Origin of the sequence: Mesorhizobium sp. NPDC059054 (genome assembly GCF_042739215.1) — a bacterium.
Taxonomy (GTDB): domain Bacteria; phylum Pseudomonadota; class Alphaproteobacteria; order Rhizobiales; family Rhizobiaceae; genus Mesorhizobium.
Genome location: NZ_JBHYHV010000003.1, coordinates 605840 through 661328, shown reverse-complemented (window position 1 = coordinate 661328; position 55489 = coordinate 605840). Strand labels below are relative to the sequence as shown.

At 61.8% G+C, this 55489-nt stretch carries 54 protein-coding genes and 1 tRNA gene (1 of these 55 only partly in view); 32 read left to right on the top strand and 23 right to left on the bottom strand.

Translation table 11 applies throughout. The annotated features are described in order from the left end of the window. Positions 1-101: 101 nt before the first annotated feature. Positions 102-4610: a cytochrome P450 gene (locus ACFWXH_RS16560; RefSeq protein ID WP_379122009.1), complete on the top strand. Its 4509-nt coding sequence runs from the start codon at positions 102-104 to the stop codon at positions 4608-4610. Positions 4611-4741: 131 nt separating this feature from the next. On the opposite strand, the gene ACFWXH_RS16555 is transcribed toward ACFWXH_RS16560, so the two are convergent. Both ACFWXH_RS16555 and ACFWXH_RS16550 read right to left on the bottom strand, forming a co-directional pair. Then, on the bottom strand, positions 4742-5422 hold the full coding sequence (locus tag ACFWXH_RS16555; RefSeq protein WP_379122007.1) for a Crp/Fnr family transcriptional regulator: 681 nt from the start codon (positions 5420-5422) through the stop codon (positions 4742-4744). 161 nt (positions 5423-5583) lie between these two features. After that, positions 5584-6288, bottom strand: a complete 705-nt coding sequence (locus ACFWXH_RS16550; protein WP_379122005.1) for a response regulator transcription factor — start codon at positions 6286-6288, stop codon at positions 5584-5586. Positions 6289-6626: 338 nt separating this feature from the next. Between ACFWXH_RS16550 and ACFWXH_RS16545 the strand changes: the two genes are divergently transcribed. From ACFWXH_RS16545 to ACFWXH_RS16525, 5 genes are all read left to right on the top strand, one after another. After that, a complete protein-coding gene (locus ACFWXH_RS16545; protein ID WP_379122003.1) occupies positions 6627-8066 on the top strand; it encodes a calcium-binding protein in 1440 nt (479 codons plus the stop codon). Positions 8067-8284: 218 nt separating this feature from the next. Next, the gene (locus tag ACFWXH_RS16540; RefSeq protein ID WP_379122001.1) at positions 8285-8566 is read left to right on the top strand and encodes a hypothetical protein; all 282 of its coding nucleotides are present in this window, start codon (positions 8285-8287) and stop codon (positions 8564-8566) included. Between the two features lie 321 nt (positions 8567-8887). Further along, positions 8888-11632, top strand: a complete 2745-nt coding sequence (locus ACFWXH_RS16535; protein ID WP_379121999.1) for a calcium-binding protein — start codon at positions 8888-8890, stop codon at positions 11630-11632. 24 nt (positions 11633-11656) lie between these two features. Further along, positions 11657-13477 carry a type I secretion system permease/ATPase gene (locus ACFWXH_RS16530; protein WP_379121997.1) on the top strand — a complete coding sequence of 607 codons (1821 nt, stop codon included), beginning with the start codon at positions 11657-11659 and terminating at the stop codon, positions 13475-13477. A gap of 44 nt (positions 13478-13521) precedes the next feature. Next, the gene (locus tag ACFWXH_RS16525; protein ID WP_379121995.1) at positions 13522-14892 is read left to right on the top strand and encodes an HlyD family type I secretion periplasmic adaptor subunit; all 1371 of its coding nucleotides are present in this window, start codon (positions 13522-13524) and stop codon (positions 14890-14892) included. A 61-nt stretch (positions 14893-14953) separates the two neighbouring features. Here the strand turns inward: ACFWXH_RS16525 and ACFWXH_RS16520 are convergent, their stop codons facing one another. Beyond that, a complete protein-coding gene (locus tag ACFWXH_RS16520) occupies positions 14954-15079 on the bottom strand; it encodes a hypothetical protein (RefSeq protein WP_152979900.1) in 126 nt (41 codons plus the stop codon). Between the two features lie 148 nt (positions 15080-15227). On the opposite strand from ACFWXH_RS16520, the gene ACFWXH_RS16515 reads away from it, so the two are divergent. Next, positions 15228-15635 carry a GFA family protein gene (locus tag ACFWXH_RS16515; RefSeq protein WP_054311840.1) on the top strand — a complete coding sequence of 136 codons (408 nt, stop codon included), beginning with the start codon at positions 15228-15230 and terminating at the stop codon, positions 15633-15635. A gap of 21 nt (positions 15636-15656) precedes the next feature. Here ACFWXH_RS16515 and ACFWXH_RS16510 read toward each other — a convergent pair whose 3' ends face one another. Beyond that, complete coding sequence (locus ACFWXH_RS16510; RefSeq protein ID WP_379121993.1) at positions 15657-16922, bottom strand: DNA recombination protein RmuC; 1266 nt, start codon at positions 16920-16922, stop codon at positions 15657-15659. Between the two features lie 102 nt (positions 16923-17024). Between ACFWXH_RS16510 and def the strand changes: the two genes are divergently transcribed. From def to truA, 4 genes are read left to right on the top strand one after another with little or no spacing between them, the layout of a single operon-like run. After that, positions 17025-17555 (top strand): peptide deformylase, encoded by a 531-nt coding sequence (gene def, locus ACFWXH_RS16505; protein ID WP_379122239.1) that lies wholly within the window; start codon positions 17025-17027, stop codon positions 17553-17555. A gap of 15 nt (positions 17556-17570) precedes the next feature. After that, positions 17571-18506 carry a methionyl-tRNA formyltransferase gene (gene fmt, locus ACFWXH_RS16500; RefSeq protein WP_379121991.1) on the top strand — a complete coding sequence of 312 codons (936 nt, stop codon included), beginning with the start codon at positions 17571-17573 and terminating at the stop codon, positions 18504-18506. Then, a complete protein-coding gene (locus ACFWXH_RS16495; RefSeq protein WP_379121989.1) occupies positions 18503-19012 on the top strand; it encodes a GNAT family N-acetyltransferase in 510 nt (169 codons plus the stop codon). The genes fmt and ACFWXH_RS16495 overlap by 4 nt, the downstream gene beginning before the upstream one ends. 9 nt (positions 19013-19021) lie before the next feature. Beyond that, positions 19022-19777: a tRNA pseudouridine(38-40) synthase TruA gene (gene truA / locus ACFWXH_RS16490; protein WP_379121987.1), complete on the top strand. Its 756-nt coding sequence runs from the start codon at positions 19022-19024 to the stop codon at positions 19775-19777. 126 nt (positions 19778-19903) lie between these two features. Here truA and ACFWXH_RS16485 read toward each other — a convergent pair whose 3' ends face one another. After that, entirely contained in the window at positions 19904-20479 is a 576-nt protein-coding gene (locus ACFWXH_RS16485) for an Lrp/AsnC family transcriptional regulator (RefSeq protein WP_379121985.1), read from the bottom strand. A 49-nt stretch (positions 20480-20528) separates the two neighbouring features. Here ACFWXH_RS16485 and ACFWXH_RS16480 point away from each other — a divergent pair, with 49 nt between their 5' ends. Further along, complete coding sequence (locus ACFWXH_RS16480) at positions 20529-21740, top strand: MFS transporter (protein ID WP_379121983.1); 1212 nt, start codon at positions 20529-20531, stop codon at positions 21738-21740. Between the two features lie 27 nt (positions 21741-21767). On the opposite strand, the gene ACFWXH_RS16475 is transcribed toward ACFWXH_RS16480, so the two are convergent. Both ACFWXH_RS16475 and dapE read right to left on the bottom strand, forming a co-directional pair. Further along, positions 21768-22358: a transporter gene (locus tag ACFWXH_RS16475; RefSeq protein ID WP_379121981.1), complete on the bottom strand. Its 591-nt coding sequence runs from the start codon at positions 22356-22358 to the stop codon at positions 21768-21770. 8 nt (positions 22359-22366) lie between these two features. Next, the gene (gene dapE, locus ACFWXH_RS16470) at positions 22367-23554 is read right to left on the bottom strand and encodes a succinyl-diaminopimelate desuccinylase (protein WP_379121979.1); all 1188 of its coding nucleotides are present in this window, start codon (positions 23552-23554) and stop codon (positions 22367-22369) included. 141 nt (positions 23555-23695) lie between these two features. Here dapE and ACFWXH_RS16465 point away from each other — a divergent pair, with 141 nt between their 5' ends. Continuing rightward, a complete protein-coding gene (locus tag ACFWXH_RS16465; RefSeq protein ID WP_379121977.1) occupies positions 23696-24706 on the top strand; it encodes a 2-dehydropantoate 2-reductase in 1011 nt (336 codons plus the stop codon). A gap of 119 nt (positions 24707-24825) precedes the next feature. On the opposite strand, the gene ACFWXH_RS16460 is transcribed toward ACFWXH_RS16465, so the two are convergent. From ACFWXH_RS16460 to dapD, 3 genes are all read right to left on the bottom strand, one after another. Continuing rightward, positions 24826-26004, bottom strand: a complete 1179-nt coding sequence (locus tag ACFWXH_RS16460; RefSeq protein WP_379121975.1) for a diguanylate cyclase domain-containing protein — start codon at positions 26002-26004, stop codon at positions 24826-24828. Positions 26005-26211: 207 nt separating this feature from the next. Then, entirely contained in the window at positions 26212-26571 is a 360-nt protein-coding gene (locus ACFWXH_RS16455) for a DUF805 domain-containing protein (RefSeq protein ID WP_379121973.1), read from the bottom strand. A gap of 11 nt (positions 26572-26582) precedes the next feature. Then, a complete protein-coding gene (gene dapD / locus ACFWXH_RS16450; protein WP_379121971.1) occupies positions 26583-27437 on the bottom strand; it encodes a 2,3,4,5-tetrahydropyridine-2,6-dicarboxylate N-succinyltransferase in 855 nt (284 codons plus the stop codon). Positions 27438-27576: 139 nt separating this feature from the next. On the opposite strand from dapD, the gene ACFWXH_RS16445 reads away from it, so the two are divergent. Continuing rightward, positions 27577-28416, top strand: a complete 840-nt coding sequence (locus tag ACFWXH_RS16445) for an LOG family protein (protein WP_152979899.1) — start codon at positions 27577-27579, stop codon at positions 28414-28416. 79 nt (positions 28417-28495) lie between these two features. Here ACFWXH_RS16445 and ACFWXH_RS16440 read toward each other — a convergent pair whose 3' ends face one another. Next, a complete protein-coding gene (locus ACFWXH_RS16440) occupies positions 28496-29203 on the bottom strand; it encodes a pyrimidine 5'-nucleotidase (RefSeq protein WP_379121968.1) in 708 nt (235 codons plus the stop codon). A gap of 165 nt (positions 29204-29368) precedes the next feature. Here ACFWXH_RS16440 and ACFWXH_RS16435 point away from each other — a divergent pair, with 165 nt between their 5' ends. Both ACFWXH_RS16435 and ACFWXH_RS16430 read left to right on the top strand, forming a co-directional pair. Continuing rightward, the gene (locus ACFWXH_RS16435; protein WP_379121966.1) at positions 29369-30124 is read left to right on the top strand and encodes a GGDEF domain-containing protein; all 756 of its coding nucleotides are present in this window, start codon (positions 29369-29371) and stop codon (positions 30122-30124) included. 261 nt (positions 30125-30385) lie between these two features. Then, positions 30386-30871 (top strand): MarR family winged helix-turn-helix transcriptional regulator, encoded by a 486-nt coding sequence (locus tag ACFWXH_RS16430; RefSeq protein ID WP_379121964.1) that lies wholly within the window; start codon positions 30386-30388, stop codon positions 30869-30871. A 15-nt stretch (positions 30872-30886) separates the two neighbouring features. On the opposite strand, the gene argB is transcribed toward ACFWXH_RS16430, so the two are convergent. Further along, a complete protein-coding gene (argB, locus tag ACFWXH_RS16425) occupies positions 30887-31780 on the bottom strand; it encodes an acetylglutamate kinase (protein WP_054311823.1) in 894 nt (297 codons plus the stop codon). Between the two features lie 153 nt (positions 31781-31933). On the opposite strand from argB, the gene ACFWXH_RS16420 reads away from it, so the two are divergent. The 5 genes from ACFWXH_RS16420 to msrB all read left to right on the top strand — a co-directional run bounded on the left by ACFWXH_RS16420 (position 31934) and on the right by msrB (position 35204). Then, positions 31934-32557 (top strand): class I SAM-dependent methyltransferase, encoded by a 624-nt coding sequence (locus ACFWXH_RS16420; protein WP_379121961.1) that lies wholly within the window; start codon positions 31934-31936, stop codon positions 32555-32557. Between the two features lie 64 nt (positions 32558-32621). After that, entirely contained in the window at positions 32622-33161 is a 540-nt protein-coding gene (locus ACFWXH_RS16415; protein WP_379121959.1) for a sigma-70 family RNA polymerase sigma factor, read from the top strand. Next, a complete protein-coding gene (locus ACFWXH_RS16410) occupies positions 33158-33871 on the top strand; it encodes an anti-sigma factor domain-containing protein (RefSeq protein ID WP_379121957.1) in 714 nt (237 codons plus the stop codon). The genes ACFWXH_RS16415 and ACFWXH_RS16410 overlap by 4 nt, the downstream gene beginning before the upstream one ends. A 108-nt stretch (positions 33872-33979) precedes the next feature. Next, positions 33980-34537 (top strand): fasciclin domain-containing protein, encoded by a 558-nt coding sequence (locus ACFWXH_RS16405; RefSeq protein WP_379121955.1) that lies wholly within the window; start codon positions 33980-33982, stop codon positions 34535-34537. Positions 34538-34703: 166 nt separating this feature from the next. Next, on the top strand, positions 34704-35204 hold the full coding sequence (gene msrB, locus ACFWXH_RS16400; RefSeq protein WP_379121953.1) for a peptide-methionine (R)-S-oxide reductase MsrB: 501 nt from the start codon (positions 34704-34706) through the stop codon (positions 35202-35204). A gap of 16 nt (positions 35205-35220) precedes the next feature. On the opposite strand, the gene ACFWXH_RS16395 is transcribed toward msrB, so the two are convergent. Then, on the bottom strand, positions 35221-36804 hold the full coding sequence (locus tag ACFWXH_RS16395) for a DHA2 family efflux MFS transporter permease subunit (RefSeq protein ID WP_379121951.1): 1584 nt from the start codon (positions 36802-36804) through the stop codon (positions 35221-35223). 12 nt (positions 36805-36816) lie between these two features. Next, positions 36817-37995 (bottom strand): HlyD family secretion protein, encoded by a 1179-nt coding sequence (locus ACFWXH_RS16390; protein WP_379121949.1) that lies wholly within the window; start codon positions 37993-37995, stop codon positions 36817-36819. A gap of 121 nt (positions 37996-38116) precedes the next feature. On the opposite strand from ACFWXH_RS16390, the gene ACFWXH_RS16385 reads away from it, so the two are divergent. After that, on the top strand, positions 38117-38833 hold the full coding sequence (locus tag ACFWXH_RS16385) for a TetR/AcrR family transcriptional regulator (RefSeq protein ID WP_379121947.1): 717 nt from the start codon (positions 38117-38119) through the stop codon (positions 38831-38833). A gap of 15 nt (positions 38834-38848) precedes the next feature. On the opposite strand, the gene yihA is transcribed toward ACFWXH_RS16385, so the two are convergent. The 5 genes from yihA to rpmH all read right to left on the bottom strand — a co-directional run bounded on the left by yihA (position 38849) and on the right by rpmH (position 42570). Continuing rightward, on the bottom strand, positions 38849-39508 hold the full coding sequence (yihA, locus tag ACFWXH_RS16380; RefSeq protein WP_379121945.1) for a ribosome biogenesis GTP-binding protein YihA/YsxC: 660 nt from the start codon (positions 39506-39508) through the stop codon (positions 38849-38851). Beyond that, positions 39505-40143: a CatB-related O-acetyltransferase gene (locus tag ACFWXH_RS16375; RefSeq protein WP_379121943.1), complete on the bottom strand. Its 639-nt coding sequence runs from the start codon at positions 40141-40143 to the stop codon at positions 39505-39507. The genes yihA and ACFWXH_RS16375 overlap by 4 nt, the downstream gene beginning before the upstream one ends. 111 nt (positions 40144-40254) lie before the next feature. Continuing rightward, a complete protein-coding gene (yidC, locus tag ACFWXH_RS16370) occupies positions 40255-42048 on the bottom strand; it encodes a membrane protein insertase YidC (protein WP_379121941.1) in 1794 nt (597 codons plus the stop codon). A gap of 20 nt (positions 42049-42068) precedes the next feature. After that, the gene (gene rnpA, locus ACFWXH_RS16365; protein ID WP_379121939.1) at positions 42069-42401 is read right to left on the bottom strand and encodes a ribonuclease P protein component; all 333 of its coding nucleotides are present in this window, start codon (positions 42399-42401) and stop codon (positions 42069-42071) included. Positions 42402-42435: 34 nt separating this feature from the next. Continuing rightward, positions 42436-42570, bottom strand: coding sequence for a 50S ribosomal protein L34 (gene rpmH, locus ACFWXH_RS16360; RefSeq protein WP_008833937.1), 135 nt, complete (start codon positions 42568-42570; stop codon positions 42436-42438). A gap of 262 nt (positions 42571-42832) precedes the next feature. Here rpmH and ACFWXH_RS16355 point away from each other — a divergent pair, with 262 nt between their 5' ends. Beyond that, the gene (locus tag ACFWXH_RS16355; protein ID WP_379121937.1) at positions 42833-44332 is read left to right on the top strand and encodes an ATP-binding protein; all 1500 of its coding nucleotides are present in this window, start codon (positions 42833-42835) and stop codon (positions 44330-44332) included. A 146-nt stretch (positions 44333-44478) separates the two neighbouring features. Continuing rightward, a tRNA-Arg gene (locus ACFWXH_RS16350) sits at positions 44479-44555 on the top strand. A 118-nt stretch (positions 44556-44673) separates the two neighbouring features. Here ACFWXH_RS16350 and ACFWXH_RS16345 read toward each other — a convergent pair. Beyond that, the gene (locus ACFWXH_RS16345) at positions 44674-45606 is read right to left on the bottom strand and encodes a LysR family transcriptional regulator (protein ID WP_379121935.1); all 933 of its coding nucleotides are present in this window, start codon (positions 45604-45606) and stop codon (positions 44674-44676) included. A gap of 156 nt (positions 45607-45762) precedes the next feature. Here ACFWXH_RS16345 and ACFWXH_RS16340 point away from each other — a divergent pair, with 156 nt between their 5' ends. The 3 genes from ACFWXH_RS16340 to ACFWXH_RS16330 all read left to right on the top strand — a co-directional run bounded on the left by ACFWXH_RS16340 (position 45763) and on the right by ACFWXH_RS16330 (position 48577). Beyond that, positions 45763-46410: a hydrolase gene (locus ACFWXH_RS16340; protein ID WP_379121933.1), complete on the top strand. Its 648-nt coding sequence runs from the start codon at positions 45763-45765 to the stop codon at positions 46408-46410. 144 nt (positions 46411-46554) lie between these two features. After that, positions 46555-47514 carry a zinc-binding alcohol dehydrogenase family protein gene (locus ACFWXH_RS16335; RefSeq protein WP_379121931.1) on the top strand — a complete coding sequence of 320 codons (960 nt, stop codon included), beginning with the start codon at positions 46555-46557 and terminating at the stop codon, positions 47512-47514. 226 nt (positions 47515-47740) lie between these two features. Continuing rightward, complete coding sequence (locus ACFWXH_RS16330) at positions 47741-48577, top strand: alpha/beta fold hydrolase (protein ID WP_379121929.1); 837 nt, start codon at positions 47741-47743, stop codon at positions 48575-48577. Positions 48578-48636: 59 nt separating this feature from the next. Here ACFWXH_RS16330 and ACFWXH_RS16325 read toward each other — a convergent pair whose 3' ends face one another. Both ACFWXH_RS16325 and ACFWXH_RS16320 read right to left on the bottom strand, forming a co-directional pair. Next, positions 48637-49122 carry an SRPBCC family protein gene (locus ACFWXH_RS16325; RefSeq protein ID WP_379121927.1) on the bottom strand — a complete coding sequence of 162 codons (486 nt, stop codon included), beginning with the start codon at positions 49120-49122 and terminating at the stop codon, positions 48637-48639. Continuing rightward, positions 49119-49436 (bottom strand): ArsR/SmtB family transcription factor, encoded by a 318-nt coding sequence (locus ACFWXH_RS16320; RefSeq protein ID WP_379121925.1) that lies wholly within the window; start codon positions 49434-49436, stop codon positions 49119-49121. Before ACFWXH_RS16320 ends, ACFWXH_RS16325 begins: the two co-directional genes overlap by 4 nt. 173 nt (positions 49437-49609) lie before the next feature. Here ACFWXH_RS16320 and ACFWXH_RS16315 point away from each other — a divergent pair, with 173 nt between their 5' ends. From ACFWXH_RS16315 to ACFWXH_RS16295, 5 genes are all read left to right on the top strand, one after another. Beyond that, entirely contained in the window at positions 49610-50269 is a 660-nt protein-coding gene (locus ACFWXH_RS16315) for a GntR family transcriptional regulator (RefSeq protein WP_379121923.1), read from the top strand. 23 nt (positions 50270-50292) lie between these two features. Continuing rightward, complete coding sequence (locus ACFWXH_RS16310; protein ID WP_379121921.1) at positions 50293-51828, top strand: ABC transporter substrate-binding protein; 1536 nt, start codon at positions 50293-50295, stop codon at positions 51826-51828. Positions 51829-51883: 55 nt separating this feature from the next. Further along, positions 51884-52918: a succinylglutamate desuccinylase/aspartoacylase family protein gene (locus ACFWXH_RS16305; protein WP_379121919.1), complete on the top strand. Its 1035-nt coding sequence runs from the start codon at positions 51884-51886 to the stop codon at positions 52916-52918. Further along, positions 52915-53934 carry a threonine aldolase family protein gene (locus tag ACFWXH_RS16300; RefSeq protein ID WP_379121917.1) on the top strand — a complete coding sequence of 340 codons (1020 nt, stop codon included), beginning with the start codon at positions 52915-52917 and terminating at the stop codon, positions 53932-53934. The genes ACFWXH_RS16305 and ACFWXH_RS16300 overlap by 4 nt, the downstream gene beginning before the upstream one ends. A gap of 257 nt (positions 53935-54191) precedes the next feature. Further along, complete coding sequence (locus ACFWXH_RS16295; protein ID WP_379121915.1) at positions 54192-54596, top strand: VOC family protein; 405 nt, start codon at positions 54192-54194, stop codon at positions 54594-54596. A gap of 53 nt (positions 54597-54649) precedes the next feature. On the opposite strand, the gene ACFWXH_RS16290 is transcribed toward ACFWXH_RS16295, so the two are convergent. Beyond that, positions 54650-55489: the 3' portion of an aldo/keto reductase gene (locus ACFWXH_RS16290; protein WP_379121913.1), read on the bottom strand. The gene runs 618 nt beyond the window's last position; only the last 840 of its 1458 coding nucleotides appear in the window; the start codon falls outside the window, past its right edge; its stop codon occupies positions 54650-54652.

The following is a 55489-nucleotide window of genomic DNA, read 5'->3' as shown; positions in this document are numbered from 1 at the left end:
CGCTCCGCACGGCGGGAATGTGAAGAGGTTCACTTACCCGGCGCAAGCCGAACCATAGCATAGCCGGCATTTCTCTGCGCCTTCCTGGGGGGATCGTCAGAATGGGCTTCTCGACCAAATATTATGACGGGGTGTTGAAGGGACAGGTTGAATTGCCGTTCGGCGAGGAAGCGCCTCCTTTCGACCGCGAACGGTTGCGCAAGACGACCTTTACGGGACGGATATTCACCTGGGCTTTCGAGCATCCCGATTGGTGGCTTGGGTTCTTCCGGCGCTTCTTTCCGCGCGTGCGCTGGGGCAAAGTCGTCTTTCTCACACGCTTCGAGGATGTACGCGAGGTTCTCGAGCGTCAGGATGAATTCGAAACGCCTTATGGCCGCGAGCTGCGTGAATTTTCCGGTGGATTCGATTTTCTTCTCAGCCTGAAGGACGGGAAACTCTATCGCGAACAGAAGTCCGTGGTGCTCAGCGCCTTTCCCCCAGAGGAGGTGGACACCCGGGTGCGCAAAATCGCGGTCGAACGTTCGCGGGAGATCGTGAACCACGCCGGTGAGAAGTTCGATGCCGCCAGCGAATTGATGCGCATCGTTCCGGTCCTCATCTGCCGCGATTATTATGGACTGGATATTGAGGATCCGCGACAATTCGGCGACTGGGCCATCTCCATCAACCAGATCCTGTTCGGAGATTGGGGCGCCGACGCGGTCACGCGCGAGCTGGCTGTGGCGGGTGCTGCGAGCCTCTTCGCGACAATCGATCGTTCCATCACCATCGCCGAAGACGCGATCAAGCTCGGCGATGAGGTCGACACGCCTCTCGGGCGGCTCGTCCGCATGGCGCAATCCGACAAGGATAATCCGTTCAAGCGGGTCATGGAGATCGTGCACGAAACCAATCCGCAGGCGACGGACCGCGAGGTGGTGCGCTCGATCATGGTCGGCATGGTGGTCGGCTTCGCGCCCACGAACCTGCTTGGCGGCATCAACTGCCTGGACGCGGTGCTGAACCGGCCGGAGATTTTCGACTACATCAAGACGGCCATAAAGGACAAGGACAACACGCGCCTGGACAAAGCGATCCTGGAGGCCATGCGCTTCAAGCCGCACTGGATCTGGCCCTGGCGTTATGCCAGCGAAGCCAAGACGATCGGTGTCAAGCGGGGCCGCCCCTACAGCATCCCCGCCGGGGTCACCGTCCTTCCCGCCACACGCTCGGCGATGTTCGACGAATCCGTCGTCAACGACCCCTGGGCGTTCAATCCGGACCGCAGCCTGAGCGAGAACATGGTCTTCGGCGTCGGCATCCATCGCTGCATTGGTGCAGCGATTGCCAGCGTACAGATTGCCGAAGCCTTTCGCGCCCTGTTTGAAAAGCCGGGCTTTCGGCGTGCGCGCGGCAAGGAGGGCAAGCTGACACGTCTTGGCCCCTACCCGGACAGGCTCATGGTGGAATTCGACGTCCCGGCTAAAAATCGCCTCACCGAACAGTCGCTGGTCACGGTGTGTGCGAGGGTGCAGGCCGGTGTCGATCAAAAGCAGTTGCAAAAGGATGTCGACGGCCTCGGAAATCCGGCGGGTGGCGCGATCAGGGCGGATCTCGACAAGGCCGGAACCATCCACTTTGCCAGCCTTTCCCTCATCCCGACCGGCGATTCAAGGAAGCCTGTGGGCGAGGACTTCTATCTTTTGCTCGAATTGTCGGGTGACGGCACCAGACAGCAAGTCATAAAGGCTTTCTCCGATGCCGTGCACGGCCATTTCGTGCCGCTCTTCGAACGCTATGCGGCAGACCCGCTCAAGGGAACATTTGAAGCGTTCTTGCTGAAGCATACTGTCGACGTATCGGCCCGTTACGGCAGCATGGCGGGGCTCGTATTCAGCGGCACGCCCGGCCATTCGGTCGCGCGCATCAAGGCCGAACAGGAACTGGTAGAAAAAGTCGCCGAAATCGTCGAAGCCAATACCTGGCTCAAGCAGGACCTCACAGCGCTTATAAGCACGAAAGCGCAGATTCCAGGCAATTTGTCGGCGGCGGAGATCCTGGCGAAGGTCCGGCAAGACCTTCCTTCTGATTTCAACTGGGTTTTCGCCCCCGCAGACAGCATGCTTGAAAAGCCGGGCGGTACCCTCTTGCAGGCATTGCGCCATATCGTCTTCAACTTGCGAACGGCCATTCCACTGGCTGTCATCGTCGGCATCTTCACGTGGCTGACCTATATGATGCAATTCGATACCAGCGGCGGCTGGTTCCGCACACTGGCGCGTATCGGCGATTCCTTCATTCTGGCGGTGATCGGGCTGACCATCACGGCAGGCGCGTTGTTTGCAGCAGTCGCTTTCTGGCTGCGCAGCATCGAGCGCAAGGAAGAAGTCAGCAGCGCGGGCATCAAGCTCGACACGCTCACGAAGTTGCAGGTGAACGAAGATGCCCTGGGGTACCGACAGAACCACATGACGGCAGTCTCGGTGATGAAGCCTGGATTGTTGCGATGGTTTTTGCTCGGCTTTTCGTTCTACGTGATTTCCATCACGGCCAGATGGGCTTTCCGGCCAGGGCACCTTGGCGACACCGGACAGATCCATTTCGCGCGTTGGGTCAGGATTCCCGGCACCGACCGGCTGGTGTTCCTCAGCAACTACGGTGGCAGCTGGGAAAGCTATCTCGAGGATTTCGTCACCAAGGCTTCTGCCGGCCTCACCGCCATCTGGAGCAACACCAAGGGTTTTCCACGCTCGCGCTTTCTGTTCCTCGACGGCAGCCGCGATGGTGACCGTTTCAAGCGCTGGGCGCGAGCCGAACAGATCCCGACCTCCTTCTGGTATTCCGCCTATCCCAAACTGAACACGACGCTGATCCGCAAGAATTCGCAGATACGGCAAGGGCTTCACAGTGCGCGCGCGAGCGAAGCACGTGACTGGCTGAGCCTGTTCACCTCGTTGCCCCGGCAGGAGGGCATGAAGCAGTCGTCACTTGGCAAACTTCTCTATCAGTCCGATGACACCGCCGTCGAAAGCCTGGAAAGCGGCGAGATTCAATCACTGATTTTCGGCCCGCTCGGCAGCCTCCCCTCTGCCAGGATGTTCGCTTTCGAAATCGATGAAAAGAACTCCACCACCGAGCAGCGCCTCCAGGTGCTCGAATATCTCGTGCGCCACACGAGTTTCGGTGACACCAAGCCGGGGGGAAAGGCTATGTTCTGCGTGTTCGGCCCGAATGGTCTGAAGAGGCTCGGTTTGACCAGCAGCCCCGGGAGCGATCCGCTTGCCAGCTTCCCGATGACCTTTCGGCAGGGCATGGCCAATGAATATCGCAGCCGCATCCTGGACGACCAAGGCGATAGCGCGCCCGAGAAATGGTGGTGGGGTTCCAGGGAAACGCCGGTCGACCTTGCCATCCTCTGCTATGCCGATTGCGAGGAAACGCTGAACGGAATGGCCCTGGAGATCGCCAACCTGGCCAGGTCGGCGGGCCTCATCGACAGGGCGACCATTGCGCTCCGGATCGGTCGCGACGGGCCCGGATGCCCGGTCAAGCTTCCGCCCGCGAAATCGGCGGGATCGCAGCGTTCGAAACAGGTCGTTTCCTCACCGGCCTATGGCGAGGACGAACGGCCATTGGCGCGGGAGCATTTCGGTTTCGTCGACGGCGTGTCCCAGCCGGTCATCAAGGGTACAAGGCGCCGGCGGAACCACAATTCGAGCCCGATCCACCAGATCGCCGCCGGCGAATTCCTTTTCGGCTACCGCGACGAATACGGCTACTATCCTCCCAGCCCGACGACGCCTTCCGAGTTCGACCTCGAGGGGCGCCTGCTTGCGATCGATGCCGATGGCAAGCCGGTCAATGGCAGAAGCATCGTGCATGATTTCGGCCGCAACGGCTCCTTCGTCGTCATTCGGCAGCTTGCGCAGGATGTCGAAGGTTTCAACACCTACTGCCGGGCGGAGGCGGATAATCTGCGCGCCAGTGGCCTGGCCGCATACCGGGCCGTCGATGCCGATTGGGTCGGGGCTCGCATCGTGGGGCGCTGGAAGGACGGCTCTTCACTTATTCGCAATCCCGACGGGCCTGGCCGCGAGCTCGACAACCAGTTCACCTATGGCGCGGAAGATCCGCAAGGGCTGCATTGCCCGCTGGGCGCGCATATCAGGCGCTCAAATCCGCGCGATTCGCTCGGCACCGATATCGATACCCAGATCAGAATCTCGAAGCGCCACCGCATCCTGCGGGTTGGACGCAGCTATACCCTGGACACCGGTGACAAGCCGGAAAAAGGCCTGGTGTTCATCTGCTTCAACGCCAGCTTTGAAAGGCAGTATGAGTTCATCCAGCAAACCTGGATGTCGGCGCAGAATTTCCAGGGACTGCGCGGCGAGAAGGACCCTTTGATCGGCAATCAGCAGATCGATGTGAACGGCAGCGCGGGTCGTTTCACCATCCCTCGTTGGGAAGGAGGGATCGAACTGACCAACCTGCCTTCCTTTGTCACCACGCGTGGTGGTGGTTACTTCTTCATGCCGAGCCGGGCGGCGCTGCAATATCTCAAGTCGCGCCTGGCTCCACGGGACAGGACGGCCGGCCGAGGGCGTGGCACGGATTTGGCGCTCTGAGCGGCCTGCCTTTCCGGGCAGGCCACCGACCGGGTTTGTCGGCCACCACCTTCGGCCTGTTACGCCCCTGCGATGGGGCAACTCTTCCAGTATCTGGTTGGAGAATCGTCTGCGCGTTTGCGAACGCGGCGTCAGTCGGAGCTGACACGCCGCAACCGAGCCGCGTCATTCACCTTGACGTGGCCGCGTTTGGTGGCGATCAAGCCGCGGCCGCGCCAATCGTTGAGAAGTTTGTTGACGGACTCCCGTGTCGCGCCAAGCGTCTGGGCGAGTTCCGATTGCGAGATCGCGATCCAGCCGGAGGCATCGGAAAGCCGTTCGCTCAAATGCAGCAGGCGCTTGGCAAGCCTGGCCTCTATGGCAAGGAAGGTGTGGTCGCCCAGTTCTTCGCTGATCCATCGCAACCGCTTGCACAGGAGTTCGATGATGGCCCGGCCGAGCAGTGGATCCCTGTCTATGCGGTCGAGCATCTGTTTGCGCGTCAGCGATACGATTGAGCATTCCGACCTGCAGATAGCGGTCGCTGTTCTGACGCCCCCGTCCAGCACTCCGATTTCACCGATCAGGCTCGGCGGGAATTGCAGGTTGGCGACCAGCTTGTCGCCTTCGGCGGAGAAGATCGAGATCTCGACGGATCCTGCTAGCAGACCGTAGACGCGATCGGATGGATCATCCTGGAGAAAGAGCAGCCGCCCCGCGGCGTATCTTTCGGGCTTGGCATCGCCGAACATCCTGTCCAGCAGGTCGCGATCATAGTGGGCGAATTTCGCCAGCGTGTGTTTTGGTTCCTGGTCCAGACTGGTCATCAACATCGGTGCCCCCGAGCGTGATCTCAGTTCAAGTGAGATTCTGTTTTCGTTTATTGTCCAGTTTCGCTGATCATTTCGTCCGCGAGAAAGTCTACGCGCGGCGGCACGGCTTGGATAGCGGGCTGCAAGCGTATTTGTCGTCTCGCGGTGCGCGGCTTTGCCGCCTATGCCATCGCCGGCTCCGGTCCGCCCGCGGCCAGATCGCCTTTCATCAAGGCCATGATCGCCACCTGGGTGCGGTTTGTTGCACCGAGCTTGCTCATGATCTGGCGGACATGGACCTTGACGGTCGATTCCTGCATGTCGAGCTCGCGTGCGATCAGCTTGTTGGACTTACCCGAGCGAAGCCGGTCGAGAACCTGGCTCTGGCGTGGCGTTAGCTGGCTGTTGCCTGTCGTCGCGCTCGGATGATAACGGGCGCGGTCTCTGCCATCCGCAATTTCCAGCAGGGCCTCGCGAGGGAAATACGCGCCGCCGTTCATGATGAAGGCGAGGGCCTGGTGAACCACGGCCAGCGGCGTGGTGGTTGAAATGAAGGCCTGGAAGCCGAAACTTACAGCGCCGACAGCTTCGTCGGCTTCCGTTCGGTCGGAAAGAATGGCGCATGGCGTTGTCGGGAACTGGTCCCGCACGGCGCGCAGCATCGTTCGCGTCTGCAGATCGTGCAGCGATGAGCCGCCTACGTTTAAAACAATAAGAGAAACGATGGTGCCTGATTGAGAATAGAAACCGAGATTTTCCGGTTCTATCGCATGGGCCGACTTGCCCAGAGGGCTGACCCATTCGTTGATCAAAGTCGTGATACCGGCGCATCTCAGCGCCAGAGTATCCACTACCAGCACAACCGCCTTTTGTGCATCCCCAGTCATTTTGGTCTCCTTGGTTTGTGGGCGCTTGCCTGTGCGCCGCGAGAACCCTCTTCCCGTATCGGTTTCACCCAGTGGTATCGCAATGAGGACGTCTCCGATGTGAGGCGCTTCACATGCAAAGGGAGCTCATCGAAAGTGTGACTGATGGACGAGCAGACACATTCGCCTGGTCTTCCAAGGTTTGCCCACGGAATTGAAGGACCTGCCTTGGACGCACCATCCACTCCAAGGACGCACCGCCGAAAGGCGTAGTGCCGCAATCAAGGCGATCAGCGTTATGAAACCATTCTCGGTGCCGCCGCACGGGCTATGCTTGTCGTGGAATGGAGGAGCTTGCCATGGGCGCGTCGAATTCAAGCAGAAGCCACCAGCAGCACGGCTGCGGCAACCACCCGTCGCAGACCGTGCAGGTGAAGACGGTCACGGCGCAGAGCGCAATCGGCGTCTCTGCACAGGTGAGCGCCGATGCCTTCGGGCAAGGTACGTTCGCCAACACGCAGGTCCATCTGACGACCATCGACCGTGGTCTCGCATCCTTCGCCATCGCAGCGGTTGGTGCTGAAGCGGCTGCACAGACCTCTGGCGATCAATCTCCGTTCGCCATGGCTTCTGCCGTGGTCACAATGGCCAACGCCGATATTTCAGTCACCAACAGCAGGACCGTCACCGGCTCGGACATGCACGGAACAAGCCAGCAAACGGTCGTATCGGCCATCGGCGCCAGCTTTGCTTTCGAAACCGGTCTGGCTCCGGCTCATCAGGTCAATGACGATGCAGTTGAAGCCTGCCGATCGGATGTCGGATCCTTGCAAGGCAATCTGGCGACCTTCGATGCGAATGTGACCGCCCAGGGCGAGAACAGCGTCGTCGATGTTCAGGCTGACGCGATCGCGCTGGAGGAGCAATATTCTTCGAGCGTCGTGTCCGCCACTTCGGCAATCGACGCCGAGGTCACCTATACAGAATATGTCGGCACCGGATGGGACGATACCATCGTGACGGGTAATGGCGACTCGCTGGTGCGGGGAGACCGTGGCGACGACGTCATCCGCGCCGGCGATGGCGACGACTGGCTGTTCGGCGGCAAGGGTGACGACAGGATCAGCGGTGGCGGCGGCAGCGACACCGCCTTTGGCGGCGAGGGTCGCGACAACCTCGGTGGCGGCGACGGCGACGATTGGCTGTTCGGCGGTGATGGCAAAGACACCTTGTCCGGCGACGCCGGCGACGATCTGGTTGTCGGTGGTGACGGCAACGACCTGATTGCAGGCGGCATCGGCGATGATCTGCTCGATGGTGGCGACGGCCGCGACACCATTTCGGGCGGCGCCGGAAACGACGTCTTCCGCTTGGCTTCCGGCGACGGCGATGACCTCATGACGGGAGGTGCCGGCGCCGACACCTATCTGATCGTTGGCGCGTCCGACGACGATACCATCACCGATTTCTCGGTCGCAGGCGGTGACCGCCTTGCCATCGAAGGTCTCGACACATTGCTTGGCGCCGGATCGAGAGCCGTTTCGATGGAGCGCGATCGAGGCGACCGGGACGACCTTGTCGTAACCATGCGCCTGGATGGCGAACGCTCGACACTCACGCTGGACGAATTCTTCTCCAACAATCACGAGTTCGGTTCGATGCCGACGCGGGGCGCCTTCACGCCGCAGCAAACGGCCATGATCATGCATGCCATCGCTGTGGACGCCGATACGAATCCGGCGTCGGCGGATGCGCAACTCATCTTTCAGCTGGGTGATCTGCTGGCCGTCTTTGGCTGAATATCGGACGTATAATTACTTTTTGGCGCCCACCCTAACTAGGGTGGGCGTTTATTTGCGTTTCAATTGTATGATTGTATCAGGTGTATCGAAAGTATTACTCTGCAAGAGAATGATGTTACGTCGCTTGAATATTTGATGATCGATGAGACAAGGCCTAGGCTTCAAGTGCGCCGGACCTGAGTACCGGACTTTATCAAAGCAACAAGGAGAGTGACATGACCTTCTACTGCGATCCTTCTGACGTGAATCTGGACGCCTCGTACGATTTCGACTCGGACATCGACGTCAACTTCGACCTGTATTCCGACGTCGACAGCTATCTCGACGTTGACCACGAAATCGATGTCTGCGTCGACATCGAGGGCAACGAAGCCACGTTTGCGATCGACGTCCAGGCTTATGGCGAAGACACCGCGACCGATCTCAATCTCGTCGTGGCTGTTCAGGAAGACGAATGGTCGAGCATCACGGCGACCGGTTACGCCGCCGCTGGCTGATCAACCTCGCAGTCGGCTGCAGCGCATCCTCCCATCGCTGCGGCCTGACCGAAAGGCCCCGCTTCGCGCGGGGCCTTTTTCGTGTGACGCGGCAAAGCGCCATCCCGTTTCGGTCATCGTCTTGCGGATCCACTGTGCGAGGACAGATCTCGTTCCGCCGTCCGGTACGCCGATCCGATCATACCAAGGACGTGCGATCTACGCCTGAAGTGTAGCTCCACCTAAGCGTTGTGCCGCCGGCGCCGCTTCGCCGCTAATCTCCAGTCGGGTGCCCTCGCAGAAATCCTGTCTGCGCAAAAGGGCAGACGGAGAGAGGTTCAGATGCGCAAGATATCGATATCCCGTCAGATCGGCAGCCAGAAGATCACCTCTGCAGCCAATGAGGCAGCATCAGCGCCCGTACCGACCACGCCAGCGGTGCCACGCATATCGGCGGGGCTGGCTGCATTGGCAGCTGATCCTTTCGTGCTGATCCAGCTTTCCAGTAATGCGGACAATTTCACCCAGACGGCGGACGGCAGCTTTCGCATCGAGGGGCTGGACGGAAATGACATCATTACCGTTGCTGGTTCCTCCCTTGGTGGTGACTATCTGGATGGCGGCGCTGGCAACGACACGCTGAATGCGTCTGCGACCGACGACATTCTCGATGGCGGAGCCGGCAACGACATCCTCAACGGCGGTGCGGGCAACGACCTGCTGCGTGGTGGTGCCGGCGCGGACACGCTGAACGGCGGCGAAGGCATCGATACGGCTGACTATTCGGCCTCGAGCCTCAAGGTGATGGTTGCATTACCCCTCGATCCGCAGCGCACCTCGCGGGGCTCGGGCGGAGACGCCGCGCTGGACACATTGAGCGGGATCGAGAATGTCACCGGTTCGGCTTTCAACGACACGCTGACGGGCAACAAGCTCGACAACCAGCTGATCGGCAATGCCGGCGACGATCTCTTGCGTGGCATGGACGGCAACGATGTTCTGATCGGTGACGGCGCCAATGACGCCAACCAGGACGGTATCGCCGACGATCTCGACGGCGATGGGATTCCGGATGGGATCGACGCTCCCGGCGGTGGCAACGACACGCTCGACGGCGGCTTCGGTGATGATCGCCTGTTCGGCGGCAGCGGCAATGACACGCTGATCGGCGGCTTTGGCAACGACACGCTCTATGGCGGTTCGGGCGATGACCTGCTGACCGCAGGCGACGGCGACGACTTCATGGATGGCGGCAGCGGTAATGACGAGCTGATCGGCAGTCTCGGCGACGATGTCATGCACGGCGGTGACGGCAATGACTTCCTCGCCGCATCCATCGGCAACGACCAGCTCTTCGGCGAAGGTGGCGATGACGACCTGCAAGCCGGCGACGGCAACGATCTGGTTGATGGCGGCGACGGCAATGACAGGCTGATCGGATCGTCGGGCGACGATCGCCTTCTCGGGGGCGCCGGCGACGACATGCTGCAGGGCGATGCCGGTGCGGATTACATGGATGGTGGCGCAGGTGCCGACACAGTGAACTATTCGCAAGGCGGCGCCGTCGGCATCAACCTTGCCACAGGTTCCGTCAGCGGCGCGGCGGCGGGCGATCAGCTGATCAGCATCGAGAACGTCGTCGGTTCCGCGCAGAACGACATCCTGGTCGGCGACGCCAATGCCAACACATTCACCGGCAATGGCGGCGCCGACACCATGATCGGCCAGGGCGGCGTCGACACGGCGGACTATTCCACTTCGGCGGCAGCGATAACGATCCACCTCAACACGACCGTAGCCAATCCGCTGGCGATGGGCACCGGTACCGGCGGCGATGCCGAAGGCGATCAGCTGCAGTTGATCGAGCGCATCATCGGCTCGGCTTTCGACGACACTCTGGTCGGTGGCGAGCTCAACGACATCTTCGTCGGCGGCGCAGGTGCGGACCGTATCGATGGTGGCCTGGGCACCAGCGATACCGCGGAATATTCCACCTCGTCGGCGGCCGTATCGGTCAATCTGGCCGGCGCGACGGCCAGCGGTGGCGATGCCGCGGGAGATATCCTGAGCGGTATCGAAAATCTGATCGGCTCGGCCTTTGACGATACCCTCATCGGCGATGGCTCGACCAACCGTCTCGACGGTGGTGCCGGCAACGATTTTCTCCGCGGTGGTGCCAACACAGGCAATGAATTCCTGATCGGCGGCGATGGCATCGACACCGCCGACTATTCGACGTCCGCTGCGGCGGTGCGTGCGATCCTATCCGACAGCTTGACGTCCGGTGTGCTGTCGAGCGGTGGCGATGCGCAAAACGACGTGCTGGTCGCGGTGGAGAACATCGTTGGTTCTGCATTCAACGATGAACTGATCGGAGCTTCGGGCGCAAATCGCCTCGAAGGTGGCGCCGGCAACGACAATCTTATTGGAGGTGGCGGGGCCGACATGCTGATCGGAGGCGACGGCGTTGATACCGCTTCCTATTCCGGTTCGACAGCGGGTGTCTTCGTGCAACTCGACAATACCGGTGCAGCGACCGGCGTCGGCGGCCATGCGCAGGGCGATCAGCTGAGCGGCATCGAGAACCTGGCCGGGTCGAGTTTCAACGATCTGCTCGTCGGCAATGCGCTGACCAACACTCTGGTCGGTGCCGGCGGCGCCGACCGGTTGATCAGTGGCAGCGGCAACGACCAGATGCGCGGCGGCAGCGGTGCCGACATCCTTTCGATCACCGGTACCGGTACGAAGACGGTGTTCGGCGATGGCGTCTCTGATGGCGGTGTTGCCGGCCAGGATACCTTCCGCGTGCTGGGCGGCACCAACAACCTGATCTTCGACTACCAGACCGACGAAGATGTCTTTATCCGCTCCAACCCCGCTGCCGTATCGGCAGCCCTGGCGTCGCTCACGGTCAGCGGCCTCGCCTACTGGGTTGCCAGGGTCGCCAGCACGGCGCCCGGCATGGAGAGCTCGACCTTTGTGGTGCTTGGCGAGCGCACGACCCAAAATCCGGACGCCGCCATAACCAACGCGTTCAACACCTTCGTCTCTCACGACCTGTTCGTCGATCCCGCGCTTTTGGCCTGAACCATCTGAAAACGGAGTAACATCATGGCGGTCGTCGGTTCGCGGGCTCGCAAAGCAAGAAAGACGGAACTGGACGACGCGATGGCGCAGGTGAAGTCCGCGATGGTGATCGTTGCGGTCTTCAGCCTCGCCATCAACATCCTGATGCTGGCATCGCCCATCTACATGCTCCAGGTCTATGATCGCGTGCTGGTCACCGGTCATCTGGAAACACTGGCGCTGCTGACGATCATGGCCGGTGCCGCGTTGCTTCTGCTCGGCCTGCTCGACATGTTGCGCAACATCATCATGGCGCGCGCCGCGAACTGGCTGAGTGATCGCCTCAGCCCGATCATTATCGCGGGAAGCGTGCGCGCTCGCTTGGTTGGGGACCAGGCCGGCACCCAGCCATTGCGCGACCTTGGTCAGGTTCAGTCGTTCCTGTCGTCCCAGGCGTCCACAGCATTGTTCGATCTGCCCTGGACGCCGGTTTTCCTTCTGTTGATCTGGCTGCTGCACCCGGCGCTCGGCGCGTTCGCGCTCGCAGCCACGATCCTTCTGATCCTCCTCGGCGTGCTGAACGAGCTGGTGACGCGGAAATCTTCCCTGGTAGCGAACACCTCGCAGATCCAGGCCCTCCAGCATGCCGACATGGCGATCCGCAATGCCGAGGTGGTCCGTGCGATGGGCATGCTGCCGGGCCTGCTGGAGCGCTTTCGTGCCAGCAACGATGCGTTCCTCGGCGCTTCCGGCCTGGCCTCGCAGCGGGGCGCAACCATCATCGGGATCACCAAATTCGTGCGGTTGCTCGTCCAGTCGGCAACGCTTGGTCTTGGCGCCTATCTGCTGCTGCAGGGTGGAGCCACCGGCGGCGTCATGATTGCGTCTTCCATCCTGCTCGGTCGTGCCTTGGCACCTGTCGAGCATCTCATGGCGATCTGGCGCAATCTCGGCCAGACGCGCATCGCCTATGCGCGCCTGACCGAGCGCTTGCAGAATGTCAGTGCCGAGCCTTACCGGATCCGGCTGCCGGAGCCCGAGGGGCGCATCACGCTTGAAAACGTCTCCTACTTTGCCCAGCCCGGCCGGCCCGCCATCATCGACAATCTGAGCGTCGCGTTCCAGCCCGGCGAGGCTGTCGCCATCATCGGCCCCTCCGCCAGCGGCAAGAGCACCTTGTGTCGGCTGATCGCCGGCATCGTTCTGCCGAACTCGGGAACCGTCCGCCTCGACGGCACCGACGTGCAGCATTGGAACAGCGAACAGCTCGGCGAAGCGATGGGTTACCTGCCGCAGGACGTCGAGCTGTTTTCCGGCAGCGTGCGTGACAACATTTCCCGGATGGCCAAGGCCGAGGATCGGGCGGTGATCGATGCGGCGATGCTGTCGCATGCCCATGACATGATCCAGCGCCTGCCACAGGGCTATGAGACGCCGATCGGCGATGCCGGTTCGCGCCTGTCGGGAGGGCAGCGCCAGCGCATCGGGCTTGCCCGCGCCGTGTTCGGATCGCCCAGGATCGTCGTGCTCGACGAACCGAACGCAAATCTCGATCAGATCGGCGAGTCGGCTTTGGCGGCTGCGATCGCCGAGTTGAAGGCACAAGGGACGACTTTGATCATCGTCGGACATCGGCCTTCGACGCTCGCGCAGGCCGACAAGGTGCTTTTCCTGCGCGACGGCCGCATGCATCTGTTCGGGCCGCGTGACGAAGTCCTTACCCGCTTGCGTTCCATCGCCAAGGAAGGGGAGCGCACACCGCTGCATGTGGTCAGGGCTTCGGATGAAATGCAGGCTGGTGAAGACGCGGCCTCCAAATCGCAGAAGATCGGGCCACCCGCTCCACAGATCGAACAGATCGCCTGAACGCGTTGGCCCAGATGAGTGAGATGTTTCAAGGGGAGGGTGGGATGTCCGAAAACCGGTTCGCCAGGTCGCAAGCACTGTTCAAAAAACCGCCTGACATCATCGACGTCAAGATCGAACCGCCAGGATTGAAGAACATCGTTCGTAAGCCCGCTCGCTACGGCATGGCGCTCGTATGCCTGTTCATCGGCGGCGGAATTGCCTGGTCGGCTATGGCCCCGATGGCGGAGGGAGCCACGGCGACCGGCATTGTCAGCCCGGACGGAAGCCGGCGCACCGTTCAGCATCTCGAGGGTGGGATCATCAAGGAATTGAAGGTGCGCGACGGGGATCTGGTTCGTGCCGGCGATCAGCTGGTCATCCTGCAAAGCACGCAGGCAGCTGCCCTCTATGATCTCTATCTGGAGCAGGCCCGGACGCTGGAAGCGACGCAGGCACGGTTGAGTGCCGAGCAGGAGGAGAAGAGCGAGATCCTGTTCCCACCAGACCTTCTGGCGAGCGCCGACGAGCGCGCCAGGAAGATCATCGCCGGCCAGACCTTGCTGTTTAACCAGCGCCGTTCTTCGCTGGACGCACAGTTGCAGATCCTCGATGTTCGCAAACGCCAGTTCGAGGAACAGTTGTCGGGTTTGCGGGCACAGGTGGTCAGCGTCGATGCACAGCTCGCGCTGACCGAGCAGGAACACAGCGTGAAGAAGAGCCTGGTCGACAAGGCGCTGCTGGCGCGGTCCGAAACGTTGAAGCTGGAACGCTCCAAGGCAGCACTGGATGGCGATCGCGGCAGCTTTGTTGGCCAGATCGCGGAGGTCGAACAGAAGATAGGCGAACTCGATACCCAGAGCATGTCGCTGAAGGCGACACAGTCGGCCGATATCGCCGATCAGCTGGAGAAGGCCCGAGCGAGCTATATCGATGCGGCCGAACGATTGAATGCCAGCAAGGATGTGCTGGATCGTACGGTCGTAACGGCGCCCGTCACCGGCAAGATAGCCAACCTCAAATTCAAGACGTCAGGCGGCGTGATCGGACCGGGCCAGGCGATCCTCGACATCGTCCCGACCAATGAGGAGCTGCTGATCGACGCACGGGTTTCGCCGAGCGACATCGACGTTGTGGCGGCGGGCCTCGAGGCAACCGTGCACCTGACTGCCTATTCCAGTCGCGGCATGCCACGCGTGACGGGTACGGTTAAGTCGGTGTCCGCCGACAGGGTCACCGACGAAGCGACCGGTCAGTCCTATTATCTTGCAAGGGTCGAGGTGCCGCCGAGCGAGCTGGAATCGCTGGATGAAGGCGTCGTCATGATGCCTGGCATGCCCGCCGAAGTTCTGATCGTGACAGGAAAACGGACGGTGCTTGCCTATCTGATGGAACCGTTCATGGCAGCGTTCCGGCGCGGGCTGCGCGAGGTGTGAGATTTCTCGGATGCCACAGCCGGCGCCGCGTTGCGCCGGCTGCGAGATGTGCGCCGCCGCCTCACTTGTCCTTGATGCGCGTCGCCTGCACGGGCGGCGCCTTTATCGCCGGCGCCGCGGCGGGCTTCTTGGCGTCTTTTTTGGGCTTACGGGCCTCCTTGCCCGGTTTCATCGAACCTTTGGCCATGATTCGTTCCTCCGTTGAGACGAGATCAGTGAAACAACAGATCTCGGAAAGAGCAAGGCACCTGCAGGCAGTGATGATGCCAGTTGGAAACGGCCATTGCCCGGCTCCATTGCGGCGCTACATTGGTGCAAGCATCGGGAGAAAGACCATGAAGATCGATGGAAGCTGCCATTGTGGCGCGATTGCCTATGAAGCTGAGGTCGATCCTGGCACAACCTCGATCTGCCATTGCTCCGACTGCCAGCAACTCACCGGCACGGCTTTCCGGGTCACGGTTCCCGCTCCGGAAGCGCAGTTCAGGCTCATCAAGGGCGAGCCGAAAATCTATGTGAAGACCGGCAGCAGCGGTGCCAAGCGCCTGCAGGCCTTCTGCGGCGACTGCGGTTCGCACCTCTATGTCGTCGGCGCGGGCGACGGGCCGAAAGTCTACGGCATCAGGGTCGGAAGCGCTCGCCAGCGCCAGGATCTCGTGCCGAGGTCGGAGAAATGGCACGGTTCGGCGCTGCGCTGGCTGCCGCATTTCGAAAGTGTCGAGACCACGATTGAAGCACAGTAGGCAGGAGTAGCCCGGGAACCGTCAAGCGTCGTCGGGGTCGATCACCCGCAGCCTGAGCTGTCCCGTCTTGGAATCCGCCGTGCGCGAGGCGGGTTCGACCTTGCGCTGCCCGCCTCCTTTGTCGGCCTCGTCCGATCCTTCTGTGCCGCCGAATTCCAGCGCCTCGATCTTCTGGCCGCGCTTGGTGACCTTGGAGGAGGATACCAGGATATCGTCGATATCCTTCGAGGCCTGGCCGAAATGGGTCTGCAATTTGCGCACCCTCTCGTCGAGACGCGAAACGTCTTCCATCAAGCGGATGACTTCACCCTGGATCAGATGCGCCTGCTCGCGCATGCGCGCATCCTTCAGGATCGCCTGGATGACCTGGATCGACAGCATCAGCAGTGACGGCGAGACGATGACGACCCGGGCGCGATGCGCGCGTTGCACCAGCGCCTCGAAATTTTCGTGGATCTCGGCAAAGATCGACTCCGAGGGCACGAACATGAAGGCGGTGTCCTGGGTCTCGCCTTGGATCAGATACTTTTCGGCGATGTCGCGGATATGCACCTCGATATCGCGCCGGAATGCCTGCGCGGCCACCTTCTGCAGTTCGGGGCTTTCGGCAGCGCGGATGGCGTTCCATGCCTCGAGCGGAAATTTGGCGTCGACGACCAGTGACGGTGCGCTGTTCGGCATTTTCACCAGACAATCCGGCCGATTGCCATTGGTGAGCGTGGCCTGGAATTCGTAGGAGCCGTGCGGCAGCCCGTCGGCAACGATTGCTTCCATGCGCGACTGGCCGAAGGCGCCGCGCGTCTGCTTGTTGGAAAGGATCGCCTGCAATTGCACGACCTGTCCGGCAAGCGACTGGATGTTGCCTTGCGCGGTGTCGATCACCGCGAGCCGCTCCTGCAGTTTGGCCAGGCTTTCGTGCGTTGACTTGGTCTGCTCGGTCATGGTCTGGCCGATGCGGCCGGTCATGGCATCCAGCCGCTGGCCGATCGACTGCGTCAGTTCTGCCTGGCGCGCACCGAACACATCCGCCAGTGCCCCCATGCGTCCCTGCATTTCGGCCTGGCTTTGCAGAATGCCGGCCATGCGGGCTTCGGCGTCGCGTGCGTGGTCGGCCGCTTCGGCTGCGGCGATGCTGCGTGCCTTGGCAGCACGCCAGAGCGCGACAATCAACGCGACGAACAGGACAAGGACGAGAAACACGACGAAGCCGAGCGCCTGGCCAAGCGTGATGGTCGTCGCGCCGAGCCGGGCGATGGGTTCGGAAAGGATGGAGCCGAGGTCGTTCATCAGCTTAGCATAGATGATTCTTGTGGCTGGAAAAGATCAAACCATGAACATGCTGACGGCAGTGCGGTTGACGCTTTATCGGGAAGGTCTTAGGTGAGCGATATGTCGATCAAGCCGCTCATCATTCTTCCCGATCCCGTCCTGCGTCAGGTTTCCAAGCCGGTCGAGCGCGTCGACGAGCCGCTGCTCAAGCTGGCCGATGACATGCTGGAGACGATGTACGACGCTCCCGGCATCGGCCTGGCCGCAATCCAGGTCGGCGAACCGCTGCGCATGCTGGTAATCGACCTCGCCAAGGAAGACGAGCCGCCTGCTCCCCATGTCTTCATCAATCCTGACGTTCTGGAAAGCGGTACCGAGCGGTCGGTCTATGAAGAGGGCTGCCTGTCGATCCCCGACTATTATGCCGAGGTCGAGCGGCCGGCCACGGTTCGGGTCCGTTATCTGGATCGCGATGGTCGCCTGCAGGAGATGCAGGCCGAGGGATTGATGGCCACCTGCCTGCAGCATGAGATCGACCATCTCAACGGTGTGCTGTTCATCGACCACATCTCGAAGCTGAAGCGCGACATGGTGGTCAAGAAGTTCAAAAAACTCGCTCGCGACAAGGCGCCAAGCCGCCTAGCCGGCTGATCCGGGGCAAAATCCATGGCACTTCGCGTGGTCTTCATGGGCACGCCCGATTTCTCGGTTGCGACGCTGCGTGCGCTGGCCGAGGCTGGGCATGACATCGTGGCCGTCTACACGCAGCCACCACGTGCCGCTGGCCGCCGCGGCTTGGAACTCACCCCGTCGCCGGTGCAGCGCGAGGCCGAGCGGCTCGGCATAGCCGTGCACATTCCGGCTTCCCTGAAAAATGAGGCGGAACAGGCGGCCTTTCGTGCTCTGAATGCCGATGTCGCCGTTGTCGTCGCCTATGGCCTGTTGCTGCCGAAGCCGGTCCTCGACGCGCCGCGCTTCGGTTGCCTCAACGGTCACGCCTCGCTTTTGCCACGGTGGCGTGGTGCAGCACCGATCCAGCGCGCCATCATGGCCGGCGATGCCGAAACCGGCATGATGGTCATGAAGATGGAACAGGGGCTGGACACCGGCCCGGTCGGGCTGGTTGAAAAACTGGCGATCGATCCCGACATGACGGCAGGCGATCTGCATGACCGGCTGATGGCGGCAGGTGCCGGACTGGTGGTCGAAGCGCTGGCGAGGCTGGAGACCGGGACGCTGAGCTTTGTGGAACAGGCAGCCGAAGGCGTGACCTATGCCGCGAAGATCGATAAGACGGAGACCCGGGTCGACTGGACCCGTTCCGCGGGCGAGGTCCATAACCACATTCGCGGCCTTTCGCCCTTCCCCGGCGGATGGTGCGAGGCCACGATCGGGGGGCGTGTCGAACGGCTGAAATTGCTGCGTTCGACCGTCGCCGAAGGTGCGGGGGAACCGGGAGGAATTCTCGACGACCGGCTGACGGTCGCCTGCGGGTCAGGCGCGGTCAGGCTGGTCGAAGTGCAGCGTGCGGGCGGCAGGCCCGTCACCGCACAGGAGTTCCTGCGCGGGGCAAAGTTGGAAGAAGGAACGAAACTGTCATGAGCATGATGTCGATACGCGCGGCGACGCCGCGGGATCGCGAAGCGATCCGCCTCGTCGAAGAACATGCTTTCGGCCAGCACACCGAAGCTGGCTTGGTCGATGCGATCGTCGATGAAGGTAATGCAGTGCTGGAACTGGTCGCCGAGGAAGACGGCCAGGTTGTCGGCCATATCCTGTTCTCGCGCCTTTATGTCGAGAATGATGGCCGCCAATTCCCGGCCGTGGCGCTGGCGCCGCTCGCTGTGGAACCGGATTTCCACGGCACGGGCATCGGCGGCGCATTGGTTCGCGAGGCGCATATCCGCCTGAAGGATGCCGGCGAGAACCTGTCCATCGTGCTGGGTGATCCGGCCTACTACGGCCGCTTCGGCTACAGTCATGAGCGGGCGGCCGACTTTGCCAGCGAGTATCAGGGCGAAGCGTTGCAGGCGCAGGCCTGGGGTGAAGCGCCCCAGACCGGCGAACTGGTCTACGCTTCGGCTTTCGGCACCGCCCTGGCAGCGTAGCGCTCAGACGTGCCCCGCTATCGCCTCGACATCGAGTATGACGGCGGGCCTTATTCCGGCTGGCAGCGGCAGGCTGCCGGCCAGCATTCCGTCCAGGCGGCGATCGAACAGGCGATCGAACGTTTCTGTGGCGATGCGATCTCAATTCGGGGCGCTGGCCGCACCGATGCCGGTGTGCATGCGACAGCCCAGGTCGCGCATGCGGATCTGACCAAGGATTGGCCGGCGGATACGGTGCGCGATGCCGTCAATGCCTACCTGCAACGGGCCGGCGAACGTGTCGCGATTCTGGGCGCGGTTGCCGTGCCGGACGATTTCGACGCCCGGTTTTCGGCGATCGGCCGGCACTATCTCTACCGCATCGCCAATCGCCGCGCTCCGCCGGCGCTGGACAAAGGCAAGGTGTGGTGGGTGCCGAAGCGGCTCGATGCCGAGGCCATGCACGAAGCGGCGAAGGTTTTGATGGGGCGGCATGACTTCACCACCTTCCGCTCCACGCAGTGCCAGGCCAACAGCCCGCTGCGCACTCTGGAACGGCTGGATGTTACGCGTCAGGACGAGACGATCGAAATCCGCACGTCGGCGCGCTCTTTCCTGCACAATCAGGTGCGCTCCATGGTCGGTTCGCTGAAGCGCGTCGGCGAAGGTGCCTGGACGGCTGCGGATATCAAGGGAGCTCTGGAAGCGCGCGACCGCGCTGCCTGCGGTCAGGTCGCTCCACCCGACGGTCTGTTCCTCGTCGGTGTCGACTATCCAATCTCCTGACACCTGGCCGTTGGAGCGCCGCGCGTCCCTTCGGACGCGCAAAGGACGCTCTAACACTTTGAAGCTGCGCATCGTGCTTTCCGAAAATCGATTCCGATTTTCGGGCCGATGCGCTAGGGCGGTCATTCACTCACTTTTGGAAATCACTTCGACATTACGCCGGTGCTCGATCGGCTGCGCCATGTGGCTCGGCATCGGCCAGACCTTGGTCGAGCCCGGCTGCACCGGCCGTTCCAGATAAGTCGACAACACCACATAGCTGCGCGTGGCCATGACGCCTGGTGTGTCATAGAGCCTTGCCAGCAGGCCCTCCAGCGCGCGCGTGTCCTTGGCGCGAACCTTCAGCAGCATGCAGGCATCGCCGGCCACCGAATGGATTTCCTCGACTTCCGGATAGGCGGAGATCGCCATCAGCTCGGGGGTCTTGCCCCAGCCGCGCGTGTCGACGTGGACGAAAGCGAGCAGCGGCTTGTCGACGGCGACCGGATCGATCAGCACCGAAGTGCTGCGGATCGCCCGGCTGCGGCGTAGCCTCTTCACCCGCTCGTGCGCGGCCGGCGCCGAAAGTCCGACTTTCTCGCCAAGTTCGGCATAGCTGACAGTCGCATCCTCGCAGAGTGCGCCTAATAGTTTTCGGTCCATCTCGTCCAGGTCCCGCTCCGGAACGCTGTTTCGCCGAATGTCATCTGTTTCTTGCCTCATCGCTGAAATTCCCCTTTGTTGCGGAATGTCATTCCGTCATCATGCATCCATGACGAAGACGGATCAATCACCTCCCTTGCTCGCCGAACCCGCCGCGCGGTTGCCGGCGGTCGCCTATGTGCTGACCTTCTGCATCGCCGTCATAGGGTCCAACTCGCTGGTGCTCGGACCGATCGCGCCGGAGGTGGCGCGGGCACTCGGCACAAGCGTTGCGCTGGTCATGTCGGCATCGGCGGCCTTTGGACTCGGCACGGCTGCCAGTGCGCTCCTGATGGCGCGCCATGTCGACCGGTTCGGCGCCAGGCGCATGTTGCTGTGGGCACTTGTCGGACTGGCCGCGGCACTGGCCTTGAGCGCACTTTCGCCAGCCGTGCCGGCGCTGGCCGGTGCGCAGCTGGCGGCCGGGGTCGCATCGGGGATTGCTTTGCCGGCAATCTACGCCAGCGCCGCAGCGGTGGCGCCGACCGGGCGTGAAAGCCGCACCATCGGCGTGGTTCTGACTGGCTGGACGCTGAGCATGGTTGCCGGTGTCTCACTGTCGGCCTTTGTTGCCGACTATATCCACTGGCGCGCGGTTTACGCTGTCGTCGCGCTGCTTGCGCTTTCCGCTTTCCTGACTTTGAAGGCCAGCCGCTACCGTGACCTGCCAGCCGCAGGTCCGGCACCGCAGCCGCTGGCGGCGTTGCGCATTGCCGGCGTCAAGCCGCTGCTCGTTGCCTGCGCAGCCTTCATGAGCGCCTTCTATGGCGTCTACGGTTATCTGGGAGATCACCTGCACACCGGTCTCGGCGAGCCTGTGAGCGCCAACGGCATTGTAGCGCTGGTCTACGGCATCGGCTTCGGAACGGCAGCTTTTCTCGACGGCATCGTCGATCGGTTGGGGCCTCGTCGCGTCATGCCCTTCGCGTTCCTGGCTGTCGGAACCGTCTATCTTGGTTTCGCGCTGGCAGGCGGCAGCTTCGTTGCAGTGCTGGTGCTCACTCTGCTGTGGGGGCTCACCAATCACTTCGGTCTGAATGTGTTGATCATGCGGCTCGCTGCCATCGATCCCGCGCGCCGTGGCACCATCATGGGGCTGAACAGCGCTGTCACCTATCTTGCTGTTTTTGCCGGAACGACCGGCTTTGGCCCGCTTTACGCGGCGCGAGGCTTCGCTTTCGCAGCTCTGACGGCTCTCATCCTGATGCTGGTGGCGGCTGCCGCCGGAAGCTGGCGATGGCGAGATCGGACGGAGCGTCCGACACAGGGCCTGGCACCTTGAACCATGGCATGGTGGCGCCCGTATGCATCAGGCGCCAAGAGTTGATATGCCCAATAGCTTCTGCAGTGCGAACAACACGATCAGTGAGACGGCAAACATGCCGGCAAACACCGCGGTGGCCATCGCCGCGCCCTTGCCGATCGCGATATTGGTCATGCGCCAGCTAAGCACCAGCGAAGCGAAAAAAAGCACCAGCGAAACCAGACCACTCGCCTGATCCGCTGCTGGGAAAATCAGGCGGATGAGTGCCCCCGGCAGCATCAGCCAGGCTATGATGGCGGAAGCCCAGTTGCTGGCGACGACATAGTGCACGAAACGGGCGCTGAGCCCCGCGTGCGGCGCCACCGCGGCCAGCGCCAGCAGGGGTAGGACCCAGGTGCCGATGTCGACGAAAGCCAGCTTCAGCAACAACTCGAACCGGCCGGCCGCGGCTTCTCCGGCCGTGTTGGAAATCCCGACCCAGCCCACGATCAACGCCGGCGCAGCAACGGCAATGGCGAAGAAGGAATTCCAGAATCCGTCGGCCGACAGATCGAGCAGGCGCAGCCCATCGGCCTTGCCCAGCATCATGCGCCAGGCGCCTGCCAACGACGATTGGATTTCATCCGCCGCAAGCATGGCCCCGCTTACCCGAACCAGTCCTCGATGAAACGCTGGTAGATCGTCGTCAGCGTTTCGAGATCGTCCAACGCCACGCGCTCGTCCACCATATGCATGGTCTTGCCGACGAGGCCGAACTCGACCACCGGGCAATAATCCTTGATGAAGCGGGCATCGGATGTGCCGCCGGATGTCGACAGCTGCGGCTTGCGCCCGGTGATGGCGGCAACCGAGCCGCTCAACGTCTCGATCAGCTTGTCGTCGCGCGTCAGGAAGACGTGGCTCGGCCGGTCCTTCCAGGTCAGCTCGAAGTCGATCGCTTCCTTGCGGCCCTTACGGTACTTCTTGCGTCCACTGGCGGTGTCGAGCCGGTTATGGATTTCGGCCTGCACCGTTTCCGCGTCCCAGGTGTCGTTGAAGCGGATGTTGAAGGTGGCGCTCGCCTTGGCCGGAATGACGTTGGTGGCGAGGTTGCCGACATCGATCGACGTGACTTCGAGATTGGTTGGCTGGAAGTTCTTCGTGCCCTTGTCGAAGACGGGATTGAGCAGCGCGTCTGTGAGCGTCATCAGCCCGCGCACCGGATTGTCGGCAAGATGCGGATAGGCGACATGGCCTTGCCGGCCATTGACGGTCACCGTGCCCGACAGCGAGCCGCGCCGACCGATCTTGATCATGTCGCCAAGCGCGTCGGGGTTGGTAGGCTCGCCGACGATCGAAGCGTCCCACGTCTCGCCCTTGGCCACCGCCCATTCCAGGAGCTTCACCGTGCCGTTGATCGAAGGGCCCTCCTCGTCGCCGGTGATCAACAGCGAAACCGAGCCCTTGGGGGCACCTTTCTGGGCGATATGGCGGGCGAGAGCAGCAATGAAGCAGGCGATGCCGCCTTTCATATCGACGGCACCGCGGCCATACATCTCGCCATTGGCGATCGCCGCTGAAAAGGGCGGATGCGTCCAGGCCGATTCATCGCCCACGGGCACTACATCGGTATGGCCGGCAAACATCAGATGCGGGCCGTTGCCGGAGCGCCGCGCATAAAGGTTCTCGACATCCGGCGTGCCGTCTTCCTTGAACACCGGACGATCGATGGCGAAACCGAGCGGTTTCAGCATGACTTCCAGCGACGACAGTGCACCGCCTTCTGCTGGAGTCACGGATGGACAACGAATGAGGGCAGCGAGATTCTGGGCGGGATCGGTCGGCAGTGTCATGTGCGCAGCGTTATTCGAAAGATGGGATCGTGTCACGGCTCTTGGCGCCGATGCGGTTGCTATCCTTGGCTAAACTGCCTGATATGACCGACAATGGGCAGGCATGACAAATAACCGATGGCACCTTGCTCGGAGATTGCGATGACATTGCGCGATGCATCCATCGTTGTTGCCGGGGCCGGAAGCATCGGCTGTTACGCGGGCGGTTGCCTCGCGCTGGCGGGACGCAAGGTGACACTGTTGGTCCGGCCGCGAATTGAGGAGGCGCTCCTGCGCGGCGGCCTGCGTGTCACCGACCTCGAAAAGCGCGACAGGCACCTGAGCCAGGCAGCATTTGCGGTCGAGACCCGCGCGGAAGCGGCACTCGATGGCGCCGACATCGTGCTCGTCACCACCAAGAGCGGTGCAACGGAGGAGATCGGCCGACAGATTGCTACGCGCGCACCTGCCCATGCGATCATTGTCAGCCTGCAGAACGGCGTCGACAATGCCGACCGTTTGACCTCGACCGTCGATGGCCGACGCGTGCTCGCCGGCATGGTGCCCTTCAATGTCGTACAGCAGGAAGACGAGATCCCGTTCAGGGTGCATCGCGCCAGCGAGGGCACGGTTCTGATCGAGAGTGGCGCGTCGGATATCTCGAGCCTGCTGAACGTCGAAGGCTTCGCGACCACCACGCATGCCGACATGCGTTCGGTGCAATGGGGCAAGCTGCTCTTCAACCTCAACAATGCACTTGTGGCCTTGTCCGATCTGCCTTTGGCGACCGAATTGTCGGATCGACATTGGCGCTTGCTCCTGGCTGCGCAGATTGCCGAAGCACTGACGGTGATGAAGGCGGCGGGTATCAAGCCCGGTCGGGTCGCCGGGCCGCCGCCCGCACTGCTGCCGACGATCCTGAGGTTACCCGACTTCCTGTTCCTGCGTCTGGCGAAACGTATGCTGGCGATCGATCCGCAGGCACGCTCGTCGATGTGGGAAGATCTGCAGCGCGGACGCAAGACCGAAATCGACGAGTTACAAGGGGCGATTCTCCGGCTTGCCGCCAAGTCAGGCGTGCGGGCGCCATTGGTGGAGCGCATTGCTGGCCTGGTGCGGGATGCGGAAGAGCGGGGCCAGGGTTCACCGAAGCTGCCCGCCGGTGCGATCTAGAGCGTTTCCGTTTTTCACGGAATCACTCTAACTGTTTGTTTTTACACAATTCCGGACGGAAAACCGCTACACACTTTTCCTGGAATTGCTCTAGCGGACTTTACGGCATGGTTCGTGAATCAGCCGGCGCTGGGCAGATGCGCGCGGTGCCGGCCCTTGCCGGCGCGCTTGGCCTCGTAAAGTGCAAGATCGGAGCAGGTGAGCAGCTGTTCCGGGGTGTCCCCGTCGACTGGCGCCCGCGCGCTGCCGGCGCTGAGACCGATATAGGCCGGAGTGCCAACTTCGATGTCGAAGGCCTCGGAAACCGTTTCGATCGCCCGTTTGGCGAGATGAGCAGCTTCGATTTCCGATGCACCGGGCAAAAGCACGATGAATTCGTCGCCGCCGATCCGGAACACCAAATCGGTGGCACGGAAGGTATTTCTCAGCCGTTCGCCGACAAGACGCAACAGCCGGTCGCCGGCGGTGTGGCCATGGCTGTCGTTGATATATTTGAAGCCGTCGAGATCCATGCTGAGCACGACGAAGGGCTTGCCGCCATTGGCGGCCGGGGTGGCCAATTGACCGCACATCCGGCGCAATTCTTCCTGCAGCAAGATACGGTTGGGCAGCCCCGTCAGCGCGTCCCTGACCGCGAGGTCCCGGTTGTCGAGTTCCGCACGGATCATGCGCACGCTGATCCTGTGGTTGTGGACGAGAACCCCGATGATGCCGGCGACATAGAACGGCATCTGGAGGCCGATCACCCACATGCCCGGTTGCGGCGACAGCAAGGCGCCCAGCATGAAGGGCAGGCTGACCACAAGCATGACCAGGATGGCATAGCGCGGCGTGGCCGCGTTGCGCGACGAGACGACGCCGACCACGCCCGCGACATTCAGCCCGGCAAGCACGGAAAGCACCAGGTTCTCGCTTGCGATGCAGCCGAAGCAGCCGAGCCCGAAGACGGCAGACCAGGCACCGCCGGCAATCATCAGGGCGCCGAGGGGCGGGGTTTCACCGTGAAGCCGCGCCGCCTCGCAGCGCACGATCAAGGTGAACCGCAGAACCAGCAAGGCAAGATCGGCTGCGACCCATAACAAGGGCCACCAAGCCCCCGTCAGCACGATTGCCGTCCCTGCAAGCACGAGGACGCTCAGGCTGGCGAAGAGGATGGCAAATTTTCGGTCGTAAGTCGTTTCGAGGAAACGAGAGCGAACAGCCTTGGGTTCGTTCTCCAGCGGAGTCGAGAACCAGTCAAAAAGGCGCGCCGTTTGTTCTGCGAGGCCGCTGCCGAGAACTTTTGCCGGGTCTGACAATCGTTCCCCCTGGGATGTTGCTACAACATCCCCTCTATCTTGCACGGATGACCTAAGAATCTCTTAGGATTCTTTTACAGCCGACACGACTGGAGCGTTTCCGTTTTTCACGGAAATGCTCCAGCTCTTTGTTTTCGCGCAATTCCGGACGGAAAACCGTTACACTTTCCTGGGATTGCTCTAGCGATCAGGATGTCGATCTGCCGTTCAGGCCGGAGCGTCGGTCTCGTGGCCATAGCGGTTTGCGCCACGCGTTCCCTGCGGCAGACAGAGCAGAATAAATACGATGATGTCGCCGATGATGAAGAACAGGCCATACCAGCCGGTCCTATCGAAATCATGCAGTCGCTTTGCGGCGAGCGCCAGGTGAGACAGGATCAACACGCCGAGCACCACCAGGAAGATGGAAGCCCATTGTTCCATCGTGGCTTGATCGGGCGCTGTGTAGAGCCGGTAGATCGGGTAGGAGCGGATGACATAGAGCAGCAGCCCGGCAAGCGCGAACGCTTGCCGGCTCAGTCGCCCATTGAAGCCGAAGAACGCCCAAAGCGTCTGCTGGAGGCTCACGCGATCACCGTTCAGTCACGCAGCAGTTCGTTGATGGAGGTCTTTTCCCGCGTCTTGGCATCGACACGTTTGACGATGACGGCGCAGTACAGGCTCGGGCCCGGTTCGCCATTCGGCAACGGCTTGCCCGGCAGGGAGCCCGCCACCACCACCGCATTGGCCGGCACTTCGCCGTAGAAGACTTCGCCGGTGGCGCGGTCGATGATCTTTGTCGACTTGCCGATGAAGACGCCCATGCCGAGCACCGCGCCCTCGCGCACGATGCAGCCCTCGACGACTTCGGAACGCGCACCGATGAAGCAATTGTCCTCGATGATGGTCGGACCGGCCTGCATCGGCTCCAGAACGCCGCCGATGCCGACACCGCCGGAGAGATGCACGTTCTTGCCGATCTGCGCGCAGGAGCCGACTGAGGCCCAGGTGTCGACCATGGTGCCGCTGTCGACATAGGCGCCGACATTGACGAAGGAAGGCATCAGCACGGCGCCGGGCGCGACATAGGCCGAACGGCGCACGACCGCCGACGGAACGGCCCGGAAGCCCGCCTTTTCGAATTCGAGCGAACCCCAACCGTCGAACTTCGACGGAACCTTGTCCCACCAGGAAGCGCCGCCGGGTGCCCCCGAAATCAGTTCCATCGGCTTCAGGCGGAACGACAGCAGCACGGCTTTCTTCAGCCACTGGTTGACCTTCCACTGCCCATCGGCCTGGCGCTCGGCGACGCGTGCAACGCCCTTGTCGAGCAGTTCCAGCGCTGATTCGATAGCGTCGCGTACCTTGCCGCGAGTCGCGGTTGAAATGCCGTCGCGCTCCTCGAAAGCCTTGTCGAGGGTCTTTTCAAGGCTCGCCAGATCGGGCTTCGACATCAAATGCTCCGTTACAATGCTGAGAAGGGCAGGCTCTTAACCTGTTTGAAAGCCGCGCGGACCCTATTTGAAGGGAATGTGAGGGTCAATCGCAGCTGCGTCACGGGACGACGCTCGAAAGGGATTTGGACGGGTGGATATGAACCCAATGGAAAAGACGGGCTGGACGCCCTTGCCTCATTCGGACGAAGACCTGGAGCGCTCCAGAAGCGTACCCGATACGCCTCAGACGCGGGCTTCCACCTACCGCCTCGCCTGGAATGACGAAGAGTTCATGACGCGGCGCGAATTGAGGCCGGTGCGGCTGCAGCTCGAACTGCTGAAGCCTGAGATGATTCTGGCCGAGCGTGGTATCCGCTCCACCGTCATCCTGTTTGGCGGTGCCCGTATTCCTGAGCCGGGCGGTGAGGCCTGGGCCGCCAAGAACGAGACGCAAAAACGCAACCTCGAAAAGAACAGCCGCTATTACGACGAGGCGCGTAAATTTGCCCGGTTGTGCTCGCAGCACTCGGCGGCATCCTATTATCGCGAGTTCGTGGTCGTCACAGGCGGCGGGCCGGGCGTGATGGAGGCCGGCAATCGTGGTGCCGACGATGTCGGGGCGCCGTCGATCGGCCTCAACATCGTGCTACCGCACGAGCAGGCACCAAACCCCTATGTGACGCCGGAGCTGTGTTTCAACTTCCACTACTTCGCCATCCGCAAGATGCATTTCGTCATGCGGGCGAAGGCCGTGGCGGTGTTCCCTGGCGGTTTCGGCACCATGGACGAGTTCTTCGAGACGCTGACGCTGATCCAGACCGGGCGCATGGAACGGGTGCCGGTGATCCTGTTCGGCAAGGAATTCTGGCAACGCGCCATCGACCTGGATTATCTGGCCGAGCAGGGCACCATCACGCCGGGCGACCAGGACATCATCGACTTCGTCGACACCGCCGACGAAGCCTGGGATATCGTCCGCCGCTTCTACACGCTCTGAGGCGGCCCAGGTTAGACAGACCCATCGTCCGTCGCCGGTGAACCGTCATCGATGGCTGCCTCGACGCAGGTGAGACGTCTCAAGAGGGCGTTTCGATGATGGTCGACAGGAAGCCGGCGAGATCGTCCGTGACGTAGTCGACGTCGTCAGCGTTGTCCGGGTCGCGCTCCCAGATCTCGGAGAAGGTCGGCTCGAAATTGCGCGGCACCACCAGCACCGTCGTCATGCCGAGTGCCTTCGGCACGGCGAGGTTGCGGGCCAGATCCTCGAACATTACCGAGTTCGGGCCGCTGACTGCATGGAGCGCCGCGAACTTCTCATAGGTCTGGCGCGCCGGCTTCGGTGTCAGCCCTGCCGCGACGATGTCAAAAATGTCATCGAAATGATCGAGAATGCCGAGCTGGCGTGCCGCACGTTCGGCATGGCCGCGATCGCCGTTGGTGAAGATGAACTTGCGCCCCGGCAATTGCCGGATCGCCGTTCCCAGCACCGGGTCCGGCACCAACCAGGAATAATCGATGTCGTGCACCTTCTCCAGGAAGTCGTCCGGATTGATGTTGTGGCGCTCCATCAAGCCGTTCAGCGTGGTGCCGTATTCCAGATAGAGCTCCTTCTGCAGCTTGCGCGCATCCTCGCGCGGCAGCCTGAGCAGTTCCGACACATAAGCCGTCATCTTCGCGTCGATCTGCGAGAATAGGTTGGAGTGGTGCGGATAGAGCGTGTTGTCGAGGTCGAACACCCAGTCGGTGACATGGGTAAAGCGAGCGGGATCGGGGGATTCGGTCATGACGCAGTTATCGCATGAAACCAGCGAAGCGGAAGCAGCTATGTCGATCGCTTTTGTGGACCGATTGGGGCCAAATTGGCGCGATCGTTCAAATTTTAGCCAGCGCTTAAAGAAGACCTTCAGGTCTGGCCGTCATAAGGCCGCTTGCGGGGAGGGAGGGCAGTTATGACCAGCATAGTCATGCGTTCCGCGGCTGTCGCTGGTGCCGCGGTTCTCGTCTCGTTTCTGGTCGTTCTCGCCGTCGGGTTTCTGTCCAGCAATCTCATTGGCCTCGATGCCTGGGTCATCGGCACGGTCTGTCCGTTGCTCATCGCCGGGCCGACGAGCGCCTATATGTTTGCGCAGGGCGACAGGCTGAAGGCCGCGCATCGCGAGCTTGCCCGGGCCCATGCGCAACTGGCGGTCGCGCACAGGCGCCTGTCCGACAAGGCCAGTCGCGACGACATGACCGGCATGCTCAACCGTGAGAGTTTTTTTTCGGCGCTGGAAAGCGCCAGGGGCAAGACCGGCGGCGCGCTGCTCATCATAGATGCCGATCATTTCAAGGCAATCAACGACAGCTACGGTCACCTCACCGGTGACGAGGCACTGTTGCTGATTGCCGGCGCCATCAAGCGCGCGATGCGCACCGGCGACGCCCTCGGCCGCATCGGCGGCGAGGAGTTCGCCGCCTTCCTGCATGGTGCCGACGAGCGGGAGGCTGCCCGCATCGCCGAACGGATCCGCACGGAAGTCGAGCTGATCCTGTTCAGGCCGATGGAACGCATCGTCAGATTGACGGTGTCGATCGGCGGCGCACTTTTCCAGGAAACGATGACATTGCCCGATCTTATGCGCAGCGCCGACTTGCGCCTCTACGAAGCCAAGCGCCGCGGCCGCAACCTGGTGATCGTCGGGGCTGCAGTTTCTCGCGCGGCCTGATCGCGCCGGCGCTCAGAAACCGTAGATGGCAATGCGCAGCAGCACTGCCGCCATCGCCAGCGAAACGATCATGACGCCCATACCGATCGGCGATCCCCAGCCGTGTCATTCCATGGAACGCTCGGCGAAACGCATTTCTTCTTCTCGTGACATCTGTGATTGGGCCATCGGGCCTTTCCTTCTTCGTAGGTTCGACTTGTCGACATCTCGACTTTCACCTAATGATACGTCAGTCGAAATGTTCGATAGATCGATAGTTAGATGATCGAAATAAATTCGTCAACCGCGAATCGCAACGAGCTGCTCAGTGCATTGTTGAGCGCCATCATGCGCTGGCAGGACGAGACGCAGAGTTTCGATGAGGCGGTGCGCGAGAAAATGGGCATCAACAGCGCTGAAGGCCGCTGTCTCAGCCTGCTGTATCACGGACCCCAGTCGGCGGGCGCCATCGCGCGGGTCTCGGGTCTGACACCGGCGGCGGTCACGGCGCTGATCGACAGATTGGAGGCGCGCGGTTTTCTCACACGCACCCGCAGCACCGAGGACAGGCGCAAAGTGGTGGTCGAGGCCACCCAAAAGACACGTGACCTGTCGGCGCGCTACTATGGCGGCATTGCGCGCGAGGGCGAAAGGATGCTGCGCGCCTTCAACGATGCCGAACTCGGCACGATCCTGGAATTCATGACAGCGGCGGCCGACCTTCAGCACAACGAGCTGCGCAAGCTGAAGACTGGCGACACAGACTGACGGGAATGCCTCGCTTTACGGCACGATCAGCGTGCCGGCGCCGTGTTCGGTGAAGAGTTCCAGCAGCACCGAATGCGGCGTCTTGCCGTTGAGGATGACGACGCCTTCGACACCGCGTTCGATCGCCTCGATGCAGGTCTCCACCTTGGGGATCATTCCGCCGGAAACCGTGCCATCGGCGATCAGTGCCTTGGCTTCCGCCACGGTCAGTTCGTCGATGAGTTTCTTGTTCTTGTCGAGCACGCCGGGAACATCGGTGAGGAACAGAAGCCGCGTGGCCTTGACCGCGCCGGCGATGGCGCCGGCGAAAGTATCGGCGTTGATGTTGTAGGTGTGGCCGTCGCGGCCGGGCGCCACCGGTGCCAGCACCGGGATCATTTCCGAGCGCGCGAGCAGGTCGAGCAGGGTACGGTCGACCTCGACGGGTTCACCGACAAAACCGAGATCGAGCACGCGCTCGATGTTGGAGTCCGGATCCTTGATCGTCTTGTGGGCCTTCTGGGCGAAGACCATGTTGCCGTCCTTGCCGCACAGGCCGATCGCCCACTCGCCCTCTGCATTGATGAGCGCCACGATCTCCTTGTTGATCGAGCCGGCCAGCACCATTTCGACGATTTCGACGGTCTTTTCGTCGGTGACGCGCAGGCCACCCTCGAAGCGCGACTCGATGCCCATCTTGGCCAGCATGGCCGCGATCTGCGGGCCACCGCCGTGGACGACGATCGGGTTCACGCCGGACTGCTTCAGAAGCGCGATGTCACGGGCAAATGCCTTGCCGAGCTCGATGTCGCCCATGGCGTGGCCGCCATACTTCACCACAACCGTCTTGTTCTCGTAGCGCTGCATATAGGGCAGCGCCCTCGAGAGCAGCGCGGCCTGCATTTCGGCGTTGGCGGCGACGTCCGTCATGGCGAATTTCCCGGCTGGCTGGAAAGAAACGGCGAGGTCTTAGCGGGAAACGGCGAGAGGGGCAATCGATAGGAGGCAGGCAAGTCTTGTTTTGGCGCGAAGCCGGCGTCATCTGTTCGTGAACAGCGGTGAAACTGTCAGAGAGATGTCACGATGACCGGGTTCGATGCGAAAGCCCATTGGCAGGACGTCTATGTCAGCAAGGCAGCGACTGCCGTCAGCTGGTACCAGGAGACACCGGCGCCCTCGCTCGATCTGTTGCAATTGGTGGACGCGAAGCCGGATTCCGGCATCATCGATATCGGCGGCGGCGCGTCGATCCTGACCGACACGCTTCTCGCGCTCGACTATGGCGATCTTTCCGTACTCGATGTTTCGCAAGCTGCGCTTGAGGCGGCGCAGGCGCGTCTCGGCGCTGCCGCCGGCAAGGTCGACTGGATTGTCGCGGACGTCACACAATGGCGCCCCGAACGCAGCTATGACGTCTGGCACGATCGTGCCGCGTTCCATTTCCTGGTCGAGGAAGCGAGCCGGACCGCCTATGTCGAGCGGCTGCGTTCAGCTTTGCGTGTAGGCGGTCATGCGGTCATCGGCACTTTTGCGCCCGATGGACCGGAAAAGTGCAGCGGCCTGACGGTGCAGCGCTACGACGCGCGATCCCTCGGCGCTGCGCTCGGTGCCGGCTTCCGGCTCGTCGACAGTCGGCGCCACGACCATGTTACGCCGTGGGGCGCGACGCAGCATTTCCACTTCGGCACGTTTTGTCGCGAGGCTTGATCGCTGCCGTGAGCTTCCTTGCTGCCGCTATGCAAGACGCGGCGGTCGTCATAATCTGACGCCGATGACGCCCGAGGACATCGCGAGACTGATCGTCCGGACTTCGCTGAAGGACCGGGCCGCGTTCGATCTGCTCTACCGGCAGACGAGCGCGAAACTTTTCGGCGTCTGCCTGCGTGTCTTGAGCGATCGCGCGGAAGCCGAGGAGGCTTTGCAGGAGGTGTTCGTCAAGGTCTGGACGAAAGCCGACCGCTTCGCCGTCTCGGAGCTGAGCCCGATGTCGTGGCTGATCGCGGTGGCGCGCAACCATGCCATCGATCGCATCAGGGCGCGTCGCAGGCCGGCTGCCGATATCGACGCCGCGCTCGATGTGGCCGATCCGGCGCCGGGACCCGAGGCAATGGCGGTGGCGGGCGGTGAAGCTGATCGCATCCACCGCTGCCTGGAGGAGCTTGAGCAGGATCGGGCGGATGCCGTACGGGGTGCCTACCTCAAGGGAGAGAGTTATGTCGAACTTGCGGAGCGCCATGGCGTTCCGCTCAACACGATGCGAACCTGGCTGCGGCGCAGCCTGATCAGATTGCGGGAATGCCTGGAGCGATGACGGCAAGCGACCCCACCGGACCGGAACGCGACGACGACGCCTTGGCCGCGGAGTATGTCCTCGGCGTGCTTTCGGCGGATGAACGTCGGGCGACCGCGCAGCGGGCCGAACAGGATCCTGCCTTCGCGCGCCTGGTCGATGCCTGGGAGGGTCGGCTTTCGCCTCTTGCTGCCGGCTATGCCGAGGTGGAAGCGCCGGCAGCGGTGAAAGCAGCGATCGATCGCCGTTTGTTTGCGAACGGTACCACCCAGCAGGATCGTGGCGGTGTCTGGTCCAGCCTCGCCTTCTGGCGCGGCCTGACTGCCGCAGCCCTCGCAGCGCTGATGCTTGCCATTGCCATTCCCTATCTCGGCGCGCCACCTTCGCCGCCGCAAGCAGAACTGGTCGCGTCGCTGGCTGCCGAAGGCAGCGACGTCCGCTATGTTGCGGTCTATGACGGGGTCCGCAACGAGGTGCGGCTGTCCCGCCTTGCCGGTCAGCTCGCATCGGACAAGGATTTCGAACTCTGGCTGATCGAAGGCACGAACGCGCCGGTATCGGTCGGTGTTGTTCCCGCCGGCACCACCGCGCAATTGACCCCGTCGACGCTCGTTCAGGAGAAGCTGGCACAAGGTGCAGTTCTCGCCATCAGCCTCGAACCGAAAGGCGGTTCGCCAACCGGGCAGCCGACCGGGCCCGTGGTAGCCGCCGGCGATCTAAAGGATATCTGATCGCTTCGGCACTCCGAAAAAGTTTTCAAGCGACTGAAACTCGGAAAGATCACGCCCCGTATCTCCTCGCGTCCCCAAAAGAGGGTTGGAACCAGAGGAGATTGAAATATGCGCAAGATCACCAAGCTGCTGCTCACCGGCGCCGTTGCCATTTCCGCGCTTGCCGGCGTCGCCTACGCCAAAAATCCCATGGTCGGCGGTGCGCCGATGTATGTTGAGAAGAACATCATCGAGAATGCGGTGAACTCGAAGGATCACACCACGCTGGTCGCAGCGGTCAAGGCCGCCGGCTTGGTGGAGACCCTTCAGGGCAAGGGTCCGTTCACGGTCCTGGCGCCGACCAACGAGGCTTTTGCGGCACTGCCCAAGGGCACCGTTGAAACCTTGCTGAAGCCGGAAAACAAGGACAAGCTCACCAAGATCCTCACCTGCCATGTCGTCGCCGCCAAGGCGATGTCGGGCGACGTCGCCAAGATGGTCAAGGCCGATGGCGGTGCGCACAAGGTCAAGACCGCCGGGGGCTGCGAACTGACGCTGAAGGACAAGGGCGGCAAGGTCACAGTGACGGACGAGAGCGGCAATGTCGCCCATGTCACCATCGCCGATGTCGAGCAGTCGAACGGCGTCATCCATGTCATCGACAAGGTTCTGCTGCCCAAGATGTAACGGCAGGCCGGTTTCCAGCGAAAAGCAGGAAGAAGGCATGGCGGTCGCGCGTTGGTCCTTCCAGACTGGCGCGCGGCCGTTCTCAATCAGCCCCTGTCGGGTCAACAGCAATTGATTTCACCACGAGTGCCGGACGGGGCAGGATACGAAAAAAGGAATGAGGCTCATGGATCGGCGTGATTTCCTTCTTGGCACAGCCGCCGTTGTGACGGCCGGGGCAGGCGTCTGGGCATTCTCGCGCCTTGGCGGCGCGCAGCCGGCGCGGGCCGAGACCTTCGAAATCCAGAAGAGCGATGCCGAATGGAAGGCCAGGCTCACGCCCGAGCAATATGCGGTGCTGCGTCAGGAGGATACGGAATATCCCGGCACCAGCGCTCTGCTCAACGAGCACCGCAAGGGTGTCTTTGCCTGTGCCGGCTGCGAGTTGCCGCTTTATGCGTCCGAGACGAAGTTCGATTCAGGTACCGGCTGGCCCAGTTTCTGGGAAGCCTTGCCGAATGCCGTCGGCACCCATGAGGACAGGACGCTCGGCATGGTGCGGGTGGAATGCCATTGCCGCCGCTGCGGCGGTCATCTCGGCCATATCTTCGACGACGGGCCGCCGCCCACCGGCAAGCGCCATTGCATCAATGGCGTTGCGCTGAGCTTTAAGCCCGTCACGGCCTGACCAATTCGACGCAAGGTCAGTGGCTGTCGCCTCCACCGCCGCCCGCTGCCGCTGGAGGCCGCTTGATGACCATCACGAAGGCGGCCAGCGAGGCAAACAGCATCGTCAGCAGATAGAATACGTCCATGAAGGACAGCAGCGCGGCCTGCTGATGCACGATGCCCGAGAGCTTGGAGAGAGCCGCGCTGTTGGCATCCAGTCCGCTCTGCGTCTGGAAGTTCAGAGTCATGTTGTGCAGCTTGTCCTGCGCTGCTTCGCTGCCCCATTGCACATGTTCCGACAGACGGGCGTAGTGGAAGGCATTGCGGTCTATCAGTATGGTGTTGATCAGCGCCAGCCCCACCGCGCCGCCCAGATTGCGGGTCAGGTTGAACAGACCTGAGGCATTCTTCAGCCGCGACGGGTGCAAGGTGCCCAGCGCGATGTTGTTGATCGCCACCATGCACAGCATCATCGATGCCCCGCGCAGGATCTGTGGAACGAACAGCTCCCAGAAGTCCCAATCGGCGGTGAGATGCGTCATCTGCCACGTGCCGGCGGCGAAGCCGACAAAGCCGACTGCGATCATCACGCGCGGGTCGAGCTTGTTCGACAGGATACCCGAGACCGGTGCCGTGAAGAACATGGCGAGACCAGACACGAACAGCGCCTCGCCGATCATCATGGAATCATAGCCGCGGATACGGCCGAGATAGATCGGATAGAGATAGGTGAGGCCATAAAGGCCGATACCCATGACGAAGGAGAACAGCGAGCCGAAGGCGAAGTTGATGTTGCTGAAGGCGCGCAGGTCGACGATGGGTTCCTCGGCGGTGAACACACGCCAGAAGAAGACGATCGCGCCGACTGTCATGACGACGGCGAAGATGAAGACCGACTGTTCCTGCAGCCAGTCGTGATTGGGGCCTTCTTCCAGGACATATTCCAGCGAGCCGAGGAAAGCCGCCATGCCGGCAAGACCCCACCAGTCGAACTTCTTGAGCAGGCTCATATCCGGCTTGTCGAAGTCGATCAGCGTCCAGGCGGCCGTCGCAACCAGGATCCCGGGCACGACATTGATCAGGAACAGCCAGTGCCAGGACATGGCATGGCTGATGTAGCCGCCGACCGTCGGGCCAATGGTCGGCGCCAGTGTGGCGACCAGGCCGATCATCGGCGAAACGATCGCGCGCCGCGACGGTGGGAAGATGGTGAAGGCTGCCGCAAAGACCGAGGGGATCATGCCGCCGCCGATGAAGCCCTGGATCGCGCGGTAGACGATCATCTGGTCGATGTTGGTGGCGGTGGCGGCCAGTGCGCTGGCCGCCGTGAAGCCGGCAGCCGAGATCGTGAACAGCACGCGCGTGGACAGCATGCGGCTCAGGAAGCCCGACAGCGGGATCATGATGACCTCCGCGATCAAATAGGAAGTCTGCACCCACGGGATTTCGTCGGAACTGGCGGAAAGGCCAGCCTGGATCTCGGCCAACGACGCCGACACGATCTGAATGTCGAGGATCGCCATGAACATGCCGAACACCATCGCCAGGAAGGCGATGATGCGTCTGGGTTCGATGTGATCGACAGGCCTTGCTCCGGCAACGGCGTCGACGCTCGACATGGTCGCTTCCTGTTATTTGCTCGTTGCAGCCGGTGCGGTGCGGCTGTCCACGTCGACAATGACGCTGAGACCCGCGCGCAGCTTGCCCGTCGCGATGGCTTCGGGCGACACGTCGATGCGCACCGGAACGCGCTGCACCACCTTGGTGAAGTTGCCGGTGGCATTTTCCGGCGGCAGCATTGAGAAGACCGCACCCGAGGCCGGTGCCAGCGACGAGACGGTCCCGTCGAGCATCTCGTTGTGCATGGCGTCGACCGCGATGCGCACCTTCTCACCCGGCACAAGGCGGGCAAGCTGTGTCTCCTTGAAGTTGGCGACGACATACAGCTTGTTCATCGGTACGATCACGGCGAGCTTCTGGCCCGGGCTGACGAGATTGCCCTTTTCGACCGAGCGATTGCCGACGATGCCGTCGTAAGGAGCCCGCAGCACGGTGAAGCCGAGGTCGCGCTCGGCCTTGTCCTTGGTCAGGCGCAGCGATGCCTGTGTGCTGGCCGTCTCCGCACGCTGCGCTTCCAGCACGCCGATATTGGCGCTGGCCGCCGCAATCTGTGCTTCGGCACTGGCGAGCGAAGCGCGAGCCTGATCGACTGCTGTCTGCGCATCGTCCAGTTGCGCCTGCGTGGCGACATGGGTCTTCACCAGTTGCGCGGTGCGCGCCTGGGTACGCTGGGCATTGTCGGCGGCGGCTTGAGCCGAATTCCTCTGCGCCTCCGCCTGCTGCAGGGAAGCATGCGCGGCGGTGACCTGTGCATCGATACGCGCCAGCGTCTTGTCCAGCGTCGCGATCTGGGCGGCGGCCTGGTCGACCGCGATGCGGTAGTCGCCGGCGTCGACAACAAAGAGCGGATCGCCAGCCTTCACCTGCTGGTTGTTCTCGACCTTGATCTCGTCGATGTAGCCCGAAACCTTCGGCGACACGAAAGCCATGTCGGCCTGGACATAGGCGTCGTCGGTCGAGATCATGAAACGGCCATCGGTCCAATAGCCATAGCCATACCAGAGGCCGGCGCCTAGCAAGCCTGCTCCGATGATGGGCAACAGCAGCGAACGCGCTGAGCGTTTCTTCTTTGCCGGAGCTGCAGGCGCGGCTGCATTTTCCACTGGAGCTGTCGGCGCTTCGGCAGCCGGCGCCTTGGCATTCGGAAACGGATGGACTTCGGCTGAGGTCGGTGTAGTGGAGTTCGACATGACAACGCTCTTGTAGTTTGCGAACTGAACCGTTCGGTTCGATGTTGACTTAACGTAAGAACAGGCTCATATCAAGAGTGATCGAACCGATTGGTTCGAATTATTTACGTGTACAGGGAAAATGAGCGAGACACTCATCGATACCGAAGCGAAATCGGACAAAGCCGACGAGGCCTCGGTGCGCGGCCGGCCCGCCGCCGGCCAGGATCCGGTCAAACGCGACCAGATCATGGAGGGCGCCCGCCGCGTTTTCATGGACAAAGGCTTTGACGCGGCTTCGATGAACGACGTCACCCGCGAGGCCGGTGTCTCGAAAGGCACGATCTACGTCTATTTCGACAACAAGGAAGAGCTGTTCGAGGCCCTGGTCGAGGAAGAGCGCTGCAAGATATTCCAGAATCTCTATGAGGTTCTGGACCGCGAGGACAATCTGAGGGATGTCCTTGAGGATTTCGGCATGGCCCTCTCCTACAAGATCACCTCGGACAAGGTGGTGATGGCGCAGCGCACCGTCATCGGCGCCGCCGAGCGGATCCCCGAGCTGGGCCTGCGTTTCTACGAGGAAGGCCCGAAGAAAGGTCATGCCAAGGTGGAGGCGTTCCTCAATCGGGCCGTTGCAAAAGGCCTGCTTGAGATATCCGACGTCGACCTTGCCGCCTACCAGCTTTCCGAACTCTGCATGGCCGGCCTGCTCAGGCAGCGCCTGTATGGCTACCGCCGCCAGTCGCCCCCCGAGCATGAGATCAGGCATGTGGTGCGGTCGGGTGTCGACGTCTTCCTGAAAGCCTATGGAACGGAAGTGTTCACCGCCCAGGACAGAGCAAGGCGCAAGGCTTAAGCGACGGCGCGCCGATCACCCGCCATTGGCGACCAGAACGATCGCTGTGCGCAGTTCTTCGAGCCCGCCCGCCTTTTCCGATGACGTTGCCAGCACGCCCGGGAAAGCCGCCGGCCTTTTTTTGATCTTTGCAAGTGTTTCTTCGATCAGCCGCGGCACGCCTGCGGTTTTGATCTTGTCCGTCTTGGTCAGCACGATCTGGTAGGAGACGGCCGCCTTGTCGAGCAGTGTCAGCACGTCCTCGTCGTTCTTCTTGATGCCGTGCCGCGCGTCGATCAGCACATAGACGCGTTTCAGCGTCACCCGGCCCTTCAGATAGTCGAAGACAAGCTTCGTCCACTGGTCGACCTGATCCTTCGGCGCCTGGGCATAGCCGTAGCCAGGCATGTCGACCAGCGCCAGCGGCGGCAGGTCGGCGCCTTCGCCGGAAAACCCATCGGGCACGAAATAATTGAGTTCCTGCGTGCGTCCCGGCGTGTTGGACGTGCGGGCCAGCCCCTTCTGGCCGACCAGCGCGTTGATCAGCGACGACTTGCCGACATTGGAGCGGCCGGCAAAAGCGATCTCCGGCGGGCCTTCGGGCGGCAGGAACTTCATGGCGGGCACGCCGCGGATGAAGACCCATGGCCGCGTGAAGATGTCCTCGCCGACCGCGGTAATTGCTTCCGCCGTCACGCCGATGCCTCGAGCCGGTCGATATCGGCGCCTCGGATGGCATCGAGGTTGCGGGTGATCTTGTCTGCCGGCCAGTCCCACCAGGCGATCTGCCGCAGGCGCGCGATGGTCTCGTCGTCGAAGCGCATCTTCACCACCTTGGCGCTGTTGCCGGCGGCGATCGCATAGGGCGGCACGTCGCGTGTCACCACCGACTTGGCGGCGATGATGGCGCCGTCGCCGATCTTCACGCCCGGCATGATCGCGGTATTCATGCCGATCCACACGTCATTGCCGATCACGGTGTCGCCGCGCAGCTCGGCTTTCCATGTCGCGACGTCGAAACCCTTTTCCCAGCCATGGCTGAAGATGTTGAACGGATAGGTCGAGAAGCCGCCCATGACATGGTTGGCGCCGTTCATGATGAAGCGGGCACCTTCGGAGATGGCGCAGAATTTGCCGATGATCAGCTTGTCGCCGATGAAGGCATGATGATGGAGCACGCAGGTCTCGACGAAACTCTCCGGCCCGCCGGGATCGTCATAGTAGGTGTAGTCGCCGATCTCGATGTTGGGAGCGTGGACGATCGGCTTCAGGAAGCCGACCCGATTGTGATGCAGGGTCGGATGTTTGGTGTTGGGATTAGGGCCGTTCATTGTGATCTCCGGCGAGATTGCGGCGGACCTGAAAGATAGCCCAATCTTTTCGCCAATAGCAAAAGGCCCCGGCTGTGCCAGGGCCTTTTTTCGGGGGATGGTTTAGAACCGCTATTCGGCGGGTGTCGGTTTCTTCTTGAACATGCCGGCCAGATTGTCCCACAGCTCGATCTTGGCGCCCTGCCGCTTCATGATCGCACCCTGCTGCAGGATCGACAGAAGGTTGTTCCAGGCCCAGTAGATCACCAGACCGGCCGGGAAGCCTGCCATCATGAAGGTGAAGATCACCGGCATCCAGGTGAAGATCGCGGCCTGCGTCGGATCCGGCGGCGCCGGGTTCATGCGCATCTGCAGGAACATGGTCACGCCCATCAGCAGCGGCCAGATGCCGATGTGCAGCATGGCCGGCGTGGCGAAAGGCAGCAGGCCGAACAGGTTGAGCAGCGACGTCGGGTCGGGCGCCGCCAGGTCATGGATCCAGCCGAAGAACGGGGCGTGCCGCATTTCGATGGTGACGTAGAGCACCTTGTAGAGCGCGAAGAATACCGGGATCTGGATCACCACCGGCCAGCAGCCGGCGATCGGGTTGATCTTCTCGGTCTTGTACAGCTCCATCATCGCCTGTTGCTGCTTCATCTTGTCGTCCGCGTATTTCTCGCGGATCTCCAGCATCTTGGGCTGCACCTTCTTCATGTTCGCCATCGACTTGTACGACTTGTTGGCGAGCGGGAAGAAGATCGCCTTGACGATGACGGTGGTGGCAAGGATTGCCAGGCCGAAATTGCCGAAGAATTTGTAGAGCGTATCGATCAGCCAGAACATCGGCTTGGTGATGAAGGAGAACCAGCCCCAGTCGATCAGCAGGTCGAAACGGCGGATGTCGAGATCCTTTTCGTAGGCGGTGATCTTCGACACTTCCTTGGCGCCGGCGAAGACCAGCGATTCCACCGTGGTCGACTGCCCCGGTTCGACGGTGATCGGATCGGTCAGGAAGTCGGACTGGTAGCGCGGACGGCCATCGTCGAAATAGGCGAAGCGCGGCTGGAACGGCTGCTTTTCAGTCGGGACCAGCGTCACCGCCCAATATTTGTCGGTGATGCCGAGCCAGCCGTTGGTCGACTTGGCCGGCACATACTGCTTGTCCTTTTCGACGGACGCGTATTTGTGCTCCTGCAGGCCCTCCTCACCGGTCACGCCGATCAGGCCTTCATGCAGCACGTAAATCGAGGGCGTGCTCGGCTTGTCGAAGCGGGTGACGCGGCCATAATTCGAGAGGGTAACCGGGGCCGAGCCGGCATTCTGCACCGTGTCGGAGACCTTGAACATGTAGTTCTCGTCCACCGAGATGGTGCGCTTGAAGGTCAGGCCCTTGTCGTTGGTATAGCTCAGCGTCACCGGCGTCGTCGGCGTCAGCGTGGCGTTGCCGTCGACCGTCCATACCGTGTCCGGGCTCGGCACCTTGCCGGTCGTCTCGTTGCCGACAAAGCCGAGTTCGGCATAGTAGCCGTTCGGCAGCGCCGATGGGTTGAGCAGCTCGATCTCGGGCGAATTGTTGTCGACCGTCAGCCGGTAGCGCTTCAGCTTGAGGTCGTCGAGGCGTGCGCCTGTCAGGTTGATCGAGCCTTCGAGGCTCGGTGTGTCGATCTTGACGCGGCTGGTGGCCGCAAGCGCCTGTTCGCGTCCGGCCGGGGTCGAGCCATCGGTACCGGGCAAGCTCGGCACGGCGCCCTGCTGTGCCGGCGCCTGAGTGCCCGTCGCCGGTGCCGTCTTGGCCTGGCGCTCGGCCTCGATACGTGCCGTCTCGCGCTGGGATTCGACGCGGGGGTTCATGTAGAACACCTGCCACAGCGTCAGGATCAGCACCGACAAGGCGATGGTGATGAAGAAATTGCGGTTGTTTTCCATCGAGACCTTGGCCTGTCGCGCTAGCGTTTTGCGTGGATACGGCGGGAAAGCTCGGCTTTCAGCTCACCGAATGGCGCGGCGAGTACATCCTCGCGCCCCACGATGACATAGTCATGGCCGCTTTCCATGTCAGCGGCGGCATAAGTGCGCACGGCTTCTTTCAGCCGCCGGCGAACCCGGTTGCGCACGACGGCGTTGCCGACCTTCTTGGTGACCGTGAAGCCGACACGCGGCGCTTCGTGATCGCCGCGGTTCAGCACTTCAACGAGGAAAAACCGCCCGCGCCGCTTTTCACCGCGCCGGACGGTCAGGAAATCCGTGCGTTTCAGAAGCCGTTTGGGTGCCTGTCCCATTGGCCGGGTCGAGGGCAACGGCCGTAGCGTCCGCTTAAGCGGACAGCCGCTTGCGACCGCGATTGCGGCGGGCAGCGACGACTCCGCGGCCACCTTTGGTGGCCATGCGAGCACGGAAGCCGTGCCGGCGCTTGCGAACGAGCTTGGAGGGTTGGTAGGTGCGCTTCATTTGTTTAAATACCGCGGCGTGCGGCCCTTCTTGTGTCTGTCACTCTGTAACAGGAGCTTGTTGGCTGGGCCCTGTTTGGCGCGACCGAAACCGCGCCGGGTTCTGGGGCCCGAGCGTGAGCGGGGCTTATAGGTAGAAGGGTTTTGGAAGTCAATCCGACTCGGCGGCAAAGATTCGCTCGCGTTGGCTCATCTCGTCATATGGCTGGAAATTCCGTCACAATTGCCTAGTTTGCATGGCAAGGCATGGCGGCACTGGGTGTATGAGCGTCGAACCTTCCACGATTGAAAGCACGGAAGCCGCCAGGCCCGCGGCTGGCGCCCTGGCTCGGGTTGTGCCGCTGGCACGCGGCCTGTCGGCCAAACTCATCCTGCTCACCATCGTCTTCGTGCTGCTTGCCGAAGTGCTGATTTTCCTGCCCTCGATTGCCGACTATAGAATGCGCTGGCTACGCGAGCGCCTCAATACGGCGGCCGCGGTATCGGTGGTTCTGATTGAAGGCGACCCGGGAGCCCTTTCCCGCACGGCCCAGGACGATCTTCTGATGGCGCTGGGCGCGAAGGCAATCGCGGTCCGCGACGGCGATGCCTCGCGCCTGCTTGCCGTTGCGGCCATGCCCCCCAAGGTGGACGAACATGTCGATATGGCCAACACCGGCATGTTCGCTCAGCTTTCAGGCGCGCTCGAGACATTGTTCGCGGGAGGAGATCGCACGCTTCGTATCTTCGGGCCTGTCGGCGAGCAGGGTCGCGAATTCGAGCTGATCATGCCGGATTACCGGCTGCGCGCGGCCATGCTGTCTTTTTCACGCAACATCGCCCTGATCGGACTGCTGATCTCGGTCTTTTCCGCGATGCTCGTCTATGTCGCGGTCGACCGGATCATGATCCGTCCGGTGCGGACGATGACGCGTTCGATGCTGGCTTTCTCGGAGGCACCTGACGATCCGACCCGTATTGTTTGTCCGGCTACCCGCGCAGATGAAATCGGCGTTGCCGAGCGCGAGCTGGCGCAGATGCAGGCGCGTCTGCAAAAGATGCTCGCCGAACAGCGGCATCTCGCGGATCTCGGTCTTGCCGTATCGAAGATCAACCATGACATGCGCAACATATTGGCGTCGGCGCAGCTCCTGTCGGACCGCCTGCTGCAAGTGAAGGATGCCAGCGTTCAGGCCTTCGCTCCCAAATTGCTGAAGGCCCTGGACCGCGCCGTTTCCTACACCGAAGGTGTGCTGGCCTATGGCCGCGCCCAGGAGGCGCCGCCAGCCCGCCGCATGCTGCGTCTGCGCCAACTGGTCGATGAGGTGCATGGCCTGCTCGACATGGGAGACGGGATCGAGTTCGAAAACGGCGTCGATGCCGGGTTCGAGGTGGATGCCGATTCGGAACAGCTGTTTCGTGTGCTGACCAACCTGTCGCGCAATGCCGTGCAGGCGATGGCGGCCGACACCGAAGGCTCTGTCGTGCGGCAGCTGGCCATTTCAGCCGAACGCATGGGCGGAGTGAGCCAGATATTGGTCACCGACACCGGCCCAGGCTTGCCCCCGAAGGCACGGGAGAATCTTTTCCTGGCTTTTCGCGGCTCGGCGCGCAGCGGCGGCACCGGCCTCGGCCTGGCCATCGCGCATGAACTGGTTCGCGCCCATGGCGGCAAGCTCGAACTTCTCGAAAGCATTGGTGGCCGCACCGTGTTTTCGGTCAGTATCCCCGACCAGCCCGTCAGTCTCGACCGTGCCCGTCGCGGCCTCAGACGGTCGGCCTGATGGCGGCAGCTTGCCGCCTTTCACAACGACGGCAAAACTTTTGCATTGATCGGCTTGCTTTTCGGAATTTGAGTCGTTAGGGAACACCTCGCATCGCGGCTGGCCCCGAAAGCTGGCCCCGATCGGTATCAGGCAAAGCCTGTTGCGCGCCCGTAGCTCAGCTGGATAGAGCACCAGACTACGAATCTGGGGGTCAGGAGTTCGAATCTCTTCGGGCGCGCCATCTTTCCTCAATGTCCGTTACCACGCCATTTGGCCTTTTGGGCACCGGGGCGTTTCCGTCTGTCTCGGAAACGCGGAATCGTTGCGGGTTTCAGGAATTTCAGCTGCGCCCACATCGGCTACAGCGCGGTCAGCGTGGCATTCTCCCCGTTCGTGCCTTGGTGATCGAGACCCCAGATGTCCGGATTTCGTGCGAAGGACTCGGTCAGCATTTCGATGAGGACCCGGACTTTCCGCGTGGGGTGCTTACCCGGCGGGCGGACGACATAGGCGGCGCCCGGCGGTACCGGATAGCGCGTCATGATCGGGACCAGTGCGCCGGAGGCTACATATTCATGTGTGATGCAGTCGGGGAGCCAGGCGATGCCGAGACCCGCCGCCGCCGCGGCGGCAAGCGCCGTGGCGCTATCGGCCTTGAACCTGCCCTGCGGCTGGACCGTGACAATCTTGCCGCCATCCATGAACTGCCAGGCTTCCGTTCCTTGCATGAGGGCCTGATGGGTGACGAGTTCGTCGGGAGTCTCGGGTGCTCCGTGCTCTTCGACATAATCCGGGCTGGCGACAAGCTTTCCATGGATCGGCCCGACGCGCTTCGCGATCAGGTTGGAGTCCTGAAGGTAGGCGCCACGGATCGCGCAATCGAAACCTTCTGCGATCAGATCGACGAAGCGATCGCTGTAGGAGGTATGGATGTGAAGCTGCGGGTGCTGGCGCGCCATTTCCGCGAGCACCGGGGCAAAGTGGGTTGGGCCGAAAGTAAGCGGCACGGCAACCCGCAGGCGGCCGCGCAACTCACCGGTTGGCAGGATCGTTTCCCTGGCCGTGTCGATCTCGGCGCTGGCTCGGGCAGCATGGTCTCTGAACGTGGTACCCGCTTCTGTTAGCGCAGCGCCGCGTGTCGTTCGTGCAAGAAGCTGAACGCCGAGTTCGGCTTCGATCCGGAAAAGCCGCCGACTGACGATCGACTTGGAGACTCCGAGCCGACGCGCGGCTGCCGATACGCCCCCTGCATCGGCCACCGCGACGAATGTCCGTAGATCTTCGATGTCCATCGGCGTTCCTCATTTCGCGACACAGCTTGCCAGACTATGACACTACCGTATCGCTAATAGGAACAGCAGATTGCGTCCAGGCAACGTCGCCGCTGGTCGGCGCCTGTCTCCCGGAAAACCCATCGCCGCCCATAGCGGCAGAGAAAGGAAGTCTTGATGACCCCTCGTAACGGCCTCGATTCGCTTCTTCGTCCCGAAGACTCGGTTCTCGTTCTGATCGATCACCAGCCTTACCAGCTCGCAAACCTCAACAGCCATGATCCGCACATGGTGGTCAACAACACGACCGCGCTGGCGAAGCTGGCAAAAGCCTTCAATGTTCCGACCATTCTCACCAGCGTGATCGCGGCGCGCGGTGGACTTCTCTTCAAGCAGGTCACCGACGTATTTCCGGACCAGGAGGTCATCGATCGCACCTGGGTGAACACCTGGCAGGACGAGAATGTGGTGAATGTCGTCAAGGCGACCGGCCGCAAGCAGCTGATCATCGCCGGCCTGTGGACCGAGGTCTGCGTCGCGATGCCTGTGATCCAGGCCGCCGGCGAAGGTTGGGACGTGACCGTGATCACCGACGCGTCGGGCGGGATTTCGAAGGAGTCTCACGAAGTTGCCATCCAGCGAATGATCACGGCCGGTGCGAACGTGATGACCGTGATGGCACTCGCTGGCGAATGGCAACGCGATTGGGCGCGCACCGAGCATGTCGAGGAGCTGACCGAGATTCTCATCCAGCACTTCGGCGGCAGCGGCATCGCGTATCTCTGGGAACAGCAGCTGCTCAACACCCCAGTCGGATCCGCCTGACCGTCGGCCAACTGATCGGACCGGGTGGCGAGAAGCTGTCACGGGCAGCGCAGATCAAATGCAGATTGCTTGTCGAGCCTCGTCACCCCTTCCGCCCTGCGGTGCGCATTACCCCGATGATAGGGAAGGAGACTGGAGAAGATCATGAAAGCGGCGGTCTATGACAGATGCGGTGCGCCGGAGGTCCTGGACTACAGGGACGTTCCGGACCCCGACCTGGGTGTGTCGGATGTCCTGATCGACGTGGAGGCGATCTCGATTGAAGGCGGAGACCTGATCAATCGGCGAGTGGTGCCGCCACCAAGGTCCGACTTCATCGTCGGCTATGCCTCTGCGGGAACCGTCATTGCGGTGGGAAACGGAGTCACCGGGCGCAAGGTGGGCGACCGGGTGACGGGTTTCGCAGGTGACGGATCACATGCCGCGTTGCGCGCTGTCCCCCAAAATCAGACCTGGAGAGTTCCGGACGATGTCGGTTCTGCAGAAGCTGCCGCTCTGCCGATTTCATTCGGTACGGCTCACCACTGCCTCTTCGCGCGTGGCGCGCTGCAGGCCGGCGAAACCGTGCTGGTGCAGGCCGCAGCCGGAGGTGTCGGCCTTGCCGCGATCCAGCTTGCGAAGCAAGCGGGGGGCAGGGTCATCGCCGTCTCGAGTGGCTCGGACAGGTTGCCGAAGCTGCGATCGGCCGGCGCCGATCACGTGATCGATCATCGCAGCGACGATGTCGCCGAAGCCGTGCTTGAGCTTACTGACGGCCTGGGGGTAAACCTGGTCGTCGATCCGGTCGGTACGACGCTGCCGGTCTCGCTGAAGGCGCTCGCTCGGGAAGGCCGGCTCGTGTTCGTCGGCAATTCCGGAGGAGGCGATCTCGCCCTCGACCTTTGGCCTGCACTTCAGGCAAACCAATCGCTTTTCGGTGTCTTCATGGGCACGCAATTCGTCGATCCGCAGGTCAGAGCCACGGTGGATGACCTGCTTTCGCAAGTCGCCGCATCGAAGCTCACGGTTTTCCTGGACAGGCGATTTTCCCTCGCTTCAGCGGCCAGGGCGCATGACCACGCCGAGCGCGGCCGACCGTTCGGGCGGGTCATCTTGCAACCGTGATGTCTTTCGGGCGTTGGGTCCGAGGTAGATCTCCGTTTGGCGACATGGCTCGTACAGGACGTCTGCCGTTCGCGCGCCGCCTTTGAATTTACGGAGCTCCCTCCTATCTCCACTTCAGGCTTGCCACTCAGCCGCCTCGGCGCTCGCCGCAAGTTTCGCCTTTCCATTCGGTACCGCGCGTGCCGCGGGGCCTGCCACCCACGACGTTCCAGAAGGAGAACACAGCATGGGCTTTGTCACGACCAACGACGACGTGCAGATTTTCTACAAGGACTGGGGTCCCAAGGATGCCCAGCCCATCGTTTTCCACCACGGCTGGCCGCTCAGCTCCGATGATTGGGACGCGCAGATGCTTTTCTTCCTGTCGAAGGGCTACCGCGTCGTCGCGCATGACCGGCGTGGCCACGGACGCTCGGAACAGGTCGCCGAGGGTCATGACATTGACCACTATGCTGCCGATGCCTTTGCCGTCGCGAAGGCGCTGGACCTGAGGAACGCGGTTCACATCGGCCATTCCACCGGTGGCGGCGAAGTCGCGCGGTACGTGGCGCGACACGGCGAGCCTGCCGGCCGGGTGGCCAAGGCTGTCCTCGTCGCCGCCATTCCGCCGCTGATGCTGAAGACCGGCGACAACCCCGAGGGCACGCCGATGGAGGTCTTCGACGGCTTCCGGACCGCGCTGGCCAGCAACCGCGCCCAGTTCTTCCGCGACGTCCCGTCAGGGCCGTTCTACGGCTTCAACCGCGAGGGCGCGACGGTCCATGAAGGCGTGATCCAGAACTGGTGGCGGCAAGGCATGATGGGCAGCGCCAAGGCACACTACGACGGCATCAAGGCCTTCTCGGAAACCGACCAGACCGAGGACCTCAAGGCGATCAGCGTGCCGACGCTGGTGCTGCACGGTGAGGACGACCAGGTCGTTCCGATCGCCGCCTCGGCTTTGAAGGCCGTCAAGCTGCTGCCGAACGCCTCGCTGAAGACCTATCCCGGTTTCTCGCACGGAATGTTGACGGTGAATGCAGACGTGCTGAATGCCGACCTTCTGGCGTTCGTCACCGGCTAAGGTCTCGCGAGACGGAATCAGCCTGACCGGCTCGTTCCGAGCCGGTCGACATGCGGCCGTCAGACTTTGCGGGCCAACAGGTCGGCGTACCGCTTGAGGTACAGCGGCCAACCCTGATCGCCTGCAACTCCGTCACGCTCGCTTTCCCAGCCTGCGCCGTGGCGCTCCAGGTTCCGGTGCTCGATCTCGACACGGGTGCGGTCAGCCGTCTCGGCGGTGAAGCGCACTTCCCACTCGCTGGTTCTGTTCGGATCGGTCTCGATCTGCCAACGCGGACTGATGTCCCAGCTCAGGAGCACGCGGTCGGGCGGCTCATAGGCCAGCACGCGCGCCCAGCGGCATTCGCTGCCGTCGGCGCCACGATCGTAGAGGTAGCCGCCGACCCGAGGCTCGAACACCGTCTCGACAATCGGGACAGCGAGCATGTTGTGCTCGGGTGGTTTGAAACTGCCGAAGTCCTCGGTGAAGACCTTGAATGCGCGCTCGATCGACGCCTCGACCACGACTGACTGTTTCACAGATGCGATTGGTATCTGAGTATTCATCGTGACTCCTCTGGTGTTTTCTCGACCGCCGATTTGTAGGCCGTCAGGGTCTTGCTCCAGAACCGGTCGAGCCAGGCGCGCATCTGGCCAAGTCCGTGCGGGTCGATGTGGTAGACGTTGCTTGCGCCCTTCGGCTCGGCGCGGACCAGCCGCGATTCCCGCAGCACCTTGAGGTGCTGCGAGACCGCCGACTGCGACACGGTCATCTGCCGCGTGATCTCCGCCACCGAGCGCGGACGCTCCGCGATCAGCTCGAAAATCTGCCTGCGGGTCGAATCGCCGAGAGCGACAAGCTGCGCGCTATCAGTAGCCATGACTTATGATTAGTATAAACTGATGATTGTGTCAATTGGAGTCACGCAGAGCGCGTCGGGTGCGACGCGGGAGGCGTCAGGCGGGTTCGATTTGAGGGAGAGCATAACTGTAGGTGATGTCGTATTGACAATTGTTAACAATCAGCAATATGAATAAGGCGGGAGATTGACCAGTGGCACTCGAAAAGCTCAGCCTTGTGGATCGTGCGACGCAGCAACTGCGTCAGATGATTGTTGGAGCGGATCTTTCGCCGGGCCAGCGTCTGACCGAGCAGGAGTTGTCGGATGAAATGCAGGTTGCTCGCGGCACGGTCCGCGCGGCATTGGCTGCATTGGTCGCTGAAAACCTGGTGGTGCGGCGTCCCTATGCCGGCTGGACCGTGCAGTCGGTCAACAACGAGTTGCTGCGCGAGCACTATCAAGTCCGAGGCGCTTTTGAAGAACTCTCGGCACGCCTCGTGGCCGCGTCGTTGAATGAAAGCATACGTGAGACCCTAGAGGCTGCCTACGATCAGCTAATCGAGGCTGAACGGAATGGAGACGCCGAGTCCCGTCTGCAAGCGGATCTGGGTTTCCATGCAAGCATGATCCAGGCGAGCGAAAATAAGCTTTTGATACGGCAATATGAAAGCATCGCCGGTCAGACAGAGTGGCTGTATCGCTGGTCGGAGAACAGCTGGCCACGACGAATTAACCTGCTCGACTGGCATAAGCCGATCCTAGACGCGGTTCTCAGTAAGGGCCCGGAAGCTGCAGCGGCGGCTGTCAGAGCCCATACGCAACGCAGCCTGCATGACGATATGCAGGATCTGCAGAACAAACCCCCGCAGTAATTTTGCCATTTGAAGGAGGAAACATGGCTATCCTCGCATCCTCGCTAACCAGACGTGGCTTTTTGGCCTCAACCGCTGCTGCGGGACTACTACTCCCCTTCGGGACGGCCCGTGCCGCCACACCGCGCAAAGGTGGTGATTTTCGCCTTGCCATGGCTGGCGGCAGTTCCGACAACTCTCTCGATCCGAGAGCATTTACCCAACAAGTCCAAAGGGTGATTGGTGTCGCTGTCTGCAACCAGCTGGTGGAAATCCTTCCAGACGGAACGTTGACACCGGAGCTGGCCGAAAGCTGGCAAAGCAACGACGCAATCAATTGGATTCTCCAGATCCGCCAGGGCGTTACGTTCCACAACGGCAAGGCGCTCGATGCCGAAGATGTCGTCTATTCGATCAATCTTCACCGGGGTAAGACGACCTCCGGCGCAAAGTCCCTGTTTGATGCGATCTCTGAGATCAAGGCAAACGGCCCTCATGAAGTCGCCGTGACACTCGCAAGCCCGAATGCGGAGTTCATGCATACGTTTGCCGACTACCACGCAATGATCGTGCCTGCGGGTTTCGAAGACTGGCAAAAACTCGTCGGGACGGGGGGCTACATTCTGGAAAGCTTCCAGCCGGGGATTCGCGCCACGTTGAAGCGCAACGGCAACTATTGGAAAACTGATCGCGCTCATGTCGAGCGGGTCATCCTGACGGTTATGAACGATTCCACCGCACGGCTGGCTGCTCTTCAAAGTGGGGCGGCAGATGTCATTAACCAGCTCGACCGCAAGGTCTTTCCTCTTGTCGAACGAAACCAGGCACTGAAAGTCGTGCGTTCTCCGGGCGCTGTGCATTGGACGTTCATCGGCGCTTTCAATGCTGAGCCGACAAAGAACAATGATGTCCGGCAGGCGTTGAAATTCGGCTGCGATCGACAGGCTATGCTGGATTTGATCATGCGCGGGCTCGGAACGCTCGGAAATGATCATCCGATCGCACCAAACAATCCCTATTATAACGGCGCGCTGGAACAGCACGTGTTTGACGCCGATAAGGCGAGATTCCACCTCAAGAAGGCCGGTCTCGAAAAGCTGACCCTCGATCTTTACACATCGGACGCGGCTTTGCCCGAGGCCGTCAGCCTGTCGGAGGTATATCAAAGCAAGGCTGGTGCCGCGGGCATCGATCTCAAGGTTATCAAGCGTCCGGCAGACGGTTACTGGTCAGACACATGGATGAAGAAGCCATTCACGGTTTCGAGCTGGCTTAACCGCCCGGTCGACCAGACCTTTTCGCTGATCTATGGCACCGGCTCCGCCTGGAACGAAAGCTATTGGTCCAATGCTCAGTTCGACAAACTTCTGGCAGAAGGCAAAGCCACCCTCGATTTCGACAAGCGTAAGGAAATCTACGGTGAACTGCAGGCGATCCTGAATGACGAGGGGCCAAGCATCATCCCGATCTTCGCTGATTTCCTGGACGCCAGATCCGTCAAAGTTCAGGGGTTCGAACCCAGCGGCGTGTCGGATCTGTCGGGAGATCGCATTATCGAACGCGTCTGGCTCGACGAATAAGTGAAGCGTCTGATCGCTGTCGAAGTGGCCATCAATCGCTTGCGGGAGGGTTCTCATGTCATTGTCGATGGCATGGACTGATGTCGATCTGGATGCACCAGGTCGGCAGGTCGGGCTGATACGTGTAGAGCACTCCGTGCATCGCTCGGCCTATGGAACGATCCCCGTTCCGTTGGCTGTGTTCGCGAATGGTCGCGGGCCAACGCTTCTGCTGATGGCCGGTTCGCACGGCGACGAATATGAAGGTCAACTCGCCCTGGCACGTTTGATCCGAACCATCGACGTGGAGCGGATCAATGGACGGATTCTTGTACTGCCGGCGGCAAATCAGCCTGCGGTCATTGAAGGGTCGCGCACGTCACCGCTCGACGGAGGAAACCTGAACCGGTCATTTGGAGATAACCATATCGACACCCCGACCGGCAGGATTGCCGCGTTCATCACGCAGGAATTGATCGGGCGCTGCGATGCGGTTCTGGATTTGCATTCGGGGGGCAGCTCGCTGAACCATCTGCCATGCTCCTATGCCGATCTTGGAACCGACAAGGCTATGGCTCAAAAGACGTTCGCTGCCCTGGAGGCAATGAACGCGCCGCTTTCCTGGGCACAGTTCGGATGTCCGGCGGGTTCGGTTGCGGGGCGTGCCGTTGTTCAACGGGGAGCCATGCATCTTTCAGGCGAGTTCGGCGGTGGTGGCCATCTCGGCGCCGACGCGCTCGAAGTTGCCGAACGCTGCATCTATCGACTGCTCGACCATTTGGGCATCCTGAACATGGAGGACCGGTGGCGAACTGAAATCTCCACGCGCTTCGTCTCTAACGTCCAGGACGATTTCGTCTACGCGCCAAGAGATGGTGTCTTCGAGCCCTTGGCGAGATTGGGCGAGACTGTCGAGGTCGGGCAACTCGCCGGCTATCTGCATGCGCCGGAGCGCCCGCTGGAGCCGCCCCTGGAGTTGCATTTTGCAAGCCGGGGGATCGTTTCTGTCATCCGTGCCATGGGGCGGAGCAGGAGTGGCGATTGCTTGTTTCAATTGCTGGGCGAGATCGAGCGCGGCGAGATCCTGAGGTCGATCGAGACCATGGCATGAACGATTTTCGTTCGGATAACACCTGTCCGGCTGCTCCAACTGTTCTCGAAAAACTTCAGAAGGTGCTGGCAAGCGGCCAGACCGCTTATGCTGAAGACGAAATTACTGCGAAGGTTCAGGACAAGCTCAGGGCGATTTTCGAATGCGACCTGGAGTTTTTCCCGATATTCACCGGAACGGCCGCCAATGCCTTGGCGATATCCCAGATCTCCGGCCGTTTCGGCGAAGTCATCTGCCATCGCAACTCCCACGTTTTTGTCGATGAGTGCGGGGCTGTCGAATTTTATGCCTCCGCACGACTTCGACCTGTCGCGGGTCAACAAGGCAAGCTTGCTCTGGAGGATCTTCCAGAACTGCTGGACGATGGCGATGTGCATCGCGGCAAACCGACGGTGCTTTCCCTGAGCCAGAGCACTGAGACAGGGATCGCCTATCGCAGCGAGGAAATCGCGCTTCTGGCTGGAAGGGCCAAGGATGCGGGCCTGCGAGTGCACATGGATGGAACTCGTTTTGCAAATGCCCTTGCATTCACAGGCGCTTCCCCTGCCGATCTGAGCTGGCGTTCGGGGGTCGACGTCTTGTGTCTTGGCGCCACAAAAGGCGGCGCAATCGGGGCTGAGGCGGTAATCTTTTTTTCGGCAGCGGATGCCTTGGAGTTCCGCAGGACGATGAAGCGGGCCGGTCATCTTGGGGCCCGCATGTGGTTCCTTTCTGCGCAGATCGATGCCTGGCTCGCCGACGATTTCTGGCTGCAATCGGCCGGTCATGCCAATGCGATGGCCGCTCTTCTCGGCAAGGCATTGCGAGACAGTGGCATGGAGCCACTCTATCCTGTGGAAGCGAATATGGTTTTCGTCGAGATGACCCGCGACCAAAGCGACGCCTTGAGAAACAGAGGGTTTTTGCATTATTTCATCAAACAGCCGGACGGCCGAAATGCAGCTCGATTTGTAACCTCGCACAACACAGGCGGGAGTGAGATCGAGGCGCTTGCCCTGGCGATCCGGGCGATGTGAGCCATCGCGACAGACGCGCCCGTCTGAATCCCATCAACAGCATACCATCGTACGCAGTTGAATCGGCAAGGGGGCAGGCTCGTGGCAGGCTGATCCGATGGCCGTATTGTCGGTTTCTTCCACGCAGTAGATCAAAGGCCACGCGCAAGCGCCAGAAACTGGAGAGGTGGCAAGTGGGTTGATGAGGGAGCCTGCGACGCGTAACCCAGGGCATCGAAGGCGTTCAGCCAGAGCTTTATTCGCGGAGGGGAGAAACGATGGCTACACCGACAAAAATGGGAACACTGCCGGTCAATGCGCAGGTCACTTTCCTCTATTACAAGGACCTTGCGGCCCCCGAGCATTTTTATGGGGAGCAGTTGGGTTTCGAAAAAACCTTCGACAAGGGCTGGGTCAAGTTCTTCCGCATCACCGACCATTCCTATGTCGGCCTCGTCGACGAAGCGAAGGGACATCACCAGGCTTCCGACGCCAAGGCGGTCATGGTGAGCATGGAAACGCCGGAGATCGAGGCCTGGTACGAGCGCATGAAAGGCAACGGCGCCGAGATCGTCGTGCATTTCGATCCGGCCAAGGCGGGAGAGCAGATGGTCTCCACCTTCCTGATGCGCGATCCCGGAGGCTACAGCGTCGAGTTCTTCCGTTTCAACAAGCGCGACTGAGTGCCTGTCTCAACGGCTGCACGACACGGCGCGGAAAAGTCAGGAAACGGTGCTCAGTCCACCACCGCTTCCGCCTCGATCTCGACCTCGTAGTCGCCGATCAGGTCGCCCGCCGCGATCATGGTGTTGGCCGGCTTGATCTCGCCGAAGAAACGGCCATGTGCCCGGGATGCCGGCTCCCATTGCGCGGCATCGCGCAGATAGATGCGCGTGCGCACGACATCCTCGGCGCGCCCGCCAAGTGCCGCGATCGAAGCCAGGATCTTGTCGAGGATGTAGGTGGTCTGTGCGCCGGCGTCGCCGGGCGCGACGCAACGATCCGCACCATGGGTGGCGGTCGTTCCGGAAACGCGGATCGTATCCTTCACCCGCACGGCACGGCTGAAGCCCGCAATGGGTTCCCAGATGCTGCCGGACGACACGCGCGAGCGTTCCGGCCGCCCCGGGACGGGCTCGGCCACAAAGATCGAAGGCAGGGCATCGAGATGATGGCTCAGGTCGCCCGAGGCAGTGAGATAGGGTGGACGGCGGTATTCGTCGCCGCAATCGCCCGGGATCGGCTGCGTGCCAGCAAAGGCCGCCTCGAGCCGGGCCTTGTCCTCTCCATCGAGCACGAAGGAAAAGGCTTTCAGATTGTCGTCACGGTGTTCGCTTTCGCCGAGCCGCGCGCCGATGATGGCGGCTGCGACCGACGGATGCTCCAGCACCCAGCGGGTCGCGACATTGGAGATCGAGACGGTGTGCTTGCGCGCGATTTCGCCCGCTGCGGCGAGCACGCCTTGAAAGGCCTCCCAGCCACCGGCCGTGTCGATGAAACGCTTGTATTTCGAGCGGCTCCAGTCTGGGATCGAGGCCGGTTCCGGCGCGCCAAGCCACTTGTCGGCGAGAAAACC

Bases quoted from the DNA above. Each gene is read 5' to 3' on its own strand.
- ACFWXH_RS16560 (WP_379122009.1), top strand. From the start codon at position 102: ATGGGCTTCTCGACCAAATATTATGACGGGGTGTTGAAGGGACAGGTT.
- ACFWXH_RS16555 (WP_379122007.1), bottom strand. From the start codon at position 5,422: ATGTTGATGACCAGTCTGGACCAGGAACCAAAACACACGCTGGCGAAA.
- ACFWXH_RS16550 (WP_379122005.1), bottom strand. From the start codon at position 6,288: ATGACTGGGGATGCACAAAAGGCGGTTGTGCTGGTAGTGGATACTCTG.
- ACFWXH_RS16545 (WP_379122003.1), top strand. From the start codon at position 6,627: ATGGGCGCGTCGAATTCAAGCAGAAGCCACCAGCAGCACGGCTGCGGC.
- ACFWXH_RS16540 (WP_379122001.1), top strand. From the start codon at position 8,285: ATGACCTTCTACTGCGATCCTTCTGACGTGAATCTGGACGCCTCGTAC.
- ACFWXH_RS16535 (WP_379121999.1), top strand. From the start codon at position 8,888: ATGCGCAAGATATCGATATCCCGTCAGATCGGCAGCCAGAAGATCACC.
- ACFWXH_RS16530 (WP_379121997.1), top strand. From the start codon at position 11,657: ATGGCGGTCGTCGGTTCGCGGGCTCGCAAAGCAAGAAAGACGGAACTG.
- ACFWXH_RS16525 (WP_379121995.1), top strand. From the start codon at position 13,522: ATGTCCGAAAACCGGTTCGCCAGGTCGCAAGCACTGTTCAAAAAACCG.
- ACFWXH_RS16520 (WP_152979900.1), bottom strand. From the start codon at position 15,079: ATGGCCAAAGGTTCGATGAAACCGGGCAAGGAGGCCCGTAAGCCCAAA.
- ACFWXH_RS16515 (WP_054311840.1), top strand. From the start codon at position 15,228: ATGAAGATCGATGGAAGCTGCCATTGTGGCGCGATTGCCTATGAAGCT.
- ACFWXH_RS16510 (WP_379121993.1), bottom strand. From the start codon at position 16,922: ATGAACGACCTCGGCTCCATCCTTTCCGAACCCATCGCCCGGCTCGGC.
- def (WP_379122239.1), top strand. From the start codon at position 17,025: ATGTCGATCAAGCCGCTCATCATTCTTCCCGATCCCGTCCTGCGTCAG.
- fmt (WP_379121991.1), top strand. From the start codon at position 17,571: ATGGCACTTCGCGTGGTCTTCATGGGCACGCCCGATTTCTCGGTTGCG.
- ACFWXH_RS16495 (WP_379121989.1), top strand. From the start codon at position 18,503: ATGAGCATGATGTCGATACGCGCGGCGACGCCGCGGGATCGCGAAGCG.
- ACFWXH_RS16485 (WP_379121985.1), bottom strand. From the start codon at position 20,479: ATGAGGCAAGAAACAGATGACATTCGGCGAAACAGCGTTCCGGAGCGG.
- ACFWXH_RS16480 (WP_379121983.1), top strand. From the start codon at position 20,529: ATGACGAAGACGGATCAATCACCTCCCTTGCTCGCCGAACCCGCCGCG.
- ACFWXH_RS16475 (WP_379121981.1), bottom strand. From the start codon at position 22,358: ATGCTTGCGGCGGATGAAATCCAATCGTCGTTGGCAGGCGCCTGGCGC.
- dapE (WP_379121979.1), bottom strand. From the start codon at position 23,554: ATGACACTGCCGACCGATCCCGCCCAGAATCTCGCTGCCCTCATTCGT.
- ACFWXH_RS16465 (WP_379121977.1), top strand. From the start codon at position 23,696: ATGACATTGCGCGATGCATCCATCGTTGTTGCCGGGGCCGGAAGCATC.
- dapD (WP_379121971.1), bottom strand. From the start codon at position 27,437: ATGTCGAAGCCCGATCTGGCGAGCCTTGAAAAGACCCTCGACAAGGCT.
- ACFWXH_RS16445 (WP_152979899.1), top strand. From the start codon at position 27,577: ATGAACCCAATGGAAAAGACGGGCTGGACGCCCTTGCCTCATTCGGAC.
- ACFWXH_RS16440 (WP_379121968.1), bottom strand. From the start codon at position 29,203: ATGACCGAATCCCCCGATCCCGCTCGCTTTACCCATGTCACCGACTGG.
- ACFWXH_RS16435 (WP_379121966.1), top strand. From the start codon at position 29,369: ATGACCAGCATAGTCATGCGTTCCGCGGCTGTCGCTGGTGCCGCGGTT.
- ACFWXH_RS16430 (WP_379121964.1), top strand. From the start codon at position 30,386: ATGATCGAAATAAATTCGTCAACCGCGAATCGCAACGAGCTGCTCAGT.
- argB (WP_054311823.1), bottom strand. From the start codon at position 31,780: ATGACGGACGTCGCCGCCAACGCCGAAATGCAGGCCGCGCTGCTCTCG.
- ACFWXH_RS16420 (WP_379121961.1), top strand. From the start codon at position 31,934: ATGACCGGGTTCGATGCGAAAGCCCATTGGCAGGACGTCTATGTCAGC.
- ACFWXH_RS16415 (WP_379121959.1), top strand. From the start codon at position 32,622: ATGACGCCCGAGGACATCGCGAGACTGATCGTCCGGACTTCGCTGAAG.
- ACFWXH_RS16410 (WP_379121957.1), top strand. From the start codon at position 33,158: ATGACGGCAAGCGACCCCACCGGACCGGAACGCGACGACGACGCCTTG.
- ACFWXH_RS16405 (WP_379121955.1), top strand. From the start codon at position 33,980: ATGCGCAAGATCACCAAGCTGCTGCTCACCGGCGCCGTTGCCATTTCC.
- msrB (WP_379121953.1), top strand. From the start codon at position 34,704: ATGGATCGGCGTGATTTCCTTCTTGGCACAGCCGCCGTTGTGACGGCC.
- ACFWXH_RS16395 (WP_379121951.1), bottom strand. From the start codon at position 36,804: ATGTCGAGCGTCGACGCCGTTGCCGGAGCAAGGCCTGTCGATCACATC.
- ACFWXH_RS16390 (WP_379121949.1), bottom strand. From the start codon at position 37,995: ATGTCGAACTCCACTACACCGACCTCAGCCGAAGTCCATCCGTTTCCG.
- ACFWXH_RS16385 (WP_379121947.1), top strand. From the start codon at position 38,117: ATGAGCGAGACACTCATCGATACCGAAGCGAAATCGGACAAAGCCGAC.
- ACFWXH_RS16375 (WP_379121943.1), bottom strand. From the start codon at position 40,143: ATGAACGGCCCTAATCCCAACACCAAACATCCGACCCTGCATCACAAT.
- yidC (WP_379121941.1), bottom strand. From the start codon at position 42,048: ATGGAAAACAACCGCAATTTCTTCATCACCATCGCCTTGTCGGTGCTG.
- rnpA (WP_379121939.1), bottom strand. From the start codon at position 42,401: ATGGGACAGGCACCCAAACGGCTTCTGAAACGCACGGATTTCCTGACC.
- rpmH (WP_008833937.1), bottom strand. From the start codon at position 42,570: ATGAAGCGCACCTACCAACCCTCCAAGCTCGTTCGCAAGCGCCGGCAC.
- ACFWXH_RS16355 (WP_379121937.1), top strand. From the start codon at position 42,833: ATGAGCGTCGAACCTTCCACGATTGAAAGCACGGAAGCCGCCAGGCCC.
- ACFWXH_RS16345 (WP_379121935.1), bottom strand. From the start codon at position 45,606: ATGGACATCGAAGATCTACGGACATTCGTCGCGGTGGCCGATGCAGGG.
- ACFWXH_RS16340 (WP_379121933.1), top strand. From the start codon at position 45,763: ATGACCCCTCGTAACGGCCTCGATTCGCTTCTTCGTCCCGAAGACTCG.
- ACFWXH_RS16335 (WP_379121931.1), top strand. From the start codon at position 46,555: ATGAAAGCGGCGGTCTATGACAGATGCGGTGCGCCGGAGGTCCTGGAC.
- ACFWXH_RS16330 (WP_379121929.1), top strand. From the start codon at position 47,741: ATGGGCTTTGTCACGACCAACGACGACGTGCAGATTTTCTACAAGGAC.
- ACFWXH_RS16325 (WP_379121927.1), bottom strand. From the start codon at position 49,122: ATGAATACTCAGATACCAATCGCATCTGTGAAACAGTCAGTCGTGGTC.
- ACFWXH_RS16320 (WP_379121925.1), bottom strand. From the start codon at position 49,436: ATGGCTACTGATAGCGCGCAGCTTGTCGCTCTCGGCGATTCGACCCGC.
- ACFWXH_RS16310 (WP_379121921.1), top strand. From the start codon at position 50,293: ATGGCTATCCTCGCATCCTCGCTAACCAGACGTGGCTTTTTGGCCTCA.
- ACFWXH_RS16305 (WP_379121919.1), top strand. From the start codon at position 51,884: ATGTCATTGTCGATGGCATGGACTGATGTCGATCTGGATGCACCAGGT.
- ACFWXH_RS16300 (WP_379121917.1), top strand. From the start codon at position 52,915: ATGAACGATTTTCGTTCGGATAACACCTGTCCGGCTGCTCCAACTGTT.
- ACFWXH_RS16295 (WP_379121915.1), top strand. From the start codon at position 54,192: ATGGCTACACCGACAAAAATGGGAACACTGCCGGTCAATGCGCAGGTC.